Below are 57,105 nucleotides of genomic sequence, written 5' to 3' on the forward strand. Positions count from 1 at the left end.
CCCGCTGGCCCCCGCGCGCAGCGCCTCCACCACGTACTCGTCGAGGTCGAACGTGGTCAGCACCAGCACCTTCGCGGGGGGGGGGGGGGGCGGCCGGGGGGGGGGGGGGGGGGCCGCCGCCCCCGCCCAGGGCGGCGGGCGGGGGGGGCGCCCCTCCCCCCCCCGCCCCACCGCGCCCCCCGCCCCCCGCCGGCGCCCCGCCCCACCCCCCGGGGGCCCCCCCCCCCCCGCCCCGGGGGGGGGGGGGGGGGGCCCGCCCCCCCCGCCGCGGGGCCCGGGGCTATCCCCGGGCCCCGCGGTGTTCCACGAGCCGGTGGTACGCCTCGAGCCCGTCCGGCACCCACAGCCAGTCGTCCAGGCGGGCCCCCAGCTCCTCCTCCGACAGGAAGCCGTACCAGGCGACCTCTTCCTCCTGGGGCCGGACCGGAAGGTCGAAGCGGACCTCGTAGACCGCCGACCACCAGCTGTGCTCGGGTGTCTCGTAGAGGAAACGGAACAGCGGCGTGGGGGCGGGCAGGCCGCTGACGCCCAGCTCCTCCTCCGCCTCCCGCAGCGCGGCCCCGTCATAGGACTCGCCCGTCCCGAGGACCCCGCCGACGAACATGTCGTAGTGCGAGGGGAAGACGAGCTTGCGCGCGGTGCGCCGGTGCACGAAGATCCGCCCCCGTGCGTCCCGCGCCTGGACGAACACACAGCGGTGCCGCAGCTTCCGCGCGTACACCTCGCCCCGCTGCGCCTGCCCCACCACCCTGTCGTGCTCGTCGACGATGTCCAGCACCTCATCGGCCCCGAGCGGCTGCTGATCGGTCATGGGGCCATCCAACCAGCCGGGGGTCAGTGCGGCTGCAGGTCGCGGACCTGGCCGGGCGCCGCCGTCCCCGAGGGCATGGCCGGATGCCGGCCGATCAGGACGATCCCGAGGACGATCGCCACCACGCCCGCCGCCTGGGCGGCCAGCGCCCCCGGCGTCGTCCGCAGCTGGTCGCCCATGAACCCGACGCCGCAGGCGATCCCCGCCAGCGGCTGGGCGGCGGTCAGGGCGGGCAGCGACATCCGCAGGGGAGCCGTCTCGAAGGCGCTCTGCACCAGCACCAGCGCCGTCACGCCGAGCGCCGCCACCGCGTACGGCTGCCAGCTCGTGGCCAGGACGGTCCACCCCTGGCCCAGCAGGCTGCCGCACACCCGGGTGAGCGCGTCCTGCACGCCGTAGAGCAGCCCGGCCGCCACCGCCAGCAGGGCCGCCTCCGTACTCATCCGCACCCGCTTGGACAGGGCCGCCAGCAGCAGGGCCGCACCCACCATGACGCCGACGACCAGCCAGTGGCGCAGCGGATCGGTCACGGTGCGCCCGCCGTGCGGCCGCCCCGCGACGATGAAGGCGGCGACCCCGCCCGCCAGCAGCCACAGGCCGCCCCAGCCGGTGAGCCCGAGCGGCGCTCTGGTCCGCCACCGGGAGAACGCCATCGCGAACAGCAGGTTCGTCGCCAGCAGCGGCTCGACCAGCGAGACCTCGCCCCGGCCGAGCGCGATCGCGCCCAGCGCCATGCCGCACACCATCAGCGCGATGCCCGCCAGCCAGCGCGGCATGCGGGCCAGGTCCAGCAGCAGCCGGAGCGAGAGGAAGTCGCTCATGGGGGCCCGCTGTGCGGCGTCCTGCTGGAGGACGAACCCCACACCCAGGAAGCATGCCGCGCTCACGGCGAAGGCGAAGACCATCACGTCGCGCACCTCAAGACCGAGCGGTCGTCGGAGACTTGACACCACAGACGATAGCCGCCGCAGGGGACGACGTGGCGGTCGAGTACCCCTTTTCAGGGCTTTCATCCGGTCGGGGCGTTGACGATTCCCGGCTTTTTTCGAACAGTAGTTCACATAGGTGTGTGTGCCCGTGGCGTTCCGCACCCCCCGCCCGGGAGGCCTCCGGCAACTGGGGCTGACGGTACGTTACTTGACGTAACGTCAGCATCAAGACCGGCCTTGACTCGGAGCCGTGACTACCGGTTTGCTGTGCGTGATCGAGAACGCATGCGCACGGACGCCCCCCGACCCGGCGCCCGGAGGGGACGTACGCCGTGGAGGAACCCCGCAGATGACGCCCCCACCCCCCTTGGGCCGCCCCCGGAACAAGGACGGGCCGAACTTCGACCCCGCCCTGGACGACGGCGAACTCGCGACCGTACGCGACGCGCTGATCCGGGGCCGCTGGGCCGACACCCGCACCCTGCTCGCCCGCACCGGCGACGACTGGGACCGCCGCGGCCACCGCCTCGTCGTCCTCGCCGAGGGCTCCACCAGCGCCGCCTGGGCCCGGGAGTGGCAGCTCGCCGAGCCCGACAGCCCCGACGCCGCCGCCCTCCTGGCCTGCGCCACCGTCGTCCGCGCCCTGCACGGCAAGGACAGCCCCGACGCCGCCCGTGCCCTGTGCCTGACCGCCGCCCGCATGGCCCCCCGCGACCCGACGCCCTGGCTCGCCATCCTCCTCCTCGCCCGCCGCACCGGCACCGACGACGAGCGCGTGCGCGCCTTCGACCAGGTGCGCGCCCGGCACCGGGACCACCACCACGCCCACCACCTGATGGCCGCCTGCCTGGCCGAACGCCAGGAGGGCGACCGCGACGACCCGCTGCACGAGGTCTACGACTTCGCCTCCTGGGCCGCCGAACAGGCCCCCGCCGACTCCCCGCTGGCCGTGCTGCCCGTCGTCGCCCACGCCGAGCGCTACCGTGTCCTGGCCGGCGCCGGCCTCGAGCCCGCCGACCCCGCCCGCTCGGGACACTGGTCCACCCGCCGGGCCCGGCAGGTGATGAAGGCCGCGTTCGACTGGTGGCTCGAATGGGACATCGATGAAGACGCGGCGGACACGGCGGACACGGCGGGCACCACGTCCCACCCCCGGCGCAAGGTCGACCTCAACTACCTGGCCCACGCCAAGCTGCACGAGGGCCGGCCCGCCGAGGCCGCCGCCCTGCTCACCCGCATCGGGCCGCACGCCACGCACGCCCCCTGGTCCTACCCCGACCGGGACCCCAGAAAGAGCTTCCGGGCCGCCCGCCGCGCCGCCCTCGGCGCCGCCTGAACCACGGCCCCGCACCGCCTCGCACCACCCGCACCACCCCGGCTCCGCTCACCCCCACGGGAAGGACGGCCCCGCCATGTCGACGGGCAGCACGAGCGAGATCAGCACCTTCAAAGGGCAGGAGAGACGCCTGCGCGCAGGCCGCATAGGAGTGGCCGGCCTGCTGCTCTCGGTCGTCGCCGCCAGCGCCCCGCTGATGGTCACCGCGGGCGTCATGCCCACCACGTACGGGACCATGGGCATCGTCGGCCAGCCCCTGCTCTTCGTCATCCTCGGCGTCGTCCTGACGCTGTTCAGCTTCGGCTACGCCGAGATGAGCCGCCACGTCCACAACGCCGGAGCCTTCTACGCCTACATCGCGCGCGGCCTCGGTGGCACCGCGGGCGCCGCCGCCTCCGTCGTCGCCCTGGTCGCCTACAGCGCCATGCAGTTCGCCATCTACGGCATCTTCGGCTTCGAGCTCTCCGGGCTCCTCGAGAAGCACCTCGGCATCGCCGTCGCCTGGTGGGTGCCCGCACTCGCCGCCGTCGCCCTCGTCGGCGCGCTCGGCTGGCTCAAGATAGACCTCAACGCCAAGGTCCTCGGCGTGCTCCTGCTCATCGAGTGCGCCATGGTCGTCGTCTTCGACGCCGCGGCCCTCGGCAGCCCCGGACCGGACGGCGTCTCCCTCGACGCCTTCGACCCCGCCACCCTCTCCGGCGCCGGTCTCGGCACCGCGCTGTGCTTCACCATCGCCTCCTTCGTCGGCTTCGAACAGGCCGCCGTCTACGCCGAGGAGACCAGCCGGCCCCAGGTGGCCGTCGCCCGCGTGACCTTCCTCGCCGTCGGCTTCGTCGCCCTGTTCTTCGCCTTCGCCTCCTGGGCGCTGAGCGTGGCCGCCGGGCCCTCGCAGATCATCGCGCTGGCGCAGAAGCAGGGCCCGAACCTCCTCTTCGCCCTCACGGAGGAACGGTTCGGCACGACCTTCACCGACGCCATGCACCTCTTCTACGTGACCGGCATGTTCGCCGCGATGCTCAGCTTCCACAACGTCGTCGCCCGCTACGCCTTCGCCATGGGCCGCGAGGGCCTGCTGCCGGCCGCCATGAGCCGCACCTCCAGGACCAGCGGCGCGCCCGCCTACGGCTCGCTGCTGCAGAGCGCCGTCTCGCTGCTGGCCGTCGCGCTCTTCGCCCTCACCGACGACCGCCCCCACGGCGACCCGACCGCGCCCGTCCTGCGGCTGTTCACCTGGATGGGCAACGTCGGCGCGCTCGGCGTCATCGTCCTGATGGCCGCCGCCAGCGCTGCCGTCATCGTCTTCTTCGTACGACGCGGCGCGGCCCGCGCCCAGGCGCCCCGGCTGATCGCCTCCGGGACCGCCGGGCTGATCCTGCTGGTCATCGTCGGCTACGCGGTCAAGGACTTCGACGTCCTGCTCGGCGCCGGACCCGGCGGGGTCCTGGGCTGGATCCTGCCCGGCCTGATCGGCGCGGCCGTCGTCCTCGGGCTCGGCTACGGGCTCGTGCTCAAGGCCGCACGCCCGCAGGTGCACGCGCGCATCGGGCTCGGCAACGAGGCGTTCCAACTGGAGAAGGCCGCCAAGGAGGCGGCATCCATGCCCCTTGGACCCACCGGTCCCACGACACCCGGAAAGGTTTCCTCATGACGTGCTGCCCCTCCGGCTCCCCGGCCGTCGCGCCCCATCCGCTCGACCCGCTGAGCGCCGCCGAGATCGCGACGGCCCGGCGCGTGCTCGAGGAGGCGGGCAAGGTCCAGCCGTCCACCCGCTTCCCGCTGGTCCTGCTCGACGAGCCCGACCGGCACACCGCCGCCGTCCACCGGCCCGGCGACCCCGTCGTACGGCGGCTGCGCGTCACCCTGCTCGACTCCGTAACCGGCGCGGCCGCCGAGGCGCTCGTCGACGTCACCGGCGCCCTGCTGCTCTCCTACCGCGACCTGGACGTGGCCACCGACGGCCAGCCGCAGGTCATGTTCGAGGAGTACCCGGTCGTCGAGGCGATCGTGAAGGCCGACCCCGGCTGGCGCAAGGCCATGGCCGAGCGCGGCGTGGACGACACCGGCCTGGCCGTCTGCGCCCCGCTCGCGGCCGGCGACCTCGTGCTCGACCGGCCCGGCCGCCGGCTGCTGCGCTGCCTGACCTGGCTGCGCTGCGACGCGACCGACAACGCCTGGGCCCACCCCGTGGGCGGCCTCGTGGCCGACGTCGACGTCATCGAGCGGCGCGTCGTACGGATCATCGACACCGGAGCGGTGCCCGTACCCACCGAATGCGGCCGGTACGAGCCCGAGTTCACCGGCCCGCCCCGCACCGACCTGCGCCCCCTGGAGATCACCCAGCCCGAGGGGCCGTCCTTCCGGCTCGACGGGCCCCTGCTGACCTGGCAGAACTGGAGCTTCCGCGTCGACTTCAATGCGCGGGAGGGCCTCGTCCTGCACCGGATCACCCACCGGGACGGGCAGGACGGCAGGGAGCGGCCGGTCCTGCACCGCGCCTCCCTCGCCGAGATGGCCGTCACCTACGGCGAGCCCGAGGAGAGCCGCAACTGGGTGGCCTTCCTCGACGCCGGCGAGTACTCCCTGGGCCGCAACGCCAACGCCCTGCGGCTCGGCTGCGACTGCCTCGGCGAGATCCGCTACCTGGACGCCGTCGTCGCCGACGACTCGGGCCACCCCGAGACCCTGTCCAACGCCATCTGCATCCACGAGGAGGACCACGGCCTCCTGTGGAAGCACACCGACATCTTCAACGACAACGCCGCCCACAGCCGCCGCTCCCGCCGCCTGGTCATCTCCTTCATCGCGACCGTCGGCAACTACGACTACGGCTTCTACTGGTACTTCCACCAGGACGGCACCATCGCCTTCGAGGCCAAGTCCACCGGCATGGTGCAGACCGCCGCCGTCGAGCCCGGCGCCGGCTCGCCCCACGGCACCGAGGTCGCGCCGGGCCTGCTCGCCCCGTACCACCAGCACCTGTTCTGCGTCCGGCTCGACGTGGCCGTCGACGGGCTCGCCAACACCGTCGAGGAAGTGGACGTCGTCCCCGTCCCGGCCGGCCCCGGCAACCCCGCCGGCAACGCCTTCACCACCCGTACGACCGTCCTGGCCGACAGCGCGGACGGCGGCCGGGTGGCCGACCCCGCGGCGGGGCGGCGCTGGCGGATCACCAACCCCGGCTCGCACAACCGCATGGGGCAGCCCGTCGCCTACACCCTCGTACCGCAGCCGGGGCCGCTCGTCCTGGCCCAACCCGACTCGGCCGTGGCCCGGCGCACGGCCTACGGCGCCAAGCACCTGTGGGTCACCCGCCACCGTGCCGACCGGCGCTACCCGGCGGGCGACTACCCCAACCAGCACCCCGGGGGCGCCGGGCTGCCGCAGTGGACCGCCGGCGGCGAGAGCCTGGAGAACACCGAGCTGACCGTCTGGCACACCTTCGGGCCCACGCACCTGCCGCGCCTGGAGGAGTGGCCGGTCATGCCGGTCGACCCCACCGGTTTCTCCCTCAAGCCCACGGGGTTCTTCGACCGCAACCCCGCCCTGGACCTGCCCGCGGAGAAGGGCCGCGGCCACCGCGCGGTGTGACGCCCGGGGGAGGGCGCGCCCTCAGCTCTCCAGCGCCTTCCCCACCCGCCGCGAGACGGTGAACTCGTACAGGTCCAGCACCCCGGGCGGCTCCGCCAGACCCGGTCCGCCCGAGCGCACCCACGCGGCGATGTCCGCCAGCGCGTCGTCGTCGTTGACCAGGCCCAGCCACACGGGCCGGCCCCCGGCCGCCCGCCCCGCCGCCGACGGCTGCACCACCACCACGTTCGCCTGGTCGCACACGTCCAGGCACTCCGAGGCCCGCACCGGCGCCGCATCCCCCAGGGCCCGCCGCAGCCGTGCGATCTGCCCCGCGTGGTCCACGCCCGGCACCTTCGCCGGGTCGCCGCAGCAGCAGCCCCGGCACACGGTGACCCGGCAGGGTGCGGCGGACGGGGCGGCGCTGCGGGGGCTCTGGGGCGTCATCCGGATGATCTTACGCAGACTCGAACGCCAGCACGAGGGGTCGCCGGGGGCCACCGGCGCGAAAGAGCCGGAAAAACAGAAGAACCCCAGCTGATAGCTGGGGTTCCCGCTGGTGTCCGAGGGGGGACTTGAACCCCCACGCCCGATAAAGGGCACTAGCACCTCAAGCTAGCGCGTCTGCCATTCCGCCACCCGGACCAGGTGTCTGTCTTCGCGGGGTGTTCCCCGCGGCGACATGGAAAACAATACCAAACATTCAGCGGTGCTCGATCACGCTCCCGGGCCGCCGGGCGGCGCCGGTCGTTGCGGGCGTGTGTCGGCCGCATTGCGGCCTTGGGCTGGGGGAACGGGAGGGGGAGGATGGCCGTGGACCCACGCCGGGGAGCCGCGCACACCTGCCGCGGCCGACCGGCGGCGAACCACGAGGAGGCAGCGTGAGCGAGTCGAAGCCGGCCACCGTCGGCACGGGCAGGAGCGCGGGCAACGCCGAGGCCGAGGTGGTCGACCTCTGCCGCGACCTGATCCGCATCGACACCAGCAACTACGGCGACCACTCCGGCCCGGGCGAGCGCGCCGCGGCCGAGTACGTCGCCGAGAAGCTCGCCGAGGTGGGCCTGGAGCCGACGATCCTCGAATCCCACCGGGGGCGGGCCTCCACCATCGCCCGCATCGAGGGCGAGGACCCGTCCCGGCCCGCGCTGCTCATCCACGGCCACACCGACGTCGTCCCGGCCAACGCCGACGACTGGACGCACCACCCGTTCTCCGGGGAGATCACGGACGGCTGTGTGTGGGGGCGCGGCGCGGTCGACATGAAGGACATGGACGCGATGACCCTCGCGGTCGTACGGGACAGGCTGCGCAGCGGCCGCAAGCCCCCGCGCGACATCGTGCTCGCCTTCCTCGCCGACGAGGAGGCGGGCGGCACCTACGGCGCGCGCTACCTGGTCGACAAGCACCCGGGCCTCTTCGAGGGCGTGACGGAGGCGATCGGCGAGGTCGGCGGCTTCTCCTTCACCGTCAACGAGCAGCTCCGGCTCTATCTGGTGGAGACCGCCCAGAAGGGCATGCACTGGATGCGCCTCACCGTGGACGGCACGGCCGGGCACGGCTCGATGACCAACAAGGACAACGCCATCACGGAGCTGTGCGAGGCCGTGGGGCGGCTGGGGCGGTACGAGTGGCCGGTCAGGGTCACCAAGACCGTACGGTCCTTCCTGGACGAGCTCTCCGACGCGCTCGGCACGGAGCTGGACCCCGAGGACATGGAGGGCACCCTCGCCAAGCTCGGCGGCATCGCCAAGATGGTCGGCGCCACGCTGCGCAACTCCGCCGCCCCCACCATGCTGGACGCGGGCTACAAGGTGAACGTGATCCCGGGCCAGGCCAGCGCCCATGTCGACGGGCGCTTCCTGCCGGGGCACCAGGAGGAGTTCCACGCCGACCTGGCCCGCATCCTCGGCCCCCGGGTGAAGATCGACCAGGAGCGCTCGCACCTGGACAAGGCGCTGGAGACCGACTTCGACGGCAAGCTGGTCGACGCGATGCAGACGGCGCTGCGGGCCGAGGACCCGATCGCCCGCGCCATCCCGTACATGCTCTCCGGCGGCACCGACGCCAAGCACTTCGACGACCTGGGCATCCGCTGCTTCGGCTTCGCCCCGCTCCAGCTGCCGCCGGAGCTGGACTTCGCCGGGATGTTCCACGGAGTGGACGAGCGCGTGCCCGTCGATGGTCTGAAATTCGGTGCGCGGGTGCTCGACCGCTTCCTGGATGAGTGCTGACTTCGGTCCTGAAAGGGCGTCAGACTGCGCGTATTTGGCGCTTCCTTCGCCGGAAAGAGTGAACGCCTACGTCCTTACGTAGCCCCTATTCCTCCTCGTCGTTACAGGTGTGCGGTCCGCGGCTGGGACCGCATTGCCAACAAGGAGGAATCCATGCTCAAGAAGGTCGTCGCCGCCGCGGCAGCCACCAGTGGTCTCGTACTCGTGGGCGCGGGCGTCGCCGCCGCCAGCGGGGGTGCCCAGGGTGCTGCCGTGAACTCTCCCGGCGTCGTCTCGGGCAACGTCATCCAGGTCCCGGTGGCTGTGCCGGTGAACCTGTGTGGCAACACGATCAACGTCGTCGGGCTGCTCAACCCCGCCACCGGTAACACCTGCGTCAACAAGTGACGCCGTGTCCCTACCCGAGGGACTGAACCGCGGTGGCTCCGGAGCGCGCGCCATGCGCTCCGGGGCCGCCGGGCTTTGGGGCCATAGGGATGGGACCAGGTTTTCCGCGCATGGGTGGGGAAATGTACGCCCTTGCGCATTCCGCATGGCAAGCAGAGCAGCAGAGGGGCAAGACGAAAATGCGACAGGTCACCAAGAAGGGCCTGATCACCGTAGCGGCGGCCAGTGGGGTCATCGCCGCTGTCACCGGCGGCTACGCTCACGCCGACTCGGGTGCCAACGGCGCCGCGGCGCACTCCCCGGGGGTCGCTTCGGGGAACACCGTTCAGGTTCCGGTCCACGTGCCGGTGAACGCGTGCGGCAACACCGTGAACGTCGTCGGGTTGCTCAACCCCGCGACGGGCAACCGCTGTGCCAACGGCGGCCACGGCCACGGCGGCCATGGCGGCCACGGCAACGGCGGCGCGCTGGCGAACGGCCACAGCGTCGGCTCGCCCGGTGTGGCCTCCGGCAACACCGCGCAGGTCCCGGTCAGCATCCCGGTCAACGCGTGCGGCAACAGCGTCAACGTCGTCGGGATCGGCAACTCCACGCACGGCAACACGTGCGTCAACAACGGCCACGGTCCGGCCCAGCAGGGTCACGACCACGGCCACAAGCCGCCGCACCACGGCGAGAAGCCGGGGCACCCGGGCCCGCAGAAGCCCGGTGGCGGGCACCACAACCCACCCACCGAGGAGAAGCCCGGCCACAAGCCGCCGGCCAAGCACCACGACGAGCCGGCCGGCCACCCCGGCGCGCCGGGTCACCACCAGGCCAAGCCGGCCATGGAGGTGAAGGACGCGCACCTTCCCGCCGCGCCCCTCGCCGAGCACCGTCCGGCCACGGTCGCCCAGAAGGCCGCGGAGCTCGCCCACACCGGTGCCGGTCAGCTGGGTGCGGCCGGTGCCGCCAGCGCGGGCCTGCTGCTCGGCGGTGCGATGCTCTACCGCCGTGCCCGTGGGGCGCAGGGCTGACACGCCCGAACGGCTGAGCCGGTCCAGCACCGGCACGGAGCGGGCCCCGCAGTCGCGGGGCCCGCTCCGTATGCGTTCACGCCCGGGTGCTCACCCGGTCGCCGTGCGGTACCGCGGCGCGGTACCGGGTCACCATGTGGCGCGGATCTGGCGGATGATCCGTCGGCGCAGCCGCACCCTGCGGCTGCCGTCGGGATAGAGGCGCAGTCGGTCCAACTCCCAGTGTCCGTACTCGGCGTGTTCGGTCAGCAGGCGTGTGGTCGCCCCGCGGGAGACGCCCCGGGGCACATACACATCGCAGAATTCGTATTCCGGCATCGCATCTATTGTGCGGGAACGGGCCCGGTGCGGATAGCGTCTGCACTATGTCTGATGCTGCGCAGCCAACCGCTGCCGAGGTACGGGCCGCCGCCGAGGCGGTCAAAGCCGCTCTGGACCGCCACCTCGAGGCCGTCGAACGCCGTTCGGGGGAGGACGACCCGGCCGTCTACGCCGCGTTCAACGAGCTGGCCGCGACAGCCGAGGCGTACGACGAGCTGCTCTACGACGCCTATGACGAGGTCACCCCCTTCGAGATCCCCGGGGACGACACGCTGCCCGCCTATGCCGGGCCGGACGAGCCCAGCGCGCTGAGCGTGCTGATCCGCAGGGACTACGCGGTGGTCGAGCCGCAGCGGCTGCTCGCCCAGGCCCAGCGCGTCGCCGACCTCGATCCGGACGTCGATGTCGACACGGACGCAGGGGGGCACGGCGGCGCGGCGGGCATCGTCGGCCACAGCGTGCACGCCGCCCTCGGGGTGCTCTTCGGCGAGTACGAGCCGGACGAAATCGCCTCCCGCCACAAGGAGTTCGGCCTGGAGGAGGGCGACTCCACGCTGTGGGTGTCGGCCGCCGAGGAACCGGCCGAGCCGGGGGAGTGGCTGGGCGAGCCCTTCGACCAGGCCGATCCGCAGCGGGTCATCTGCCGCTTCGACGTCAGCGCCGTCTTCGACGAGGAGCTGGGCATCGAGGACGGCGATGACGACGGTGACGACGAGGACGACGACGGCCTCGACGACGATCTCGACGTCGACGACGGGGAGGGCGACGACGGCCGGACCGTGCGGCGCCCACGCCGCTGACCTCGGCTTTTCCGGCCGCCCCGGCGGCTCCTCACGGAGCCGGCGGGGCGGCCGTCGCTCATTCGGCGGGGCGGCTCTGCGCCTGCAGCAGGGACCGCAGACGGGTGGTCCGCTCCTTCGCCGGCACCTCGGCGACGGCGCGGGGCAGCGCCTGGTCCACGCCGTGCACCACCGACAGATGCCGCTCGGCGCGGCTGAACGCCGTGTAGACCCATGAGCGCGTCAGTGACGCGGCGGCGTCGCCCGGCAGGACCACCACGGCCGCGGGCCAGCGCGTCCCGGCGGCCTGGTGGGCGGTCACGGCCCAGCCGTGGCGCACCTCGTCCGCGACGCGGTCCGGCGGTACGACCACGGGGGCACCGCCGCAGTCCAGGCGCAGTCCCCCGGCGTCCGCCGAGGTCACGGTCCCGGGGAGCATGCGGCCGGGGGCGGGGACGTACGCGACGCGGTCGCCGGGGTCGAAGCCGCCGAACCGGCCGGGGCCGGGGTTCAGCCGCTCCTTGAGCGCCGCGTTGAGCGCACGGGTGCCGACGGGGCCGCCATGGCCCGGGGTGATCACCTGGGTGCGGTCGGCGGGCACGCCGATCGCGCGCGGCACGGAGTCGGCGACCAGCTGCACCGTGCGGTGCACCGCCTCGCCCGGGTCCCGCACCGGGACGATCACGACCTCCTTGCCGGGCGCGGCCACCTGCTGGAGCTCGCCGACGCCGATGCCCGAGACGAGCTCGCCGAGGGGGCCCGGGTCCGGGGTGCGGGAGACGACCACCGGGCAGGCGCGGGCCGCCACGACGTCCGCGAACACACGGCCCGGGCCCGCCGACCACAGCACGCCGGGGTCGCCGCCGAGCACCAGCCGGGTGCCGTCGGCGAGCGACTCCACCAGCAGCGCCGCCGTCTCCACGTCCAGCTGCGGGGCGTCGAGGACGGCGAGCACGTCCAGGGCCAGGCAGCCGTCCTCGTCGCGCCCGGGGCCCTCCTGGCCGGACAGCAGCCCGGCGACGGTGACGGCGTCGGGGACGCCCAGCTCGGTGAGGCGGCGCCGGCCGTCCTCGGTGTGCGCGGCGGCGCAGGCGCGCAGGCCCAGCCCGGCCGCCGCCGTGACCAGGGCGGCGGGCTCGGCCCGGGCGGCCTCGCCGCCGCTGTGCGCGACCAGGCCGCAGGCCCCGGCCGCGCGGATCAGCTCGGCGGCGGAGGGGGAGGGGGCGGCGCCGGCCGCCGCTTCCCAGTCGGCCTCGGGCAGGGTGGCGGCGATCAGCCGGGCGAGGCCGTCGGCGAGGCTCTCCTCCGCCATGGCGTAGCGGTCCAGGCCCAGCAGCAGGGACACCGGGGACCCGGCGTCGCCCTCCTCGCTCTCGCTCTCGCCTTCGCCCTCCGGTCCCTCCTGGAACACCAGCACCGCGCCCTCCGCGATGGCGCTCTGCAGCGCCTCGTCCGGGTCGGGCACCGAGCGCCGGGCGAGCTCGGCGCGCAGCGCCGGGGCGTCCAGCACGGTGTGCCCGGCGAGCGCGGCGCGCTCCAGCAGCCATACGACGAGCGCCTGGGCCCGCCGCTCGTCGCCCGGCCCGCACTCGGGGCCCAGCAGGGCGCGCGCGAAGCCGTCGGCCTGCTCGGGCCGGACGCCGGGCACGGCGAGCAGCCGCCAGGGGTCTTCGCGCAGGACATCGGCGGCCTGCTCGCCGAGCGCCTGCGCGGCCTGCGGCGCGAGCTGCTGCGGCGCGCCGCCCGCGGCCAGCACCTCGACGAGGCCCGCGCTGGGCGCGACCGCCGCCCGGGCGGCGGGGGCCGGTACGGGCCGGGCGGGCTGGGCGGGCGAGGTCCGCGCCGCCGGCCTGGGCCTGGGCTTGGGCTCGTTGAAGAACGACGCCGCGGACCGCTCCCCGCTCTCCACGGCCCGCACCGCTGCCGCCAACGCCTCGGCCACGGCCGACCGCGCCTGGCCGCCGTCCTCGCCGCCCTCGCCGCGCGCGGCCGGTACCGCACCCGTGGTGTCCTCGGCACCGCCTTCCGCGTCCGCCGCGGCGTGAGTGCCGGCCGCACCGGGGACGTCCGGCTCCGTGCCCGCGCCGTCGGCGCCGGTCTCGTCCGCCGCGGCGTCGCTGCCGCGCTCGGCACCGCCTTCCGCGTCCGCCGCGGCGTGAGCGTCGGCCGCACCGGGGACGTCCGGCTCCGTGCCCCCGCTGTCGGTGCCGCCCTCGCCGCGCGAAGCCGGCACCGCACCCGCCTCCTCGGCACCGCCGCTGCCCTCGCCGGGCGCGGCCGGCTCCGTAGCGCCGGCGTCGTCGGTGCTGCCGTGCGATGCCCCGGTCGCCTCCGGGGCGGGGCCGGTCGGGCGGGGGGCGGCCTCTTCCGCGGGCGCGGCGGTGGGTTCACCGGCGAGGTGACCGCGGTCGTTGGTCACAGCGTGCTCCAGTCCTGGTCGGGGTAGCGGTGCACGGGCACCGACACGTCGTCGAGCGCCTGGCAGATCTCGTCCGGAAGACTAAGGGTCTCCACTGACAGTGCCGCCCCGAGCTGCTGCGCGGTGCGGGCGCCGACGAGCGGGGCGACGACGCCGGGGCGGTCGCGGACCCAGGCCAGGGCCACCTGCAGGGGGGTGACGGCGAGGCCGTGGGCCGCCGTGGTGACCGCGTCGACGATGCGGGCCGCCGTGTCGTCCAGGTAGGGGGCGACGAAGGGGGCGAGGTGCTCGGAGGCGCCCCGGGAGTCGGCCGGGGTGCCGTGCCGGTACTTGCCCGTCAGCACGCCCCGGCCCAGCGGCGAGGACGGCAGCACGCCGATGCCGAGGTCGAGCGCCGCGGGCAGGACCTCGCGTTCGATGCCGCGCTGCAGCAGCGAGTACTCCATTTGCGTACAGGCCAGCCGGGTGCGCACCGCGGGCTCCGCGAGCTGCCACGTCGCGGCCTTGGCGAGCTGCCAGCCGCAGAATCCGGCGACCCCGGCGTAGCGGGCCCGGCCGCTGCGGACGGCGAGGTCGACGGCCTGCAGCGTCTCCTCGACCGGGGTGGCGGCGTCGAAGGCGTGTATCTGCCACACGTCGACGTAGTCGGTGCCGAGCCGCTCCAGGGAGGCGTCGAGCGCCGCGAGGAGGTGGCCGCGCGAGCAGTCGACGCGCCGGTCGGGGTCCAGCACGCTGCCGGCCTTGGTGGCGATGACCAGGTCGCGGCGCGGTACGAGGCCCTCCAGGAGCTGCCCGAGGAGGTACTCGGCGCCGCCGTCCGCGTAGACGTCCGCGGTGTCCACGAGCGTGCCGCCCGCCTCCCAGAAGGCCTTGAGCTGCCCGGCCGCCTCGTGCTCCCCGGTGTCCCGGCCCCAGGTCAGGGTGCCGAGCCCGAGCCGGGATACCCGCAGGCCAGTACGGCCGAGATGCCTTTGTTCCATGAGCGCTGAGAGTACTGTTCGCGTCGCACCGCGTCGCCGTGCCGCCGCCGGGCCCGGTGAACTGCCCGATGACGTACCCCAGGTCCGCGCGCTAGAGTCCGGCGACAACGACGTTACTGATGAGTAAGGGGTGCCCGTGAGCGGGATGAGGCTCGGAATCAACCTCGGCTACTGGGGAGCCGGGATGGACGCGGACAACCTCGCCGTCGCCCGCGAGGCGGACCGCCTCGGCTACTCCGTCTGCTGGGCCGCCGAGGCGTACGGCTCGGACGTGCCGACCGTGCTGTCGTGGGTGGCCGCGCAGACCGAGCGCATCGACGTCGGCTCGGCGATCCTGCAGATCCCCGCCCGTACGCCCACGATGACGGCGATGACCGCCGCCACCCTCGACTCGCTCTCCGGCGGCCGCTTCCGGCTGGGCCTGGGCGTCTCCGGCCCGCAGGTCTCCGAGGGCTGGTACGGCGTGAAGTTCGACAAGCCGCTGGCCCGCACCCGCGAGTACGTCGAGATCGTCCGCAAGGCGATGTCCCGCGAGCGCGTCACCCACGAGGGGGACCACTGGACGCTGCCGCTGCCCGGCGGCCCCGGCAAGCCCCTCAAGCTCACCGTGCACCCCGTGCGCGAGCGCATTCCGCTGTACATCGCCGCGATCGGCCCGAAGAACCTCGAGCAGACCGGTGAGATCGCCGACGGCGCGCTCGTCGTCTTCTTCGCCCCCGAGCACGCCGAGGAGACCACCCTCGGCGCCCTGCGCGCCGGCCGCGCCAAGGCGGGCAAGGACCTCGAGGGCTTCGACCTCGCCCCGACCGTCCCCATGGCCGTGGGCGAGGACGTCGACGCCCTCGCCGACCTCTTCCGCCCCTACACCGCCCTCTACGTGGGCGGCATGGGCAGCGCCAAGCAGAACTTCTACAACAAGCTCGCGCAGCGGATGGGGTACGAGAAGGAGGCCGCCGAGATCCAGGAGAAGTACCTCGCCGGCGACAAGGCCGGCGCGGCCGCGGCCGTCCCCCGCAAGCTGATCGACTCCACCTCCCTGCTCGGGCCGGTCGAGCGCATCGCCGACCGCATGCAGGCCTACGCCGACGCGGGCGTCACCACCCTGTCGCTGGCCCCCGCCGGGTTCACCCGGGAGGAGCGGCTCGCGAGCCTGCGGACCGGCGTCGAGGCGCTGGAGCGGGCCGGACTGGCCTGAGCGGACCCCGACCGGCCCCTCGAAGGAGGGGCCGCGGCCGTGGTGGGGGCTCGGGGGTCGTCTTCCCCGCCACGGCCGACACCGAACACAACGCCCGGGCGCCCCGGTGGTTACGCGCCGGGGAACCCTCGAATCTCCGCCCGAACTCCTCCGTTCGGCCGAGCGTGCGCCGTCCCTGATTGCCGCGCCGCGCGCGGGGCCGTTGACTCGGTGCAGACGGAGGTGAGGGCCATGCTCACGGCCAGGGGTCTGTTCCAGGAGATCATCGACAACGACGAGGCCTATCAGCTGTTCTGCTCCATCGCCGCGAGCGGCGAGCAGCAGGGCGGCTGGGAGAACGGCCGGATCGCGGCCCTGGTGCCGGAGAGCAGGCGCACGCTCGCCCCCAAGATCGCCCGGCACGGTGCCGACGAGGACAAGCACGGACGGATCTTCCAGGCCCTGCTGCACAAGCGCGGACTGACGCGGATCGAGGCGCCGCCGGAGACCGACTACACCATGATCCTCGAGCGCGAGGGCATCGGCCTCCCGCACGGGAAGCTGCGCGGCCAGGAGCCGCTGACCGAGCGCGACATCATCGCCTACCTCGCCCACAGCCGGGTCACCGAGCAGCGCGCCTCCGACCAGATGGCCATGCTCATCACGTGCTTCGGCGACCACCCCGAGGTCGGCAGGGCCGTCCGCATGATCGGCGACGACGAGGCCAACCACCTCGCCTACTGCCACGAGGAACTGCTGCGCCTCGCCGCCGCCGGGCACGGCCGGACCATCCAGGCGCTGCTGCGGGAGAGCGCGCTCGCCGAGATCGCCGTCTACCGGGACGTCAGCCTCGCCGTGATGAGCCGCATGGGCCGTATCCTGCGCTGGCCGAAGGCCAAGTCGGCCGCGCTCGCGGCGGCCATTCACGCCGTGTACGCCTACGAACGGCTCGTCGGCTGGCGGCGGATGGTCTCCCTGCGCATGCCGGAGCGGCGGGACGCCCTGGGCGGTGCCCCCACCACGGCCGTCGAATTCGCCTGAGCCGCCGGCCGGGGCGCTCTCCTACAGCCAGCCGCGCCGCTTGAACATCCGGTACAGCCAGAACACCAGAGAGACCATCAGCACCAGGACCGCCGGGTAGCCCCATGGCTGCCGCAGTTCCCACATGTGGTCGAAGTTCATCCCGTACACCCCGGCGACCATCGTCGGCACGGCCGCCATCGCCGCCCAGGCGGAGATCTTGCGCATGTCGTCGTTCTGCTGGACGCCCATCTGCGCGAGGTGGGCCGAGAGGATGTCCGTCAGCAGCCGGTCCAGGCTCTCCACGGACTCGTTGGCCCGTGCCAGATGGTCGCTGACGTCGCGGAAGAAGGGCCGCGAGCGGTCGTCCACGAACGGCATCCCCGCCGACGCCAGCCGCGCCACCGGCTCGGTCAGCGGGATCGTGGCCCGCCGGAACTCCACGACCTGCCGCTTGAAGGAGTAGATCCGCGACGCGGTGTGCTTGGTGTCCCCGCCCAGCGGCGAGAACACCTCCGCCTCCAGCTCGTCCAGGTCCGCCTGCAGCAGCGCGGCCACCTCCGTGTACTGGTCCACGACCTCGTCGCTGACCGCGTACAGCACCGCCGTCGCCCCGTGGCACAGCAGCTCCGGGTCCTGCTCCAGTCGCTTGCGCACGCGCGCCAGTGGGCTGCCCTCGCCGTGTCGCACGGTGACCACGAAGGAGTCGCCGACGAACAGCATCAGCTCGCCGGTGCTGACGGTGTCCGCCTCGTCGTCGTAGACCACGGGCTTGAGCACCATGAACAGCGAGTCGTCATAGACCTCCAGCTTCGGGCGCTGATGGGCGTGCAGGGCGTCCTCCACGGCCAGCGGGTGCAGCCCGAACTCGCTGGTGACCAGCTCGAACTCCTTCTCCGTGGGCTCGTGCAGGCCGATCCACAGGAACGAGTTCCCGTCGGCGCGCGCCTGGTCCAGCGCGTCGGAGAAGTCGGCGGGCCCCTCGGTGCGGTGCCCGTCGCGGTAGATGGCGCAGTCCACGATCACGCGAGACAGCCTTTCCTGGAACGTTCCCGGAAAACTACCCCCCGCGCCTTCCCCCGCACGACGATTCCCACGACACTTCCGTCACACTCCGACGGCACCGGGCGGCGTCGTAGGCTGGCGGCCATGCCCACGCTGATCCTGGTCCGGCACGGCCGGTCCACCGCCAACACCCAGGGAGTGCTTGCCGGGTGGACCCCCGGCGTGGCACTGGACGAGCGCGGCGCCGCCCAGGCCGCCGCCCTGCCGGCCCGGCTGGCGGACGTCCCCCTCGCCGCCGCCGTCACCAGCCCCCTGCAGCGCTGCCTCGAGACCGTCCAGCCGCTGCTCGACGCCCGGCCCTCCCTGCCCCTGCACACCGACGAGCGCGTCGGCGAGTGCCACTACGGCGACTGGTCGGGCCGCAAGCTCACCGACCTCGCCGGCGAACCGCTGTGGGAGGTCGTCCAGCGCCACCCCGCCGCGGCCGCCTTCCCCGGCGGCGAGTCCGTCCGCGCCATGCAGGCGCGCGCGGTCGACGCCGTACGGGAGTGGAACGAGCGCATCGAGGGGGAGTACGGCCAGGACGCCGCCTACCTCGTGTGCACCCACGGCGACCTGATCAAGTCGCTCGTCGCCGACGCCCTGGGCCTGCACCTGGACCACTTCCAGCGGATCACCGCCGACCCCTGCTCGGTCACCGCCATCCGCTACACCCGGCTGCGCCCCTATCTGCTGCGCCTCGGCGACACCGGTGACCTCGCCGGCCTCGTCCCCGCCGAGCCCTCCCGCGAGGAGGCCGCCGCGGACGCGGCCGTGGGAGGCGGTGCGGGAGCACCGTGATCGTCGCGCGCAGTAGGGTGGTGACGCGGGAGCGCCCGGGCAGCGCCCGGGGGACGCGTACGTGATCCCGCACCCGGAACAGACACTCCGACCACCGAACCCAATGGAGCAGGACGTTGTCCCGTCAGGTGTTCCTCTTTGACCCACCGGACCGCTTCGTCGCCGGTACGGTCGGGCTGCCGGGCCGCCGCACTTTCTTCCTCCAGGCCACCGCGGCCGGCCGGACCACCAGCGTCGCCCTGGAGAAGGCGCAGGTCGAGGCGCTCGCCGAGCGCATCGACGAGCTCCTCGACGAGGTCGTGCGGCGCACCGGCGGCAGCGCTCCGGTGCCGGCCGTGGCACCCGTGGAGTTCACCGACTCCGAGCCCCTCGAATCCCCCGTCGAGGAGGAGTTCCGGGTCGGCACCATGGCCCTGGCCTGGGACGGCGAGGGCCAGCGCATGGTGGTCGAGGCACAGGCCCTGGTGGAGCTGGAGGCCGGTTCCGACGAGGACCTCGTCGAGGCCGAGGAGCGGCTGCTGCAGGACGAGCTGAACGGCCCGCCGATGCTGCGCGTGCGGCTCACCGGCACCATGGCCCGCGCCTTCGCCAAGCGCGCCCTGGAAGTCGTCAACGCCGGCCGGCCGCCGTGCCCGCTGTGCAGCCTGCCGCTCGACCCGGAGGGACACGTATGTCCGCGCCAGAACGGATACCGCCGCGGAGCGTGACCCCGCACGAGCTGCTGGCCGAGGGCGAGCTGACCGTCCGCGGGCGGGTCCGCGAGGCCTCCAACGCGGTCCTCTACTGCACGGTCGAGTACGAGGGCGTGAGCGCCGCCTGCGTCTACAAACCCGTCGCGGGGGAGCGGCCCCTGTGGGACTTCCCCGACGGCACCCTCGCCCAGCGCGAGGTCGCCGCCTACGAGCTCTCCGAGGCCATGGGCTGGGGGCTCGTCCCGCCGACCGTGCTGCGGGAGGGCCCGTACGGGCCGGGCATGTGCCAGCTGTGGATCGAGGCGTCCGCGGACGAGGAGACCGGCGAGGCGCTCCTGGCCCTGGTCGAGGGCGAGGAGCCGGGGCCCGGCTGGAAGGCCGTCGGCTTCGCGGAGGTGGGCGAGGACCGCACCGCGCTCCTTGTGCACGCCGACGACGAGCGGCTGCGCCGGCTGGCCGTCCTCGACGCGGTCATCAACAACGGCGACCGCAAGGGCGGCCACCTGCTGCCCGCCGCGGACGGCCGGCTCTACGCCATCGACCACGGGGTGACGTTCAACGCGGAGGACAAGCTGCGCACCCTGCTGTGGGGCTGGGCGGGGGAGCCGCTGCCCGAGGAGGCGCTGGCGGCCCTGCGGCGGCTCTCGGCCGATCTGGCCGAGGGGCGCCCCCTGGCCGAGCGGCTGGCGGAGCTGATCACCCCGGCGGAGATCGAGGCGCTGCGGGGACGGGTGGCCGAGCTGCTGCGCACCGGGCGGCACCGCGAGCCGAGCGGGCAGTGGCCGGCCATCCCCTGGCCGCCGGTGTGATCTTTCCGGGCCGGCATGCGGGAATACACATGTCGGAGGCCCTTCGCAAGAAGGGAAGTTCGGCCAACCCCCGCGCCCGGTTCGTATCCGGAACGTGCATCCGGTTACGCTCAGGTCATGCATGCCTGGCCCGCTTCAGAGGTACCCGCCCTGCCCGGCAGTGGCCGCGACCTCCGGATCCACGACACCGCGACCGGTGAACGGGTGACCCTCGTTCCCGGTCCCGTCGCCCGTATCTACGTCTGCGGCATCACGCCGTACGACGCCACCCACATGGGACACGCGGCGACCTACAACGCGTTCGACCTCGTGCAGCGCGTGTGGCTCGACACCAAGCGGCAGGTCCACTACGTCCAGAACGTCACCGACGTCGACGACCCGCTGCTGGAGCGGGCCATCGCCAACGGGGACGACTGGACCGCCCTCGCCGAGCGCGAGACGGCCCTCTTCCGCGAGGACATGACCGCGCTGCGCATGCTCCCGCCCCGCCATTACGTGGGCGCCGTGGAGTCGATACCGAAGATCGTTCCCCTGGTGGAGCGGCTGCGCGCCGCGGGCGCCGCCTACGAACTCGACGGCGACATCTACTTCTCCGTCGCCTCCGACCCCTCCTTCGGCAGCGTCTCCCGCCTCGACGCCGAGGCGATGCGCCTGCTGTCCGCCGAGCGCGGCGGCGACCCCGAGCGCCCCGGCAAGAAGAACCCCGTCGACCCCATGCTGTGGATGGCCGCCCGCCCGGGCGAGCCCAGCTGGGACGGCGCGTCCCTGGGCCCCGGCCGCCCCGGCTGGCACATCGAGTGCGTCGCCATCGCGCTGGAGCACCTCGGCATGGGCTTCGACGTCCAGGGCGGCGGCTCCGACCTGATCTTCCCGCACCACGAGATGGGCGCCTCGCACGCCCAGGCGCTCACCGGCGAGAACCCCTTCGCCAAGACGTACGTGCACGCCGGCATGGTCGCCCTGCACGGCGAGAAGATGTCCAAGTCCAAGGGCAACCTCGTCTTCGTCTCCGCGCTCCGCCGCGAGGGCGTCGACCCGGCCGCCATCCGGCTCGCGCTCCTGAGCCACCACTACCGCGCCGACTGGGAGTGGACGGACGCCGTCCTGGACGAGGCCGTCGAGCGCCTGGCCCGCTGGCGCGCCGCCGTCTCCCGGCCCGACGGCCCCGGCGCCGACGCGCTCGTCGAGGAGATCCGCGAGGCCCTCGCCGACGACCTCGACGCCCCCGCCGCGCTCGCCGCGGTCGACCGCTGGGCCGCCGCCCAGAGCGCTGCCGGCGGCACGGACGAGGGTGCGCCCGGCCTGGTCTCCCGCGCGGTCGACGCGCTGCTCGGCGTGGCGCTGTGACGCGCTGACCCCACCATCCGTCAGGGGGCGCCCGCCCGCAGGAACGCCTGCGGGGGAGCGCCCCCCTTCGTTTGTGGAGATCGCGGCGTGGGGGGCGCGCGGCGGCTGGGCGCTGTGCTGGGGTGTGCCACGTCGGCTGACCGTCCGTCGGAAGGACGCACACCATGGCACGCTCCCTGGCCCGGCGAAGACTCCTCCTGACCGGCGCCGCGCTCGGCGCCGGCACGGCCGTGGGGCCGCTCGGCCCCGCCGCCCGGGCCGCCGCGGCCGCCTCCGGACGCTGGCCGGACCGCTTCCCGCTCCCCGCCGGCTTCCGGCCCGAGGGCATCGCCGTCGGCCCCGGCCCGTACGCCTGGTTCGGCTCGCTGGGCGGGGGCTCCCTGTACCGCGTGAGCCTGGCCACCGGGCGCGGCACGATCGTGCCCACGGGCACCGACGCCATGTCCGTGGGCCTGAAGACCGACCGGCACGGCCGGGCCTTCATCGCCGGCGGCACCTCCCGCCAGCTGCGCGTCGTCGACACCCGCAGCGGCCGGATCCTCGCCACGTACGAGGTCGGCGCGGCCTCGACCATGGTCAACGACGTGGTGCTCACGCCCGGCGCGGCGTGGTTCACCGACTCCACCCACGCCCAGGTCTACGGACTCCCGCTCGGCCCGCGCGGCGAGCTGCCGCCGGCCCGTGACGTGGTGACGCTGCGGCTGACGGGCGAGTGGGCCGAGGCCCCGGACGACGGCTTCACCTCCAACGGCATCGCCCCCACGCCCGACGGCAGGGCGCTGCTGGTCGTCAACGTCTTCCAGGACGGCGGCAGCCTGCTGCGGGTGGATCCGCGCACCGGGGACGCGCGCCGCGTCGACCTGGGCACCACCCGGCTCCCCGACGGGGACGGGGTCCTGCTGCTGGGCCGCACCCTCTACGTCGTCCAGCAGAAGCAGAACGCCGTCGACGTGCTGCACCTGGACGCCGGCGGCCGCCGCGGCGGCGCGGTCCGCCGCATCACCGACCCCCGCTTCCGCATCCCCACGACGGTGGCCGCCTACGGCGACCGCCTCTACCTGCCCAACGCCCGCTTCGACGTCGACCCCACGCCGTCGACGGAATACGACGCGGTGGCGGTACCCCGCTGACGCCCCCGCTCCACAAGTCCACGCACCCGGCACGGGAGTCCATGGTCGTGTACGCGCCAAGCGCGCTAGGCACGCCACCATGAGAACACCACGACGACTCAGAGCGATGGCCGCCACCGCCCTCCTCGGGCTCATGGCGGCCATGGCGGCCCCGGCCGGCGCCGCTCGCGCCGAGCCGGCCGGCCCCGCCGCCCCGGCCGAACGGACCGTCGGAGACCTCACCGGCTTCTCGACCGCGGGCGCCGTCTTCCACCTCCGCGCCGGCGAGGCCCGCGTGCGCGTCACCTTCGTGGCGGCCGACACCTTCCGCGTCGAGCTGGCGCCCGACGGCACCTTCACCGACCCGGTCGGCAAGGACATCGTCCAGCCGCAGGGCCCGCCCCCGGCCACCCGCTGGCGGGAGCGGGCCGACCGCTACGAGATGAGCACCCCGGCCGTCACCCTGCGCGCGTACAAGAGCCCGCTGCGCTTCGCCCTGCACCGCGCCGACGGCTCGCGGCTGTGGGCCGAGACCAAGGGCCTGACCTGGACGAAGGACCGCACCACCCAGACCCTGGCGCGCGGCGCCGACGAGCAGTTCTACGGCGCCGGGATGCAGAACGGGCGCGGCAACACCTCGCACCGGGGCAGGACGGTCGAGGTCGGGGTCGACTACAACTGGAACGACGGCGGCCACCCCAACTCCGTCCCGTTCTACCTCTCCTCGGCGGGCTACGGCGTCTACCGCAACACCTACGCGCCCGGCACGTACGCCTTCACCGACCCGGTGACGACGAGCGAGCAGGAACGGCGCTTCGACGCCTACTACTTCGCCGGGCGCTCGGCGAAGGAGGTCATCGGGCGGTACACCAAGCTGACCGGCAGGCCCTTCCTGCCGCCGCTGTACGGGCTGGAGATCGGCGACTCCGACTGCTACCTGCACAACAAGAACCGCGGCGAGCGCCGCACGCTCGACGCCCTGAAGGTCGCCGACGGCTACACCGCCAACGACCTGCCGCTGGGCTGGATGCTCGTCAACGACGGCTACGGCTGCGGCTACGAGAACCTCTCCGAGGTGAACAAGGGGCTCGGCGACCGGAAGATGAAGATGGGCCTGTGGACCGAGGACGGCCTCGCCAAGCTCGGCGAGCAGGTGAAGGCCGGTCAGCGGGTCGCCAAGCTGGACGTCGCCTGGGTCGGCGACGGCTACAAGTTCGCGCTCGACGGCTGCAAGGACGCCTACAAGGGCATCGAGGACAACAGCGACGCCCGCGGCTTCACCTGGGCCCCCGAGAGCTGGTCCGGCGCCCAGCGCTGCGGAGTGCAGTGGTCCGGCGACCAGAAGGGCTCGTGGGAGTACATCCGCTGGCAGATCCCGACGTACGCGGGCGCGACGATGTCGGGCCTGGCCTACACCACGGGCGACGTGGACGGCATCTTCGGCGGCAGCCCGAAGACGTACGTGCGCGACCTGCAGTGGAAGGCCTTCCTGCCGGCCGTGATGACCATGGACGGCTGGGCCCCGAGCGACAAGCAGCCCTGGCGGTACGGCGATCCGTACACCTCCATCAACCGCAAGTACCTGAAGCTGAAGGAGTCGCTGCTGCCGTACATGTACTCCTACGCGGCCCAGGCGAGCAGGACCGGCGTCGGGCCGGTGCGCCCGCTGGCGCTGGAGTACCCCGGCGATCCCAAGGCGGCCTCCGACGCGGCGAAGTACGAGTTCCTGACGGGCGAGTACTTCCTGGTGGCCCCGGTGTACGAGGACAAGGAGGTCCGCGACGGCATCTACCTGCCCGAGGGGAAGTGGACCGACTACTGGACGGGCCGTACGTACCAGGGCCCGACGACCGTGAACGGCTACCGCGCCCCGCTGGACACGCTCCCGCTGTTCGTGAAGGCCGGCGCGAACATCCCCATGTGGCCCGGCATCCGCTCCTACGAGGACCGCACGGCCGACTCCCCGGTGGCGTGGGACGTCTACCCGCACGGCACCTCGTCGTTCACCCTGTACGAGGACGACGGCGTCACCCGCGCCCACCGCACGGGCGCCTATGCCGAGCAGAAGCTCACGGTCCGCGCGCCGGAGTCGGGGCCCGGTGATGTGACGCTGTCGCTGGACGCGCTGAACGGCGACTTCCGCGGCAAGCAGACGGCCCGTCCGTACCGCTTCACCGTGCACACGGGCGCGGCGCCCGCGGCCGCCGTGCTGGACGGGCGGGAACTGCCGGGGCTGGACTCGAAGGAGGCCTTCGAGAAGGCGGACCAGGGCTGGTGGTACGACCCGGCCGACCGGGGCGGCGTCGTCCAGGTCAAGACCGGGACCCGGGCGACGGACCGCGCCTTCACGCTGACCCTCCGGGCGGGGTGAGCGGAGCGCTCCGCACGGGGGGCCGGGCCGGGCGGCGCAGGAATGCCGCCCGGCCCGGCCCCCGAGGGGGCGGTCAGGCGCCGGCGGGCAGGGCCGGGTAGTCGGTGTAGCCGCGCTCGTCGCCGCCGTAGAACGTGGCGGGGTCGGGGGAGTTGAAGGGACCGTCGGTGGCCAGCCGGGCCGGCAGGTCGGGGTTGGCCAGGAACAGCGCACCGAAGGAGACCATGTCGGCCGTGCCGTCCGCGATCAGGCCCAGGGCGTCCGGCCCGGTCGGCCGCGGGTGGGTGAGCGGGTTGAGGACGAAGGCGGCCGGCCACTGCTTGCGCAGCCGGTGGGTGAGCTCGCGGTCCGGGCCCTCGATCATGTGCAGGTACGCCAGGCCCAGCGGCGCCAGCCGCGCCAGCAGGGCCTCGTAGACCTCGGCGACGTCGTCCTCGGCGATGTCGTTGTACGGGTTGCCGGGGGAGATGCGGAAGCCGACGCGCTCGCCGCCGATCGCCTCGGCCACCGCGGCGGCGACCTCGGCGGCGAAGCGGACGCGGTGCTGGGCGGAGCCGCCCCAGGCGTCGGTGCGGCGGTTGGCGTTGGGGGCGAGGAACTGGTGGATCAGGTAGCCGTTCGCGCCGTGGATCTCCACCCCGTCGAAGCCGGCGGCGATCGCGTTGCGTGCCGCGGCGGCGAAGTCGGCGATCGTTTGCCGGATCTCCTCCTCGCCCAGCTCCCGGGGCACCACGAAGTCCTTCGGCCCCTCCTTGGTGAACACCTGCCCCTGGGCGGCGACCGGCGAGGGGCCGACGGGCACCAGGCCGTCGGGCAGCAGGCTGGGGTGGCCGATGCGCCCGGTGTGCATCAGCTGCGCGAAGATCACTCCGCCCTCGCGGTGCACGGCGTCGGTCACCTTCCGCCAGGCCGCCACCTGCTCCTGGGAGTGCAGCCCCGGGGTGTCGGGGTAGCCCTGGCCGACCACCGACGGCTGGACGCCCTCGGTGACGATCAGCCCGGCGCTCGCGCGCTGTGCGTAGTAGGTCTCCATCGCCGGGGTCGGGGAGGTGCCCGGACCGTAGGCGCGGCTGCGGGTCATCGGGGCCATGGCGATGCGGTTCGCCAGACGCGTGCCGCCCAGGTCGATCGGGTCAAAAGCGTTCGTCATGTCCGTTTCCTCCAACGAGAGGGGAGCGAGTGAGGCGCAATTACCTGTCCGAACAAGTAAAGCTGCCGGAGGCATTCCCGCGCGGAAAAGTGTCCTGCGTCACGCTGCTTGAGGGCTTGCGTTAGCCTGATCTCTGTTCGAGCAGCTATCAGAGGGGAGCGTGGGTCATGACGGGGCCGACGCCCGAAGGCGGGAACCCTTCCGGTCAGGCGACGGTGCCGGTGCCGGCGTCCGCCCGTACGGGGCCGGTCAGCCATGCGATCTTCCGCGTGGCCCGGCTGCACCGCATGATCGCCGGACAGCTCCTGCGTCGCGTGGGACTGCACCGCGGCCAGGAGCTGGTGATGATGCAGCTGTGGGACCTCGGCCCCCAGCGCCAGACGGACCTCGTCCGCCTGCTCGACTCCGACGCCGCCACCATGACCCGCACCGTCCAGCGGCTGGAGGCGGCCGGCTTCGTCCGCCGCCGCCCCTGCCCCGGCGACAAGCGCGCGGTGATCGTCGAACCCACCGCCGCCAGCCACGCCCTGCGCCGCGAGGTCGAACAGATCTGGTCCGAGCTGGAGGACGGCGTCACCGGCGGCCTCACCGCCGACGAGCGGGCCACGGCCCTGCGCGTCCTCGAACGCCTCGAGGCCAACCTCGCCCGCGCCACGGCCGCGGCCCCCTAGCGGCCGCCGCTCACCCGGCCAGGACGGGCGGCTGCCCCTGCGTCCAGACGATGCGCAGGGCCAGCCGCCGGAAGCGCCAGCCCTCGGGGGTGCGGACGGCCTCGGCCTCGCTGCGGCCGCCCGAGACGAACAGCCGCTCGGGAGTGCCGAGCACATGGGTGCTGAGCTGGTTCCACCGCACGGTCGCGCGGTCGCCGCCCTCGTCGAATGCGACCGAGCGGTCGGATCCGAAGTGAACCGTCCGCGCGAACAGCGCCATGGCGTCCCGCGTCGACGACAACTGCGCCCCGATGCCCTCGTGCACGCCCACCGGCGTCTGGCTCGACGCGTCCCGGGTGAAGAAGGAACGCGCCCACGCCTCGTCGAACGTTCCCTCGTCGAGGGAGCGCAGGTAGCCGGTGACGAGGCGGTCGACGTCGGCGCGGTCGGTGAGCGTGCGGAGCTGCTCGGTCATCCGGGTGAGATCCATGTGTGGATCATGGAGCCTCAACCATGCTTGAGGTCAAGCGCCGTCAGCGGGCGTTGAAGTACTTCGCCTCCGGGTGGTGGATCACCATCGCGTCCGTCGACTGCTCCGGGTGCAGCTGGAACTCCTCCGACAGCTGGACGCCGATGCGCTCCGGCCGCAGCAGGTCCGCGATCTTGGCGCGGTCCTCCAGGTTCGGGCAGGCGCCGTAGCCCAGGGAGAAGCGCGCGCCCCGGTACTTCAGGGCGAACATGTCCTCCACGTCGTCCGGGTCCTCGTCGCCGAAGCCCAGTTCGGAGCGGACGCGCGCGTGCCAGTACTCGGCCAGCGCCTCCGCCAGCTGCACGGACAGGCCGTGCAGCTCGAGGTAGTCGCGGTAGGCGTCCTCGGCGAAGAGCTTCGCCGTCGCCTCGCCGATGCGGGAGCCGACCGTGACGACCTGAAGGCCGATCACGTCCCGCTCGCCGGAGTCCTCCGGGCGGAAGTAGTCCGCCAGGCACAGCCGGCGGCCGCGCCGCTGGCGCGGGAAGGTGAAGCGGGTGCGCTCGGTGCCGTCCTCATGCAGCAGGATCAGGTCGTCGCCCTTGCTCACGCACGGGAAGTAGCCGTAGACGACGGCCGCCTCCAGCAGGTTCTCCGTGTGGAGCTTGTCCAGCCAGCCGCGCAGCCGCGGCCGGCCCTCCGTCTCCACCAGCTCCTCGTACGTCGGGCCGGTCGTACGGGCCTGCTTCAGGCCCCACTGCCCCTTGAAGAGGGCGCCCTCGTCCAGCCAGGACGCGTAGTCCTTCAGCGGAATGCCCTTGACGACCCGCGTGCCCCAGAAGGGCGGCTCCGGGACGCGGTTGTCCACCGCGACGTCCGAGCGCACCGAACCCTCCGGCTCCTCGACCTCCAGGACGGCGGCCACGTCCCGCTTGGGCACCCGGCGCTGCTTGAGCTCCGGCAGCACCGCGCCCGGCACGCCCCGCTTGACCGCGATCAGCGCGTCCATCAGACGCAGGCCCTCGAACGCGTCACGCGCGTAGCGGACCTCGCCCTCGTAGATCTCGTGCAGGTCCTGCTCGACGTACGCACGGGTCAGCGCCGCACCGCCCAGGATCACCGGATAGGTCGCCGCCAGCTTGCGCTGGTTGAGCTCCTCCAGGTTCTCCTTCATGATCACGGTCGACTTCACCAGGAGCCCGGACATCCCGATGACGTCCGCCCTGTGCTCCTCGGCGGCCTCCAGGATCGCCGAGACCGGCTGCTTGATGCCGAGGTTGACGACGTTGTAGCCGTTGTTGGACAGGATGATGTCCACGAGGTTCTTGCCGATGTCGTGGACGTCCCCGCGCACCGTGGCCAGGACGATGGTGCCCTTGCCCTCCGCGTCCGACTTCTCCATGTGCGGCTCGAGGTAGGCGACCGCGTTCTTCATCACCTCCGCCGACTGCAGCACGAACGGCAGCTGCATCTGGCCCGAGCCGAAGAGCTCGCCGACGACCTTCATGCCCTCCAGCAGCGTGTCGTTGACGATCTCCAGCGCCGGACGGGTCAGCAGCGCCTCGTCCAGGTCGGCCTCCAGGCCGTTCTTCTCGCCGTCGATGATGCGCCGCCGCAGCCGCTCCTCCAGCGGCAGCGCGGCCAGCTCCTCCGCCTTGCCCGCCTTCATGGACTTGGTGTCCACGCCCTCGAACAGCTCCAGGAACCGCTGCAGCGGGTCGTAGCCCTCGCGCCGCCGGTCGTAGATCAGGTCGAGCGCGACCTCGCGCTGCTCCTCCTCCAGCCGGGCGATGGGCAGGATCTTGCTCGCGTGCACGATGGCCGAGTCCAGGCCCGCCTCGACGCACTCGTTGAGGAAGACGGAGTTCAGCACCATGCGGGCGGCCGGGTTGAGGCCGAAGGAGATGTTGGACAGGCCCAGCGTGGTCTGGACGTCCGGGTGCCGGCGCTTGAGCTCCCTGATCGCCTCGATCGTGGCGATGCCGTCCTTGCGGGACTCCTCCTGGCCGGTGGCGATGGTGAAGGTGAGGCAGTCGACGATGATGTCCGACTCCAGCACCCCCCAGTTCCCGGTGAGGTCGGCGATCAGCCGCTCGGCGACGGCGACCTTGTGCTCGGGCGTACGGGCCTGCCCCTCCTCGTCGATGGTCAGCGCGATCAGCGCGGCACCGTGCTCGACGGCCAGCCGGGTGATCCTCGCGAAGCGGGAGTCGGGCCCGTCGCCGTCCTCGTAGTTGACGGAGTTGATCACGGCCCGGCCGCCCAGCTTCTCCAGGCCCGCCTGGATGACCGCCGGCTCGGTGGAGTCCAGCACCAGCGGCAGCGTGGAGGCCGTCGCGAAGCGGCCGGCGATCTCGGCCATGTCGGCGACGCCGTCGCGGCCGACGTAGTCGACGCACACGTCGAGCAGGTGCGCGCCCTCGCGGATCTGGTCGCGGGCCATCTCCACGCAGTCGTCCCAGCGGCCGGCCAGCATGGCCTCGCGGAACTTCTTCGAGCCGTTGGCGTTCGTCCGCTCGCCGATGGCCAGGTAGGAGGTGTCCTGGCGGAAGGGGACGGTCTGGTAGAGCGAGGAGGCACCCGGCTCGGGGCGCGGGCTGCGCCCGGTGGGCGTGAGGTCCTTCACCCGCTCGACGACCTGGCGCAGGTGCTCGGGCGTGGTGCCGCAGCAGCCGCCGACCAGGGAGAGCCCGTACTCCCGCACGAACGTCTCGTGCGCGTCCGCCAGCTCCCGCGGTGTCAGCGGGTAGTGGGCGCCGTTCTTGCCCAGGACCGGCAGGCCGGCGTTCGGCATGGCGGAGACGCGGGTGCGGGCGTGCCGGGAGAGGTAGCGCAGGTGCTCGCTCATCTCGGCGGGGCCCGTCGCGCAGTTCAGGCCGATCATGTCGATGCCGAGCGGCTCCAGCGCGGTGAGCGCCGCGCCGATCTCGGAGCCGAGCAGCATGGTGCCCGTCGTCTCGACCGTCACCTGGACCAGCAGCGGCAGGTCCACGCCCGCCGCCTGAAGGGCGCGCCGGGCGCCGATGACGGAGGCCTTGGTCTGCAGCAGGTCCTGGGTGGTCTCCACCAGGATCGCGTCGGCGCCGCCCGCGACCAGGCCCTCGACGTTCTGCTGGTAGGCGTCGCGCAGCTTGACGTACGGGGCGTGGCCCAGGGTCGGCAGCTTGGTGCCCGGTCCCACGGAACCCAGGACCCAGCGCGTGCGGCCGTCGCCGGCGGTGTACTCGTCCGCGACCTCGCGGGCGATGCGGGCGCCCGCCTCGGAGAGCTCGACGATGCGCTCGGGGATGTCGTACTCACCCAGGGCGGCGAAGTTGGCGCCGAAGGTATTGGTCTCCACACAGTCCACGCCGACCGCGAAGTAGGCCTCGTGCACCGAGCGCACGATGTCGGGCCGGGTGACGTTCAGGATCTCGTTGCAGCCCTCGAGCTGCTGGAAGTCCTCGAGGCTGGGGTCCTGCGCCTGGAGCATCGTGCCCATCGCTCCGTCGGCCACCACCACTCGGGTGGCCAGTGCTTCGCGCAGTTGCGCGGCTCGGGCGGAAAGGGTCGATGGCGTATGCGAGGCCATGGAAGTGCTCCCGGGTGTGCGACGGCTGTCGGCTTTACGCCCTCCCTGCAGAGGGCGCACGCGGCAAGCGTAGCTGGCGGCATCGTGGAGAGCAGGGGGTGTCCCACCCTGCGGACCGGTCCGGGGCCGCCTCGGTCACCATGGTTTCGGCCACCCGGTTTCGCCGGGAGCCGCCTTCTGGATGATCATGGTCATGGCGGCTGCCGTACCCCATGGTCGGCATCGGCCGATAGTGTTCAGCATTGCCGAACGGAGACAGCCGGGCGGCGTGTGAGGAGGTTGCTCGATGGCACGGACCATCCAGTCGCTCGAACGGGCGGCGGCGATGCTGCGGCTGCTCGCGGGTGGCGAGCGGCGGCTCGGCCTGTCCGACGTGGCCTCCGCGCTGGGGCTGGCGAAGGGGACCGCGCACGGCATTCTGCGCACCCTGCAGCAGGAGGGGTTCGTCGAGCAGGACCCCGCCTCCGGGCGCTATCAGCTCGGGGCCGAGCTGCTGCGGCTGGGCAACAGCTACCTGGACGTGCACGAACTGCGGGCCCGCGCCCTGGTCTGGGCGGACGACCTGGCCCGTTCCAGCGGCGAGAGCGTCTACCTCGGCGTGCTCCACCAGCAGGGCGTCCTGATCATCCACCACGTCTTCCGCCCCGACGACAGCCGCCAGGTGCTGGAGGTCGGCGCGATGCAGCCGCTGCACAGCACCGCGCTGGGCAAGGTGCTGTGCGCCTACGACCCGGTGGCCCACGCCGAGATGACCGAGGGCGACCGCGAGGCCTTCACCCCGCGGACCGTGACGGCCCTGCCCGACCTCGAGGGCGTGCTGGACCTGACCCGCGCCCGGGGCTGGGCGTCGGACGTCGAGGAGACCTGGGCGGGCGTCGCGTCCCTTGCGGCCCCCATCCACGACCGGCGGCGGATGCCCGTGGGCGCCGTGGGCATCACGGGCGCCGTGGAGCGCGTCTGCGAGGACGGCGAGCTGCGGGCGCACCTGGTGGCGGCCGTCCGGGACTGCGCCCGGGCGGTTTCCCGCGATCTCGGTGCCGGACGCTTCTGAAACCGGTGGTCCGGTCGGATAATGCGGGTGCGTAAAGGCGCCCGAGACCGGGTCGTTACCGGTCGGTATCCGAACGTAAATTTACGGCCAGTTGGCCGAGAGTTTCCCGTCACACAGGCCTTGACGCGCCCTTGACCGTGCTGGAAGCTGCCGTTCATCGGTCGGCATTGTCGAACACCTAACGACAATATTCGCTATGGTGTGCATTGCCACGGGACCGATCAACGCCCTCTCGGAGGGCGCGGACCACCGGAGGGACCCGGGGTTCGCCTTCCCCTGGACGAAGGACAAAGGAGTCGCGGGTGTCCAGCTCCGACATCTTCACCGGTGAGCTCATCGGTACCGCAGTATTGATCCTGCTCGGCGGCGGCGTGTGCGCCGCCGTCACCCTGAAGCGCTCCAAGGCGCTCAACGCGGGATGGCTCGCCATCACGTTCGGCTGGGGCTTCGCCGTGCTGGCAGGTGCCTACATCGGCACCAAGTCCGGCGCGCACCTCAACCCCGCCGTCACCCTCGGGCTCGCCATAGACGGCGCGGTCGAGTGGAGCGACGTGCCGCTCTACATGGGCTCCCAGCTGCTCGGCGCGATGATCGGCGCGACGCTGGTCTGGCTCGCCTACTACGGCCAGTTCCAGGCGCATCTGACCGACCCCGAGCTGGTCGCGACGCTGAACCCCAAGGAGGGCATGGTCGACCAGACCGCGACCCCCCAGGCGGGCCCGGTGCTGGGCGTCTTCTCCACCGGCCCCGAGATCCGCAACGCGGTGCAGAACCTCGTCACCGAGATCATCGGCACCGCCGCCCTGGTGCTCTTCATCCTCACCCTGGGTCTCACCAAGGGCCTGGCCGTCAGCGGCACCGGCACCCTGATGGTCGCCCTCGTCGTCGTCGGCATCGGCCTCTCGCTCGGTGGCCCGACCGGTTACGCCATCAACCCGGCCCGTGACCTCGGCCCGCGCATCGTGCACGCGCTGCTGCCGCTGCCCAACAAGGGCGGTTCGGACTGGGGCTACGCCTGGGTTCCGGTGGTCGGCCCGCTCGTCGGTGCCGCGCTCGCCGCAGGCATCCACAAGATCGCGTTCTGACCCGCACCCGCCGAGACCCTTCAGATTTCAGGAGCACACTCCACATGACCGACACCCACGGCCACGGCCCGTTCATCGCGGCGATCGACCAGGGCACCACCTCCTCCCGCTGCATCGTCTTCGACCGCGACGGGCGCATCGTCTCCGTCGACCAGAAGGAGCACGAGCAGATCTTCCCGAAGCCGGGCTGGGTCGAGCACGACGCCGTCGAGATCTGGACCAACGTCCAGGAGGTCGTCGCCGGCGCCGTCGAGAAGGCGGGCATCACCGCCGCCGACGTCAAGGCCATCGGCATCACCAACCAGCGTGAGACCACGCTGATGTGGGACAAGAACACCGGCGAGCCGGTCTACAACGCCATCGTCTGGCAGGACACCCGCACCGACGCCCTGTGCAAGGAGCTCGGCCGCAACGTCGGCCAGGACCGCTTCCGCCGTGAGACGGGCCTCCCGCTGGCCTCGTACTTCTCCGGCCCGAAGGTCCGCTGGCTGCTGGACAACGTCGAGGGCCTGCGCGAGCGCGCCGAGCGCGGCGACATCCTCTTCGGCACCATGGACTCCTGGGTCATCTGGAACCTCACCGGTGGTGTCGAGGGCGGCGTGCACGTCACCGACGTCACCAACGCCTCGCGCACCATGCTGATGAACCTGCGCTCCCTGGAGTGGGACGAGCGCATCCTGGCCTCCATGGAGATCCCGGCCGCCGTGCTGCCGGAGATCCGCTCCTCCGCCGAGGTCTACGGCAGCGCCAAGGACGGCGCCCTGGCCGGCGTGCCCGTCGCCTCCGCGCTCGGCGACCAGCAGGCGGCCCTCTTCGGCCAGACCTGCTACGACAAGGGCGAGGCCAAGTCCACCTACGGCACCGGCACCTTCATGCTGATGAACACCGGTGACGAGCCCGTCCAGTCCTACAACGGCCTGCTGACGACCGTCGGTTACCGCATCGGCGACGAGAAGCCGGTCTACGCCCTCGAGGGCTCCATCGCCGTCACCGGCTCCCTCGTGCAGTGGATGCGCGACCAGATGGGCCTCATCAAGAGCGCGGCCGAGATCGAGACGCTCGCCAGCTCCGTCGAGGACAACGGCGGCGCCTACTTCGTGCCGGCCTTCTCCGGCCTGTTCGCCCCCTACTGGCGCTCCGACGCGCGCGGCGTGATCGCGGGTCTGACCCGCTACGTCACCAAGGCGCACATCGCCCGCGCCGTGCTCGAGGCCACCGCCTGGCAGACCCGCGAGATCACCGACGCCATGACGAAGGACTCCGGCGTCGAGCTGACCGCGCTCAAGGTCGACGGCGGCATGACCTCCAACAACTTGCTGATGCAGACGCTCTCGGACTTCCTGGACGCCCCCGTGGTGCGCCCGATGGTCGCGGAGACCACCTGCCTCGGCGCTGCCTACGCCGCCGGCCTGGCCGTCGGCTTCTGGCCGGACACCGACGCGCTGCGCGCCAACTGGCGCCGGGCCGCCGAGTGGACCCCCCGCATGGATGCGGACACGCGTGACCGCGAGTACAAGAGCTGGCTCAAGGCCGTCGAGCGGACCATGGGCTGGATCGAGGACGAGGAGTAATCATGACCACCCCGCAGAGCGTTCCGACCCTGGGAACGCACCCGGCTGCCGGTACCAACCCGGGCCGCGCCGAGACCCGGGACCGACTGTCCAACGCGACGTACGACCTCCTGGTGATCGGCGGCGGCATCCTGGGCACCTCGGTCGCCTGGCACGCCGCGCAGTCCGGACTGCGGGTCGCGATGGTGGACGCCGGTGACTTCGCCGGCGCCACCTCCTCCGCGTCCTCCAAGCTCGTCCACGGCGGTCTGCGCTACCTGCAGACCGGTGCGGTCAAGCTGGTCGCGGAGAACCACCACGAGCGCCGGGTGCTGGCCAAGGACGTGGCCCCGCACCTGGTCAACCCGCTCACCTTCTACCTGCCCGTCTACAAGGGCGGGCCGGTGGGCGCGGCCAAGCTCGGCGCCGGTGTGTTCGCCTACTCGGCGCTGTCCGCCTTCGGCGACGGCGTCGGCAAGGTGATCTCCCCGGCCAAGGCCCAGGCCGACAACCCGGGTCTGCGCACGGACAACCTCAAGGCCGTCGCGGTCTACTACGACCACCAGATGAACGACTCCCGCGTGGCCGTCATGACGGTCCGCGCGGCCGTCGAGTCCGGCGCGGTCGTCCTCAACCACGCCGAGGTGACCGGCCTGCGCTTCACGCACGGCAAGGTCACCGGCGCGGAGCTCAAGGACCGCACGGACGGTACCGAGTTCGGCATCGACGCGCGCGTCGTCCTCAACGCCACCGGCCCGTGGGTGGACCACCTGCGCAAGCTGGAAGACAAGGGCGCCGCGCCGTCGATCCGCCTCTCCAAGGGCGCGCACATCGTGATGAAGCGCAAGTCGCCGTGGAGGGCCGCCATGGCCACCCCGATCGACAAGTACCGCATCACCTTCGCCCTCCCCTGGGAGGACCAGCTGCTGCTCGGCACCACCGACACGGCCTACGAGGGCGACCCGGCGGACGTGCACGCCACCGAGGCCGACATCCAGCAGATCCTGGACGAGGCGGCCTTCTCCATCCAGGACGCGGACCTCGACCGCTCCCTGATGACGTACGCCTTCGCCGGTCTGCGCGTGCTGCCCGGCGGCCCGGGCGACGTGGCCCAGGCCAAGCGCGAGACCGTCGTCTCCGAGGGCAAAGGCGGCATGCTCTCGGTCGCCGGCGGCAAGTGGACGACCTACCGCCACATCGGCCGTACGGTCATGAAGAAGCTGGCCCAGGTGCCCGGCAGCCCGCTGACCGAGGACATGGAGCCCATCTCCTCGCTGGTCCGCCGCACCCCGCTGCCCGGCGTCGCCAACCCCAACGCGGTCGCCCACCGCCTGCTCGTGGACCGCGAGCCCGGCAGCCGCATGGACCCGCTGACCGCCCGCCACCTGGCGACGCACTACGGCTCGCTGTCCTTCGACATCGCGCGCCTGGTCAACGAGAACCCCGAGCTCGGCGAGCGGATCCACGAGGACGGCCCGGAGATCTGGGCCCAGGTCGTCTACGCCCGCGACCACGAGTGGGCCGAGACGGTGGACGACGTGCTGCGCCGCCGCACCACCCTGACCATCCGCGGCCTGGACACCGAGGACGTCCGCGCCCGGGTCAAGGACGTGCTGAGCGAAAAGCGCTGACGCTCCCGCACTGGCGGACGCGTGAACGGAAGGGGAGGGGCGCCCGGGCACCCCTCCCCTTCCGCATGCGACCGGAACGCAACCGGCACCCGCTCGAACACGTCCCTCACTCGGAAGAGAGGGACGACATGAACCGGCCAAAAACCCAGCGCAGGGCGCTGCTCAAGCGCGTCGCGGTGCGCTTCGCACTCGGCCTCGCGCTGCTGGTGCTCATACCCGTCGTGACGGCGGGCAGCGCGCTGCGGGCCTCGTACGCCGGGTCGCCCGCCAAGGACGCGGTCACCCGCGGCCGGGACGCGATCTGGCTGGGGCACGCCTGGGTCGACGGCCGCCGCGGCGACGCCGACCTCGCCCGGCTGAAGCGGCGGATCGGGGACACCGGCATCCGCGACCTCTATGTGCACGCCGGGCCGCTGGAGCACGACGGCACGCTGCCCGCCTCGGCCTACAAGAACGTGAACTGGCTGATCGGGGCGGTGCACCGCGAGCTGCCGGGCGTCCGGGTGCAGGCGTGGCTGGGGAACAAGCTGGTGGAAGGGCCGGGCGGGGCCGGCCTGTGGCTGGCCTCACCGGCCGCCCGCGCCGCCGTCGTGGCCAGTGCCCGGCAGGTGATGCGGGCCGGCTTCGAGGGGGTGCACGTGGACGTCGAGCCCGTACCCAGCGACGACGGCGACTTCCTCGCCCTGCTCGACGCCCTCCGCCCGGCCGTGCGGTCCGCCGGCGGAGTGCTCTCGATCGCCGCCCAGCAGATCGACCCGCTGCCCTCGATGCACAGCGCGGCCCGCCTGATGGGCAGCAAGAAGTGGTGGACCCAGAGCTACTTCGGCAAGGTCGCCCGCCGGGTGGACCAGATCGCGGTCATGTCCTACGACACCGCGCTGCCCTGGGAGAACCTCTACGGCGGCTACGTGGCGCGGCAGACGGCGCTCGCCCTGCAGGTGACCCCGGCATCGACGGACCTGATGATGGGCCTGCCCTTCTACCACACCGACAACTGGGGCCACCAGAGCCGGGCCGAGACGGCCGCGGCCGCCGTGCGCGGCGCCCGGCTGGGCCTGGGCCGCGAGGACCGCGGCAGGCAGCGGTTCGGCATGGCCCTCTACGTGGACTTCGCGGCCACCGAGGCGGACTGGCGTGCCTACCGCGCAGGATGGGGCGTGCGTGGCTGAAAGTCCCTCCCCCTCAGGGGCTGCGAAGGGGGGTCTTCGAAGTCGTAGGCTTGGGGCACACGCAAGACAACCGCAACTGCACGGAACGGCAACCGCGGCGCCACGGAACCACCCCGTGCGCCCCGGTCGGAAGGAGGCGCTGGGTGATCGAGCTTGAGGGGGTTCCCGAGCTGATCGACCCGGTCATGATCTGTGCCTTCGAGGGCTGGAACGACGCCGGTGACGCCGCGTCCAGTGCGGTCGCGCACCTGGACCGGGAGTGGAAGGGCGAGGTCTTCGCGGCGCTCGACGCGGAGGACTACTACGACTTCCAGGTCAACCGGCCCACGGTCTGGCTCGACGGCGGCGTCCGCAAGATCACCTGGCCGACCACCCGGCTGTCCGTGGTGCGCACGGGCGGGACCGAGGGCAAGGGGACGTCCCGCGACCTGGTCCTCGTGCGCGGCATCGAGCCGAGCATGCGCTGGCGCTCCTTCTGCAACGAGATCCTGGGCTTCGCCCACGAGCTGGGCGTGGAGATGGTCGTGATCCTGGGGTCGCTGCTCGGCGACACCCCGCACACCCGGCCCGTGCCGGTCAGCGGGGTCACCTCCGACCCGGACCTGGCCCGCACCCTGGACCTGGAGGAGTCGCGCTACGAGGGCCCGACGGGCATCGTCGGCATCCTCCAGGAGGCGTGCACCCATGCCGGCGTCCCGGCGGTGAGCCTGTGGGCCGCCGTGCCGCACTACGTCTCCCAGCCGCCGAACCCGAAGGCCACCCTGGCCCTGCTCAACCGCCTGGAGGACCTGATCGACCTGCGCATCCCGCAGGGCGAGCTCCCGGAGGACGCCCGGGCCTGGCAGCTGGGCGTGGACCAGCTGGCGGCCGAGGACAGCGAGGTCGCGGAGTACGTGCAGTCGCTGGAGGAGGCGCGGGACACCGCCGACCTCCCCGAGGCGTCCGGCGAGGCCATCGCCCGCGAGTTCGAGCGCTATCTGCGCCGCCGGGACGGACAGCCCGGCCCCGCGCAGCCGGGGCAGCCCGGCGGCCTCGCGGCCGAGCCCGGTCTGACCGAGGGCGGCCGGGACGGCTCGTACCTGCGCGACACCGCCAGCGGCCGGACGCGTCCGCCGCGCCGGCAGGCCAGGGACGACGAGGCGGGCGGCGACGGCGCCGAGGGCGCCGGCCCGGTCCCCGAGGACGAGGCGGACGGCCCCGAGGGCGAGGGCTGAGCCCCGCCCCTCGCGGCGCCGTCGAAGGACGGCGTAGTCCGAGGTACGCGAAATATCGACGCGACGCACCGTAACGGTCGGTCGTACACTTGTCGGTCCGGTGAAGGCCGGTCCGTACCCCCTGTCACAGGAGGTGCGGGCCGGCCTTCTCGCCCCCTCAGGAGGAGTGCGGATGACCAGCACCATCCCCGTCGTCGACACCCGTTCGGCGGCACCGGCCCTGCAGGCCGTCCTGCTCGACATGGACGGCACCCTGGTCGACACCGAGGGCTTCTGGTGGGAAGTGGAAGTCGCCGTCTTCGCCGAGCTGGGGCACCAGCTGCTGGAGGAGTGGCGCGAGGTCGTGGTCGGCGGCCCGATGACGCGCAGCGCCTCCTTCCTGATCAAGGCCACCGGCGCGAAGATCGCCCTCGCCGAGCTGAGCGCCCTGCTGAACACCCGCTTCTCGGAGATGATCGTCCGGGGCGTGCCGCTGATGCCGGGCGCCCGGCGGCTGCTGGCGGAGCTGGCGGCCCACTCGGTGCCCACGGCGCTGGTCTCGGCCTCGCACCGGGAGATCATCGACCGGGTGCTGCACACGCTGGGCCCGCAGCACTTCACCCTGACCGTCGCGGGCGACGAGCTGGCCCGCACCAAGCCGCACCCGGACCCGTATCTGCTGGCCGCGGCCCGGCTGGGGGTGGATCCGGCCCGGTGCGCGGTCGTGGAGGACACCATGACGGGCGTCACCGCCGCGGAGGCCGCGGGGTGCCGGGTGGTGGCGGTTCCGTCGGTCGCGCCGATCCCGCCGGCCCTGGGCCGTACGGTCGTCGGCTCGCTCGAGGAAGTCGATCTCTCTTTTCTCCGCGGTCTCATCACCGTCTGATCAGCGGGGGTGCACCGAGCGTACGGCAGACAATGACCAAGAACTCTGGGCGTTTGGTCGATTGTTTTCCGTGACGAATACGGCGGCTGAATTCCCATGGGTGACGACGGCCCGGAAGAAGTGACGTTCGTCACCGATTCCGACGCCCGCGCGTCGGCTTGCGCACCCGCCGAAGTGCTCTCACGAGGGCTGAAGCGCACCCTTGTGTCCCGATTGATCATCCGGTGCCGGAATCGTTCCGGCGTCCGGATATCGGACATTGGCCCGCCGTTATCACCACGTGATATCGCATCAACTTCATCGTGTCCCGGTGCCGGTGGCCACGCGCACTAATCTTTTCGCGAGAACTTCACGGCTGCCCGTATGACCAGCACATCAGGTATCGGTAGGGTCCGGGCACCGAACGCACCACAGGGAGAACCCCAGACAATGAACCGCAAGACGATGGTCCTGCCCGTCGTGGCAGGCCTGCTGGCCCCCGTACTCGTCGCCTGCGGCGGGGGCGAGGGTTCCGGCGGGGGCGCCATCGTCGTCGGGACCACCGACCGGTTCGAGGAGACCACCGACGCGCCCGCGCCCTTCGACCCGGCCGCCGCGTACGACATCGGTGCCTGGAACGTTCTCCACAGCACCTTCCAGACCCTGCTGCGGCTGCCCCGCTCCGGCACGGCGCCGGTCGCCGACGCGGCCGAGAAGTGCTCCTTCGGCGACCGCAACAGCGAGCAGTTCCGCTGCACCCTGCGCAGCGGCCTGAAGTTCTCCAACGGCAACGCGCTGACCGCCGAGGACGTCAAGTTCTCCATCGACCGCGCCCGGGCCATCAACTTCGAGAACGGCCCGGTCTCGCTGCTCAACAACATCGACACCGTGGAGACCCCCAGCGAGCGCGAGGTCGTCTTCCACCTGAAGTCGCCCGACGCGACCTTCCCGCAGAAGATCGCCACCCCGGCCGCGGCCATCGTCGACAGCGAGTCCTACGAGAAGAACAAGCTCGGCAACGGCTTCAAGACCGTCGGCTCCGGGCCGTACACCCTGAAGACCGAGCAGAAGGACGGCCGCGTCGTCAAGGCCACCTTCACCAAGAACCCCGACTACAAGGGTTCGGTGAAGCTGCAGAACGACAAGGTCGAGATGCGCTTCTACGACGACTCCAAGGCGATGGAGAAGGCGCTCTCCGACGGCGACATCGACATCATGAACCGCGCCATCCTGCCCGAGCAGATCGACCGGCTGCGCTCCTCCGCGGACCAGGGCGTCCGCCTGATCGAGTCGCCCGGCCAGGAGATCAGCTACCTCGCCTTCAACACCGAGGACTCCTCGGTGAAGAACAAGGCGGTGCGACAGGCCATGGCGCAGCTGATCGACCGGCAGGCCCTGACGCGCGACAACTACAACCGTACGAGCGAGCCGCTGTACTCGCTGGTGCCCAAGGGCATCACCGGCCACCAGAACGCGTTCGCCAACAAGTACGGCGAGCCCAGCGTCGACAAGGCCCGCGCCATCCTGCGCGGCGCCAACATCACCTCGGCGCTGCCGCTCACCCTCACCTACACCACGGACCACTACGGTCAGGGCACCGAGAAGGCGTTCAAGACGCTGCAGAAGCAGCTGAACTCCAGCGGCCTGTTCAACGTCAAGATCCAGGGTGTGAAGTGGGCGGAGTTCCGCCCCGAGGCCGCCAAGGGCAAGTACGCCGTCTACGGCATGGGCTGGTTCCCGGACTTCCCGGACCCCGACAACTACGTCGCCCCGTTCATCGGCCCGGACAACTTCCTCGGTTCCGCCTACCGGAACTCCAAGATCGAGGACCTGATTCCCCAGTCGCGCCAGACGTCGCAGCGCGACGGGGCCGCCAAGTACTTCCAGCAGGTCCAGGAGATCGTCGCCGACGAGGTGCCGGTGCTCCCGCTGTGGCAGGGCAAGCAGTACGTGGCGGTCCGCAACAAGATCACGGGTGCGGAGTGGGCCCTCAACGCCTCCTCCGAGCTGCAGCCGTGGGAGCTCGGCCGCGGCGCGTGACACCCCGCTCCACCTGATTCACCCCAGCTCCACAGAACGAGTTCAACAGCAACAAACGGTCTCTTCAGCGACACAAGAACTGTGAGGAACGTGCACGTGAGGAAACGTGACCAGTGGCTCGCCGCCCCGCTTGGCGCGGGGCTTGCCGCCGCCCTGCTCAGCGGGTGCGGATCGGAAGACGGCAACGCGGCCGGCACCGGGGAGTCGGTGGTCATGGGAATGTCGGAAGAGGTGCTCGCCACCGACCCGGCATCCGGTTACGACCCGGGTTCCTGGCTGCTCTTCAACAACGTCTTCCAGTCGCTGATGGCCTTCCCCAAGGGCAGCACCACGCCCGTCCCGGAAGCCGCCAAGAACTGCAAGTTCAAGAACGAGACCAGCACGGTCTACCAGTGCGAGCTGCGCGACGGGCTGAAGTTCAGCAACGGCAACGACCTCACCTCCGAGGACGTCGCCTACTCCTTCCGCCGCACGCTGAAGATCAACGACAAGAACGGTCCGGCCGCGACGATGCTCTCGTCGATCAAGGACATCTCGACGCCGGACAAGGCGACCGTCGTCTTCCAGCTCAAGCGCTCCGACGCCACGTTCCCGCAGAAGATAGCCTCCGGCGCGGGTTCGATCGTCGACCACACCGAGTACCCGGCGGACAAGCTCCGCACCGACGGCAAGGCCGTGGGCTCCGGTGTCTACAAGCTGTCGTCCTTCGACAAGTCCAAGGCCGTCTTCAAGGTCAACAGCTCCTACCACGGCGCCGCGACCGTGCAGAACAGCGGCATGACCATCAAGTTCTTCCACGGCCAGCAGGACGAGCTGAAGTCCGCCGTCCAGAAGGGCGACGTCGACCTCGCCTACCGTGGTCTGGCCATGAAGGACATCGCCGACCTCGAGGTCGCCAGCCTGGGCGACAAGAACAGCCTCAAGGTCGTCGAGGGCACCAGCGCCGAGGTCCAGCACCTGGTCTTCAACACCAAGGACTCGGTGGTCGGCAAGGCCGGCGTGCGCAAGGCCATCGCCTACCTCGTCGACCGCAGCACCCTCGTGCGCGAGGTCTACAAGCGCACCGCCGAGCCGCTGTACTCGGTCGTCCCCTCCGGGATCACCGGCCACAAGACGCCGTTCTTCGACGTCTACGGCGACCGGCCGCGGCCGGACAAAGCCGCCGACGCCCTGAAGTCCGCCGGCATCTCGGGCAAGGTCAAGCTCACCCTGTGGGCCACCCCGGTCCGTTACGGCCCGGCCACGGTCGCCGAGTTCCAGGAGATCGCCAAGCAGCTCAACGCCAGCGGCCTCTTCGACGTGGACGTCCAGAGCGTCCCGTTCGAGGAGTACGAGAAGGGCATCGAGGCCGGCAAGTACGGCGTCTACGTCAAGGGCTGGGTCCCCGACTACCCGGACCCCGACAACTTCACCGCGCCGTTCTTCGGTGAGGACAACGTCCTCGCCAACGGCTACCAGTCCAAGGAGATCGCCGGCATCCTCCCGGCCACGGCCGCCCAGGGCAGCCGCCCGGCGACCGTCAGCGACTTCATCAGGCTGCAGAAGACCGTCGCCGACGACGTACCGCTGCTCCCGCTGTGGCAGGGCAAGCAGTACGCCGTCGCCAACAACCGCATCTCCGGTCTGCAGTGGACGCTCGACGCCTCGACCGTCTTCCGATTCTGGGAGATCAGCAAGGCCGCCAAGGAATGACGGCCTGACCTCTTCGAACCCCGAGGACGCCCCGGTGCCGCTACTGCGCGCCGGGGCGTACCAGTCCGCTCTCGTAGGCGTAGACGGCGGCCTGCACGCGGTCGCGCAGCCCCAGCTTCGTCAGCACGTGCCCCACATGCGTCTTGACCGTCGTCTCGCTGACGAACAGGTCCGCCGCGATCTCGGCGTTCGACAGGCCGCGGGCGACCAGCTTCAGCACCTCGACCTCACGCTCGGTCAGGGTGTGCAGGGTGTCCGGCAGCGGCTCCTCGCCCGACGGCAGATGCCCGGCGTACTTGTCCAGCAGCCGCCGCGTGATGCTCGGCGCCAGCATCGCCTCGCCGCCCGCCACCACCCGGATCGCCTGCACCAGCTCATGGGCGGGCGCGTCCTTCAGCAGGAACCCGCTGGCCCCCGCGCGCAGCGCCTCCACCACGTACTCGTCGAGGTCGAACGTGGTCAGCACCAGCACCTTCGCCGGGCCGTCGCGCTCCGGCCCGGTGATCTGCCGGGTCGCCTCGACGCCGTCCATGCGCGGCATCCGGATGTCCATCAGCACCACATCGGGCTGCAGGGCCCGGACCTGGTCGAGCGCCTGCAGACCGTCCCCGGCCTCCCCGACGACCGCCAGGTCCTGTTCGGCCTCCAGGATCATGCGGAAGCCGGTGCGCAGCAGCGGCTGGTCGTCGACCAGTAGGACGCGGATCGCCACAGGAGAACTCCTTCGCTAGACCGTGTCCATTCTGCCCTGAGCGGCCTCGCCCGGGGCAGCCGGTCCGTCGGCGGCCTGCTGGCGCTGCCCGGGAACGGGCAGCGGATACGGCGGGGGAGTGCCCCCGAATTCCGGGCACAGGGCCTGGTGGTCGCACCAGCCGCACAGCTTGGTGGGCCGCGGCCGCCAGTCGCCCGTCTCCGTGGCGAGCGAGATCGCCTCCCACAGGGCCCGCAGCTTGCGCTCCACCCCCAGCAGCTCCGCCTCGACCGGGTCGTACGTCAGCACGTCGCCGCTGCCGAGGTAGACCAGCTGCAGCCGGCGCGGCACCCGGCCGCGCAGCCGCCACACCACCAGGGCGTAGAACATCATCTGGAACAGGGCGTCCCCGCGGTACTGCGGGGCGGGGGCCTTGCCCGTCTTGTAGTCCACGATCCGCACGTCGCCGGACGGCGTCACGTCCACCCGGTCGACGATGCCCCGCAGCTTCAGCCCCGACTCGCCCGCACCCTCGATCACCGTCTCCACGAAGAGCTCGCGCTCGGCCGGCTCCAGCCGCGTGGGGTCCTCCAGCTCGAACCAGCGCTCGACCAGCCGCTCCGCCTCGCCCAGCCACGTCGCCAGCCGGTCCGGATCGTGCGAGCCGTCCTCCCGGTGGAACAGCTGCGCCAGCTCCGGCCGCGCCGCCAGCAGCTTCTCCCACTCACCTGGCAGCAGGGAGCGGGCCCGCGGCGGCGTCCGCTCGGCCGCCGGGGCGTCGAAGAGCCGCTCCAGCACCGCGTGCACCACGGTGCCCCGGGTGGCGGCGGGGCTCGGCTTCTCCGGCAGCCTGTCGATCACCCGGAAGCGGTAGAGCAACGGGCACCGCATGAAATCGGCCGCGCGCGACGGCGACAGCGAGGCCGGGCGCACGGCCCCCGACGGGGCGGCGCTGCGGTCCCCGGCCGGCTCGTCGGCCTGCCCGGCGGAATTCTCGGTGGCGGTATCCATGACAGAGACCCTACGGCCCGTCACTGACAGTCGGACGCATACCATCGACGGTAGACCCCCTCGCACTGCATGATCGTGGCAGCGCACCAGGCGGGTGCGGGGGGCCGGATCCGACGAGGGGACACCGTGGACAACAGCGGGCAGGGCCAATCCGGCGGCGGGGGCGCGGGCCGACCGACCGGGCCCGGGGACCGCAAGCCGCAGCGCCCGCGCGAGGCCGGCGGCGGCATCCTCATGGGCCGCCCCTTCGGCGTGCCGGTCTACGTCGCCCCCAGCTGGTTCCTCGTCGCGGCCCTCATCACCTGGGTCTTCGGCGGCCAGCTCGACCGCGTCCTGCCCGAGCTCGGCCGCGCCCGCTATCTCGTCGCCCTCTTCTTCGCCGTGGCCTTCTACGCGTCCGTGCTGGTCCACGAGCTCGCCCACACCGTGGCGGCCCTGCGCTTCAAGCTCCCCGTGCGCCGCATCCAGCTGCAGTTCTTCGGCGGCGTCTCCGAGATCGAGAAGGAGAGCGAGACCCCGGGCCGCGAATTCGTGCTCGCCTTCGTCGGCCCCCTGCTCTCCCTCGTCCTGGCCGGCGTCTTCTACCTCGGCATGCTCGCCGTCCAGCCCGACTCGGTGCCCGGCGTCCTGCTCGCCGGCCTGATGGTCTCCAACCTGCTCGTCGCCGTCTTCAACCTGCTGCCCGGCCTGCCCCTGGACGGCGGCCGGATGCTCCGCGCCGTCGTCTGGAAGATCAGCGGCAAGCCCATGACCGGCACCGTCGCCGCGGCCTGGGTCGGCCGGGCCCTGGCCGTCGCCGTCCTGGTCGGCCTGCCGATGCTCACCCACGGCGGCGGCCTCGGCGGCAGCGACTCCGCGGACTTCGGCGGCGTCGACATGCTCACCGACGCCCTGCTCGCCGCGATCCTCGCCGCGATCATCTGGACCGGCGCCGGCAACAGCCTGCGCATGGCCCGGCTGCGCGAACACCTGCCCGCCCTGCGCGCCCGCGCCCTCACCCGGCGTGCCGTGCCCGTCCAGGCCGCCACCCCGCTCTCCGAGGCCCTGCGCCGGGCCAACGAGGCCGGCGCCCGCGCCCTGGTCGTCGTCGACGGTCAGGGCGGCCCCACCGCCCTGGTCCGCGAGGCCGCCATCGTCGCCGTCCCCGAGCACCGCCGCCCCTGGGTGGAGGTCGGCACCCTCGCCCAGGAGCTCACCGACGGCATGCGCCTGTCCGCCGAGCTGTGCGGCGAGGAGCTCCTGGAGACCCTGCGCGCCACCCCCGCCACCGAATACCTGGTCGTCGAGGACACCGGCGAGGTCTACGGCGTGCTGTCCACCTCCGACGTCGAGCGCGCCTTCGTGGCCGCCATGGCCCGGCCCGCGCCCTGAGCCTCGTGGTGCTGGGCCCCTCCCGCGCCCGGTAGGCTGGTCACATGTCCGAACCGACCGGTGCCGCCCGCCGTCGCGGCCCCTTCCAGGTCGGGGACCAGGTCCAGCTCACCGACCCCAAGGGACGCCACTACACCTTCACGCTCGAGGCCGGGAAGAACTTCCACACCCACAAGGGTTCCTTCCCCCACGACGAGCTGATCGGTGCTCCCGAGGGCAGTGTTGTCCGTACCACGGGAAACGTCGCCTACCTCGCGCTGCGCCCCCTGCTCCCCGACTACGTCCTGTCCATGCCCCGCGGTGCCGCCGTGGTCTACCCCAAGGACGCGGGGCAGATCCTGGCCTTCGCCGACATCTTCGCCGGCGCCCGCGTCGTCGAGGCGGGAGTCGGCTCCGGCTCGCTCAGCGCCTTCCTGCTGCGCGCCATCGGCGACCAGGGCATGCTGCACTCCTACGAGCGCCGCGCGGACTTCGCCGAGATCGCGCAGGCGAACGTGGAGCGCTACTTCGGCGGTCCGCACCCCGCCTGGCAGCTCACCGTCGGCGACCTGCAGGACAACCTCTCCGACACCGACGTCGACCGGGTCGTCCTCGACATGCTCGCGCCCTGGGAGTGCCTGGAGGCCGTCTCCAAGGCGCTGGTGCCCGGCGGCATCCTGTGCTGCTACGTGGCGACCACCACCCAGCTCGCGCGGACCGTGGAGTCTATCCGTGAGATCGGCTGCTTCGCCGAGCCGCAGCCGTGGGAGTCGATGATCCGCAACTGGCACGTGGAGGGCCTCGCGGTCCGCCCGGACCACCGGATGATCGGCCACACCGGCTTCCTGGTCACCGCCCGCCGTCTCGCCGACGGCGTGGAGCCCCCGATGCGCCGCCGCCGCCCCGCCAAGGGCGCGTACGGCGATGACTACGAGGGCCCCAACAAGGGCTGACCCCCCGCACGACCCATGGGCGCCGCCGCCGGGACCGCACTTCGCGGAACTCGGCGGCGGCGCCTCTTCGTTGGGGGTGTGCGCGGGCCCGTGGGTCGCCGTTCCGCGACGGGCGGGCGTGTGGCACGATGCGGAAGATCCTCGTCCCCGCAGCTCTCACAGGAGTCGTGCGCGTGCAGCCAGCAGGACCCGAGTCCCACCCGCACTCCCGTCCCCGCCCCCTCCACTGGCTCGCCACCGCCACGGCGCTGGCCGCCGTGCTCGCCGGTGCGGCCCTCCTCGGCCCCGGCGACGCCACGGCCACCGCACCCGCCCCCGCGGGCGCTCCCGACGCGCTCGCCGCCCGTTATCCCGTCGACTGCGGCCCCGCCAGGGCCGAGGTCGTCCGGCAGGTCCCCGCGGACCTGGACGGCGACGGGCGGGCCGAGACGGTCGCGGTCGTGCGCTGCCCCTCGGGGGCGGGCACCCGGCCCAGCGGCGTCCACGTCCTCGCGCACCCGGCCGCCCCGGGGGCCGCGCCCCGCGTCGTGGCGACCCTCGTCGACGCCGGGCAGGGGATGAGCGTCACCGGCCTGGAGGCGGCCGGAGGGACGGTTTCGGCCACTCTCCTCGGCTATTCCTCCGCGAGCGTGCCGCGCTGCTGCCCGGACAGGCGCCGGCTGGTCAAGTGGCACTGGAGGGAGGGGAAGTTCATCCTCGCGCCCCAGCCGGCGGCGGGGAGTGTGTGATCCGTTACGCGGTGTTATTCCGCGTCCGGTCCGTAAACTTCGACCTTGTCCGAAACGCGCCGGACATGGATGCAGTCGCCCGGGCATTCCTTCGCCGAGTCCCGGACGTCGTTGAGCAACGGCAGCGGTACGGGCGTGGTGGCACCCTTGTCCTGGAGCAGCTCGTCGTCGGGGCTCTTCACATAGGCCAGACCGTCGATGTCCAGCTCGAAGACCTCGGGTGCGTACTGTGCGCAGATGCCGTCCCCGGTGCACAGGTCCTGGTCGATCCAGACTTCCAGTTCGCCGAGTCCGTCTTCCTGCACGGTCATCTCGCCTGCCGTTCCCTACGTATGTGAATCAATTGGAGCCAGCACTGACGGGTGTTGACCGAGTCGACGATACAACCGCCCGCTTTCCGATGTTGGTGGGTGGGTATCCCCCTCACGTGAGGACGTGCGCAAGGGTGAAGATCGGACACACTCCGACCGGGTTTGTGATCTAGGGGTTTCAACCTGCACCGGCCCAGGTAGGGTCAGGAAGCGTCCAGCTCCCCTTGGAGGAGGTGAGGACCGTGGCAGCCCACGACGACGACATGAACCGCGGCATCCGGCCGGGACGAGGGTCTGACGACCCCGCGGGCCAGGTTGCCTATCTCGAGCAGGAGATCGCCGTCCTGCGACGCAAGCTCGCCGACTCTCCGCGTCACACGAGGATTCTCGAAGAGCGGATCGTCGAGCTCCAGACGAACCTGGCCGGCGTGTCCGCACAGAACGAACGGCTCGCGAACACCCTCCGTGAGGCCCGCGACCAGATCGTGGCCCTCAAGGAGGAGGTGGACCGGCTCGCCCAGCCGCCGGCCGGCTTCGGCGTCTTCCTGCACGCCAACGAGGACGGCACGGCCGACATCTTCACCGGGGGCCGCAAGCTCCGGGTGAACGTCAGCCCGAGCGTCGAGATCGAGGACCTCAGGCCCGGCCAGGAGGTCATGCTCAACGAGGCGCTCAACGTGGTCGACGCCATGGCGTACGAGCGCCACGGCGACATCGTCACCCTCAAGGAGATCCTCGAGGACGGCGAGCGCGCCCTGGTCATCGGGCACACCGACGAGGAGCGGGTGGTGAGGCTCGCCGAGCCGCTGCTGGACACCACCATCCGCCCCGGTGACGCCCTGCTGCTCGAATCCCGTTCCGGCTACGTCTACGAAGTCATCCCGAAGAGCGAGGTCGAGGAACTCGTCCTCGAAGAGGTCCCGGACATCGACTACACGAAGATCGGCGGCCTGGGCAACCAGATCGAGCTGATCCGCGACGCGGTCGAGCTGCCCTACCTCTACCCCGACCTCTTCAAGGAGCACGAACTGCGGCCGCCCAAGGGCGTGCTGCTGTACGGCCCGCCCGGCTGCGGCAAGACGCTCATCGCCAAGGCCGTGGCCAACTCCCTTGCCAAGAAGGTCGCCGAGGTCACCGGCAAGCCCGCGGGGAAGAGCTTCTTCCTCAACATCAAGGGCCCCGAGCTGCTCAACAAGTACGTCGGCGAGACCGAGCGGCACATCCGGCTGATCTTCCAGCGCGCCCGGGAGAAGGCCAGCGAGGGCACGCCGGTCATCGTCTTCTTCGACGAGATGGACTCCCTCTTCCGCACCCGCGGCTCCGGGGTCAGCTCGGACGTGGAGAACACCATCGTCCCGCAGCTGCTCTCCGAGATCGACGGCGTGGAGGGCCTGGAGAACGTCATCGTCATCGGCGCCTCCAACCGCGAGGACATGATCGACCCGGCGATCCTGCGCCCTGGCCGGCTCGACGTGAAGATCAAGATCGAGCGTCCGGACGCGGAAGCCGCCAAGGACATCTTCTCCAAGTACCTGACCGAGACCCTCCCGCTGCACGCGGACGACCTCGCCGAGCACGGCGGGTCGGCCCGGGCCGCCGTCGACGGCATGATCCAGTCCGTCGTCGAGCAGATGTACGCGGAGTCCGAGGAAAACCGCTTCCTCGAGGTCACGTACGCCAACGGCGACAAGGAAGTCCTCTACTTCAAGGACTTCAACTCCGGCGCGATGATCCAGAACATCGTGGACCGGGCCAAGAAGATGGCCATCAAGGCCTTCCTCGACCACAACCAGAAGGGCCTGCGCGTCTCCCACCTGCTCGCCGCCTGCGTGGACGAGTTCAAGGAGAACGAGGACCTGCCCAACACCACCAACCCGGACGACTGGGCCCGCATCTCCGGCAAGAAGGGCGAGCGGATCGTCTTCATCCGCACCCTGGTCACCGGAAAGCAGGGCGCGGACACGGGCCGCTCCATCGACACCGTGGCCAATACCGGCCAGTACCTGTAACACCGCCGTCCGGCTGCGGATGTCCCTGTTGTTCTCATTCCCCCCGCCTCCCGGCGGGGGGAGACCAGGGCGTCCGCAGCCGGACGCGTTTTGCCCCACCTGTGGGACTCGTACGACGACCTGTTCCGCGCACCGCACGAACCGGAGCAATGACTGTAATGATCTCCCCAGCGCCGCAAAGCCGTTCTAGGCTCTTCGGTACCGCCGCGCAGCGCAGTGGGGGATCGGAGACCGTATACGGACCGGAAGCGCAGCGGTACTTGAGCGCCGACCCCACCAGGGGGCGCCGCCGGGCAAGGAGGGCCGCATGACCGTACGGCGAGTAATGGGCATCGAGACGGAGTACGGGATCTCCGTCCCCGGTCACCCGAACGCCAATGCCATGCTCACCTCGTCCCAGATCGTCAACGCCTACGCGGCCGCGATGCACCGGGCACGCCGTGCCCGCTGGGACTTCGAGGAGGAGAACCCGCTGCGGGACGCCCGTGGTTTCGACCTCGCCCGCGAGGCCGCGGACTCCAGCCAGCTCACCGACGAGGACATCGGCCTGGCCAATGTCATCCTCACCAACGGCGCGCGTCTGTACGTCGACCACGCCCACCCCGAGTACAGCTCGCCGGAGATCACCAACCCGCGGGACGCCGTCCTGTGGGACAAGGCCGGCGAGCGCATCATGGCCGAGGCCGCCGAGCGCGCCGCCCAGCTGCCCGGCGCCCAGCCCATCCACCTCTACAAGAACAACACCGACAACAAGGGCGCCTCCTACGGCACGCACGAGAACTACCTGATGAAGCGGGAGACCCCGTTCTCGGACATCGTGCGCCACCTGACGCCCTTCTTCGTCTCCCGCCAGGTCGTCACCGGGGCCGGCCGCGTCGGCATCGGCCAGGACGGCCACGAACACGGCTTCCAGATCAGCCAGCGGGCCGACTACTTCGAGGTCGAGGTGGGTCTGGAGACCACCCTCAAGCGCCCCATCATCAACACCCGCGACGAGCCCCACGCCGACGCCGAGAAGTACCGCCGGCTCCACGTGATCATCGGCGACGCCAACCTCTCCGAGATCTCCACCTACCTCAAGCTCGGCACCACCGCCCTGGTCCTGTCGATGATCGAGGACGGCTTCATCGCCGCCGACCTCGCCGTCGAACAGCCCGTGCGCACCCTCCACCAGGTCAGCCACGACCCCTCGCTGCGCCGTCTGATCACGCTCCGCAGCGGCCGCACGCTCACGGCCGTCCAGCTGCAGATGGAGTACTTCGAGCTGGCGCGCAAGTACGTGGAGGACCGCTTCGGGGCGGACGCCGACGAGCAGACCAAGGACGTGCTGACCCGCTGGGAGGACGTCCTGAACCGGCTCGAGCACGACCCCATGAGCCTGGCCGGCGAGCTGGACTGGGTGGCCAAGCGCGAGCTCCTCGAGGGCTACCGCCGCCGCGACGGACTGGACTGGGACGCGGCCCGGCTGCACCTGGTGGACCTGCAGTACGCGGACGTACGCCCCGACAAGGGCCTCTACAACCGCCTCGCGGCCCGCGGGAAGATCAAGCGCCTGCTCGACGAGGCCGACGTGCTCCGCGCCCGTACGGCTCCGCCCGAGGACACCCGGGCCTACTTCCGCGGCCGCTGCCTGGAGCAGTACGCCGACGACGTGGCCGCCGCCTCCTGGGACTCGGTCATCTTCGACCTGCCCGGCCGTGACTCCCTGCAACGGGTCCCCACCCTGGAGCCACTGCGGGGCACCCGCAACCACGTCAAGGAGCTGCTGGACCGCTGCCGCACGGCGGAGGAACTGGTCCGGGTCCTCTCGGGCGGCTGATGAAGACACCTTCCGGCGATGGCCGGGGGAGGGTCTGAGAAGCGCGTGAACCGGGAATCATCACGGTGGTTCCGGGACGTTGTAGCAAGTGCAGGGCCTGTGCCGGACCCTGCTTGTAGGGTCTGATCTTGTACGTCTCGTGTACGTGTACGTCGAAACCGAGCGGGGTGAGGGGTATGGCGACCAAGGACACCGGCGGCGGGCAGCAGAAGGCCACGCGTTCGACAGAGGAGGTCGAGGAGCAGGCGCAGGAGGCGCAGGCATCCGAGGACCTCAAGGAGCGCCAGGAGAAGCTGTCGGACGACGTGGACTCCGTGCTGGACGAAATCGATGATGTGCTCGAAGAGAACGCCGAGGACTTCGTGAGGTCCTTCGTCCAGAAGGGCGGGCAGTAGGCGAGCACCCCGTCCCGTGTCCCGGGCAGGGGTGCGGGACGGACGGCTCGCCGGCCCGGCGGTAGGGTCCGGACAGTATTTCAAGATCTCTTCGAAGGAATCGTGTGGAAGCCAACTTTCCTGGTACGGGGCGTCTGCCGGCTGCCTTCCTGACGCCCGGTTCGTCGTCGTTCATGGACTTCCTCGGCGCGCACCGGCCCGAGCTGCTGCCGCGCAACCGGCAGCTGCCCGCGCAGGGCGTCCTCGAGGCCCCGCACGGGACGACCATCGTGGCCGCGACGTTCCCCGGCGGCGTGGTGCTCGCCGGTGACCGCCGGGCCACGATGGGCAACATCATCGCGCAGCGGGACATCGAGAAGGTCTTCCCGGCCGACGAGTACTCGGCCGTGGGCATCGCGGGCACGGCCGGTCTGGCCGTGGAGATGGTCAAGCTCTTCCAGCTCGAGCTCGAGCACTTCGAGAAGGTGGAGGGCGTCCAGCTCTCGCTGGAGGGCAAGGCGAACCGGCTGTCGACGATGATCCGCAGCAACCTCGGCATGGCCATGCAGGGCCTGGCCGTGGTGCCGCTCTTCGCGGGCTGGGACGTCGACCGGCAGAAGGGCCGCATCTTCTCCTACGACGTCACCGGCGGCCGCTCCGAGGAGCACGGCTTCTCGGCCACGGGCTCCGGATCGCTGTTCGCGCGCGGATCGCTCAAGAAGCTCTTCCGGGAGGACCTGACCGAGGGGCAGACCACCACGCTCGTCGTCCAGGCGCTCTACGACGCCGCCGACGACGACTCCGCGACCGGCGGGCCCGACCTCGCGCGCCGCATCTATCCGATCGTCACCGTCATCACCGAGGACGGCTTCCGCAAGCTCACCGAGGCGCAGTGCTCCGAGATCGTGCGCGCCATCCACGAGCGGCGGCTCGAGGAGCCCGACGGCCCGCGGGCCGCACTCCTCTGATCCCCTCGATACCGACGGAACCCCACACAAGACAAGAAGGGACGGACAGCGGTGTCGACGCCGTTCTATGTCTCACCCCAGCAGGCCATGGCCGACCGCGCCGAGTACGCCCGCAAGGGCATCGCCCGCGGCCGCAGCGTCGTGGTGCTCCAGTACAACGATGGCGTTGTCTTCGTCGCCGAGAACCCGTCCCGGGCGCTGCACAAGGTCAGTGAGATCTACGACCGGATCGCCTTCGCGGCGGTCGGGAAGTACAACGAGTTCGAGAATCTGCGCATCGGCGGCGTGCGCTACGCCGACCTGCGCGGCTACACCTACGACCGGGACGACGTCACGGCCCGTGGTCTGGCCAACGTCTACGCCCAGACGCTGGGCGGGATCTTCTCCAGCGCGGCCGAGAAGCCCTACGAGGTGGAGCTGATCGTCGCCGAGGTCGGGGCGGGCCCCGAGGACGACCAGATCTACCGGCTGCCGCACGACGGCTCGATCGTGGACGAGCACGGCTCGGTCGCCATCGGCGGCAACGCCGATCAGATCAGCAGCTATCTCGACCAGCGCCACCGGGACGGGATGACGCTGGCCGAGGCGCTCAAGCTGGCGGTCGAGTCGCTGACCCGCGACACCAACGGCAGCGAGCGCACGCTGAGCGCCGAGCAGCTGGAGGTCGCGGTCCTGGACCGCAAGCGGCCGCAGCAGCGGAAGTTCAAGCGGTTGCTGGGGCGGCAGCTGTCCCGGCTGCTGGAGGAGGGATCGGGGGCGTCCTCCGAGGCCGGTGCGGCCGAGGCGGCCGAGGAGGAGTAGGCCCCGGCCGGACGGGCTGGATTTCCAGCCCGTCCGGCGTTTGAGGACCGGGGTCCGGGGCGGAGCCCCGGTTACGGAGACGCCACCGACGACGACGCGCGCGGCACCAGTTCCACCGGCAGGGACGTCGGCGGCACCGCCGCGCCGTCCAGTACGGCCACCAGCGCCCGCATGCCCGCCTCGCCGACCGCCTCCGCGGGCAGCCGGAGGGTGGTGAGCTCCGGTTCGAGGGCGGTCGCCAGCGGCAGGTCGTCGAAGCCCGTCACCGAGACGTCGTCCGGCACCCGCAGTCCGAGCCTGCGGGCCGCCTTGCAGGCGCCCGCCGCCAGGGTGTCGCTGTCGCAGATCAGCGCCGTGGGGCGGGGCCCGGGGGCGGTGAGGGCCCGCTCGGCGGCCAGCCGGCCGGCCGTCACTTCCAGCGCGGCGGCCTCGGTGCGGACCACCGTGCCCGCGGTCCCCCGCAGCGTCTCGGCGAGAGCCCGCGCCCGGACGCGGAAGGTCCAGGAGTCGACGTCGGCCGCCAGGTGCGCGAAGCGCCGATGGCCGAGCGCCAGCAGGTGTTCGGTCACCTGCCGTATTCCGTCGGCGATGTCGGGGTTGACCGTCGCCGCCGCCTCCGGCCGCTCCGGATCGCTGTCGAGCATGACGAGCGGCAGCCCGCCCTCGCGGATGTCCGCCAGGGCCTCGGCCGCCATCGAGGACGCGATGACGCCGTCCAGCGTCGCCCGTGCGGAGGCGAAGGGGTCGCGGGCGGGACCGGTGCCCTCCGGGGACGGATAGAGCACCACGCCCACGCCGTGCTCGGCCGCGGCCCGGGCCGCGCCCGTGTAGACGCGGGCGAAGAATTCGTTGGTGAGGGCCGGTACGACCAGCAGCGCGGTCCGGGTGCGCCCCAGGCGCAGGTCCCGGGCCGCCAGGTTGGGGCGGTAGCCCAGCTCCCGGGCGGCCGTGCGCACGGCCTCGGCGGTCGGCTCGGAGACCCGGCCCCGCCACTTCTCGCCCATCACCAGGGAGACGGTCGCCTGCGAGACCCCCGCCGCGCGTGCCACGTCCCGGCTGGTGGCGCGGGCCGCGGCCGCGTGCCGCCCCCGGACCGTGGGCCAGCGCGGCCCGCTCCCCCCGTCGCCGTGCCCGACCCCGCGTTCGACTTCCGTCACCGCTGCGACGCCCCTCTCCGTTGCCGGCCGTGGTCTGCCGTGGCCTGCGGTTGGACCCGCGGGCTGCGGCCATGGTACGTATAACGACGCTAGTTATACGTAAAACCGGGATGGCTCGGTCAAAGGTGGCCGGCCGGGGCGTCCCGGCCGGAAGACGAGAGGCGGACAATGGCGGCGGCGGGCGGCGGTTACGTCGAGATGCTCAAGACGCGGCACGCGGCGCGACTGCTCACCGGCACCCTGGTGGGCCGGCTGCCGAATGCCACCGCCGCGCTGGCGATCGTCCTCTTCGTCCGCGCCGAGGGCGGCAGCTTCACCCTCGCCGGAGCCCTCTCCGCCGTCTACGGCGTGGCCAACGCCGTCGGCCAGCCGCTGCTCGGCCGGGCCGTCGACCTCTACGGCCAGCCCCGCGTCATCCTGCCGTCGGCCCTGCTGACCGCGCTGGGCATGGGGCTCTTCACCGTCGTCGGCCTGGACCCGCTGCCCCTGTCCTACCTTGCCATGATCGTGGCCGGTCTGTTCGCGCCGCCTCTGGAGGGCGGCCTGCGGGCGCTGTGGCCCTCGGTCCTGAAGAACGAGGACGACCTCCACGCCGCGTACTCCCTCGACGCGATCGCACAGGAACTGATCTACGTGGTCGGTCCGCTGATCGTCACGCGCATCGTGGCCCTGTGGTCCGAGGCCGCCGCGCTGAACGCGCTGCACCTGATGGGCGTCGTCGGCGCGCTCGCCGTGGTCACCTCGCCGCCCTCCCGGAAGTGGCGCAGCGAGCCCCGCGAGGCGCACTGGCTGGGCGCGCTGCGCTCCCGTGGGCTGCTGGTGCTGCTCGGCACGTTCTTCTTCATCGGCTCGGCCCTCGGCTCCATCGCGGTCGCCGCAGTCGCCTACGGCGACGCCCACGGGGGCGGCGGCATATCCGGCTGGCTGCTGTCGGCCCTGGGCGTCGGCGCCCTGATCGGCGGCTCCGTCCACGGTGCCCGCCAGTGGCCCGGCAGCCCCGAGCAGCGCCTGCGGGTGCTCGTCGGCGGACTGGCCCTGCTCTACGTGCCGCTGGTGCTCGTGCCGGGCGTGGTGGCCATGACGGTCCTCGCCGGGGTGGCGGGCCTCTTCCTCGCGCCCTGTCTGGCCACCGCCTTCGTGGTCGTGGACCGGCACGCGCCGCGCGGCACGGTGACCGAGGCGTTCTCCTGGCTGGTGACCTCCTTCGGTGTCGGTGCGGCCATCGGCACGGCCTTCGTGGGGCCGGCGGTCCAGTCCGGCGGTGCCCGCTCCGGTTTCTTCGTCGCCGTGGGCGGCGGCGTCGCGGCCCTGCTGGTGATGGTCGCCTCCCGGCGCGCCCTGCGGGCCCCCGAGGCCCCCTCGACCGTCGTGGCCCGGTCGGAAAATGATCGGAACGGTGCTGTCGAACCCGGTTTCAGCGCAGGGCATCAGGCGTAATGTTCAGGCATGGACCGCCGCATTTTCGGGCTGGAGAACGAGTACGGCGTCACGTGCACGTTCAGGGGACAGCGCCGACTGTCGCCTGACGAAGTGGCGCGCTACCTCTTCCGCCGTGTCGTTTCCTGGGGCCGCAGCAGCAACGTCTTCCTGCGCAACGGTGCCCGCCTCTACCTCGATGTGGGCTCGCACCCGGAATACGCAACACCCGAGTGCGACAGCGTGACCGAGCTGGTC

The 57,105-nt window shown here is 72.0% G+C and carries 49 protein-coding genes, 1 tRNA gene and 1 pseudogene (1 of these 51 only partly in view); 35 read left to right on the plus strand and 16 right to left on the minus strand.

Annotation, left to right across the window (positions count from 1 at the left end):
• From AB0G59_RS14925 to AB0G59_RS14935, 3 genes and pseudogenes are all read right to left on the minus strand, one after another.
• Positions 1 to 78, minus strand: a pseudogene (locus AB0G59_RS14925) (DNA-binding response regulator); the annotation flags it as partial.
• A 202-nt stretch (positions 79 to 280) separates the two neighbouring features.
• On the minus strand, positions 281 to 811 hold the full coding sequence (locus AB0G59_RS14930) for an NUDIX domain-containing protein (RefSeq protein WP_360911582.1): 531 nt from the start codon (positions 809 to 811) through the stop codon (positions 281 to 283).
• Between the two features lie 23 nt (positions 812 to 834).
• Positions 835 to 1,716: a DMT family transporter gene (locus AB0G59_RS14935; protein ID WP_360911874.1), complete on the minus strand. Its 882-nt coding sequence runs from the start codon at positions 1,714 to 1,716 to the stop codon at positions 835 to 837.
• 373 nt (positions 1,717 to 2,089) lie between these two features.
• Between AB0G59_RS14935 and AB0G59_RS14940 the strand changes: the two genes are divergently transcribed.
• From AB0G59_RS14940 to AB0G59_RS14950, 3 genes are all read left to right on the plus strand, one after another.
• Positions 2,090 to 3,076: a hypothetical protein gene (locus tag AB0G59_RS14940; RefSeq protein WP_360911584.1), complete on the plus strand. Its 987-nt coding sequence runs from the start codon at positions 2,090 to 2,092 to the stop codon at positions 3,074 to 3,076.
• Positions 3,077 to 3,152: 76 nt separating this feature from the next.
• The gene (locus AB0G59_RS14945; protein WP_360911586.1) at positions 3,153 to 4,724 is read left to right on the plus strand and encodes an APC family permease; all 1,572 of its coding nucleotides are present in this window, start codon (positions 3,153 to 3,155) and stop codon (positions 4,722 to 4,724) included.
• Entirely contained in the window at positions 4,721 to 6,664 is a 1,944-nt protein-coding gene (locus AB0G59_RS14950) for a primary-amine oxidase (RefSeq protein ID WP_360911588.1), read from the plus strand. The genes AB0G59_RS14945 and AB0G59_RS14950 overlap by 4 nt, the downstream gene beginning before the upstream one ends.
• Positions 6,665 to 6,685: 21 nt before the next feature.
• On the opposite strand, the gene AB0G59_RS14955 is transcribed toward AB0G59_RS14950, so the two are convergent.
• A complete protein-coding gene (locus tag AB0G59_RS14955; protein WP_360911590.1) occupies positions 6,686 to 7,090 on the minus strand; it encodes a (2Fe-2S) ferredoxin domain-containing protein in 405 nt (134 codons plus the stop codon).
• A 110-nt stretch (positions 7,091 to 7,200) separates the two neighbouring features.
• Positions 7,201 to 7,288: transfer RNA gene (locus AB0G59_RS14960), tRNA-Leu, on the minus strand.
• Between the two features lie 236 nt (positions 7,289 to 7,524).
• On the opposite strand from AB0G59_RS14960, the gene AB0G59_RS14965 reads away from it, so the two are divergent.
• From AB0G59_RS14965 to AB0G59_RS14975, 3 genes are all read left to right on the plus strand, one after another.
• Positions 7,525 to 8,874 carry a M20/M25/M40 family metallo-hydrolase gene (locus tag AB0G59_RS14965; protein ID WP_360911592.1) on the plus strand — a complete coding sequence of 450 codons (1,350 nt, stop codon included), beginning with the start codon at positions 7,525 to 7,527 and terminating at the stop codon, positions 8,872 to 8,874.
• Positions 8,875 to 9,027: 153 nt separating this feature from the next.
• Positions 9,028 to 9,261, plus strand: coding sequence for a chaplin (locus AB0G59_RS14970; protein WP_071961929.1), 234 nt, complete (start codon positions 9,028 to 9,030; stop codon positions 9,259 to 9,261).
• Positions 9,262 to 9,440: 179 nt separating this feature from the next.
• A complete protein-coding gene (locus AB0G59_RS14975; protein WP_360911594.1) occupies positions 9,441 to 10,277 on the plus strand; it encodes a chaplin in 837 nt (278 codons plus the stop codon).
• A gap of 129 nt (positions 10,278 to 10,406) precedes the next feature.
• Here AB0G59_RS14975 and AB0G59_RS14980 read toward each other — a convergent pair whose 3' ends face one another.
• Entirely contained in the window at positions 10,407 to 10,595 is a 189-nt protein-coding gene (locus AB0G59_RS14980; protein WP_071961927.1) for a DUF5703 family protein, read from the minus strand.
• Between the two features lie 47 nt (positions 10,596 to 10,642).
• On the opposite strand from AB0G59_RS14980, the gene AB0G59_RS14985 reads away from it, so the two are divergent.
• On the plus strand, positions 10,643 to 11,398 hold the full coding sequence (locus AB0G59_RS14985; protein WP_360911597.1) for a hypothetical protein: 756 nt from the start codon (positions 10,643 to 10,645) through the stop codon (positions 11,396 to 11,398).
• A 58-nt stretch (positions 11,399 to 11,456) separates the two neighbouring features.
• Here the strand turns inward: AB0G59_RS14985 and AB0G59_RS14990 are convergent, their stop codons facing one another.
• Positions 11,457 to 13,796: a helix-hairpin-helix domain-containing protein gene (locus tag AB0G59_RS14990; protein ID WP_360911599.1), complete on the minus strand. Its 2,340-nt coding sequence runs from the start codon at positions 13,794 to 13,796 to the stop codon at positions 11,457 to 11,459.
• The gene (locus tag AB0G59_RS14995) at positions 13,793 to 14,776 is read right to left on the minus strand and encodes an aldo/keto reductase (RefSeq protein ID WP_360911601.1); all 984 of its coding nucleotides are present in this window, start codon (positions 14,774 to 14,776) and stop codon (positions 13,793 to 13,795) included. The genes AB0G59_RS14990 and AB0G59_RS14995 overlap by 4 nt, the downstream gene beginning before the upstream one ends.
• Positions 14,777 to 14,921: 145 nt before the next feature.
• Between AB0G59_RS14995 and AB0G59_RS15000 the strand changes: the two genes are divergently transcribed.
• On the plus strand, positions 14,922 to 15,971 hold the full coding sequence (locus tag AB0G59_RS15000; RefSeq protein WP_360911876.1) for an LLM class F420-dependent oxidoreductase: 1,050 nt from the start codon (positions 14,922 to 14,924) through the stop codon (positions 15,969 to 15,971).
• Positions 15,972 to 16,202: 231 nt separating this feature from the next.
• Entirely contained in the window at positions 16,203 to 16,991 is a 789-nt protein-coding gene (locus AB0G59_RS15005; protein WP_360911603.1) for a ferritin-like domain-containing protein, read from the plus strand.
• Between the two features lie 21 nt (positions 16,992 to 17,012).
• Here AB0G59_RS15005 and corA read toward each other — a convergent pair whose 3' ends face one another.
• Positions 17,013 to 18,005 (minus strand): magnesium/cobalt transporter CorA, encoded by a 993-nt coding sequence (gene corA, locus AB0G59_RS15010; RefSeq protein ID WP_360911878.1) that lies wholly within the window; start codon positions 18,003 to 18,005, stop codon positions 17,013 to 17,015.
• Between the two features lie 114 nt (positions 18,006 to 18,119).
• Between corA and AB0G59_RS15015 the strand changes: the two genes are divergently transcribed.
• From AB0G59_RS15015 to AB0G59_RS15040, 6 genes are all read left to right on the plus strand, one after another.
• Positions 18,120 to 18,815 (plus strand): histidine phosphatase family protein, encoded by a 696-nt coding sequence (locus AB0G59_RS15015; protein ID WP_071961921.1) that lies wholly within the window; start codon positions 18,120 to 18,122, stop codon positions 18,813 to 18,815.
• Between the two features lie 116 nt (positions 18,816 to 18,931).
• A complete protein-coding gene (locus AB0G59_RS15020; RefSeq protein WP_360911605.1) occupies positions 18,932 to 19,522 on the plus strand; it encodes a DUF3090 domain-containing protein in 591 nt (196 codons plus the stop codon).
• Positions 19,486 to 20,316, plus strand: coding sequence for an SCO1664 family protein (locus tag AB0G59_RS15025; protein WP_360911607.1), 831 nt, complete (start codon positions 19,486 to 19,488; stop codon positions 20,314 to 20,316). Before AB0G59_RS15020 ends, AB0G59_RS15025 begins: the two co-directional genes overlap by 37 nt.
• A gap of 117 nt (positions 20,317 to 20,433) precedes the next feature.
• A complete protein-coding gene (gene mshC, locus AB0G59_RS15030) occupies positions 20,434 to 21,663 on the plus strand; it encodes a cysteine--1-D-myo-inosityl 2-amino-2-deoxy-alpha-D-glucopyranoside ligase (protein WP_360911609.1) in 1,230 nt (409 codons plus the stop codon).
• Between the two features lie 164 nt (positions 21,664 to 21,827).
• Complete coding sequence (locus tag AB0G59_RS15035; protein WP_071961917.1) at positions 21,828 to 22,793, plus strand: SMP-30/gluconolactonase/LRE family protein; 966 nt, start codon at positions 21,828 to 21,830, stop codon at positions 22,791 to 22,793.
• Between the two features lie 79 nt (positions 22,794 to 22,872).
• Positions 22,873 to 25,143: a TIM-barrel domain-containing protein gene (locus tag AB0G59_RS15040; protein ID WP_360911611.1), complete on the plus strand. Its 2,271-nt coding sequence runs from the start codon at positions 22,873 to 22,875 to the stop codon at positions 25,141 to 25,143.
• 73 nt (positions 25,144 to 25,216) lie between these two features.
• On the opposite strand, the gene AB0G59_RS15045 is transcribed toward AB0G59_RS15040, so the two are convergent.
• Positions 25,217 to 26,293: an alkene reductase gene (locus tag AB0G59_RS15045; protein ID WP_360911613.1), complete on the minus strand. Its 1,077-nt coding sequence runs from the start codon at positions 26,291 to 26,293 to the stop codon at positions 25,217 to 25,219.
• 167 nt (positions 26,294 to 26,460) lie between these two features.
• Here AB0G59_RS15045 and AB0G59_RS15050 point away from each other — a divergent pair, with 167 nt between their 5' ends.
• Positions 26,461 to 26,964, plus strand: coding sequence for a MarR family winged helix-turn-helix transcriptional regulator (locus AB0G59_RS15050; RefSeq protein WP_360911615.1), 504 nt, complete (start codon positions 26,461 to 26,463; stop codon positions 26,962 to 26,964).
• A gap of 10 nt (positions 26,965 to 26,974) precedes the next feature.
• Here the strand turns inward: AB0G59_RS15050 and AB0G59_RS15055 are convergent, their stop codons facing one another.
• On the minus strand, positions 26,975 to 27,433 hold the full coding sequence (locus AB0G59_RS15055; protein ID WP_360911617.1) for a nuclear transport factor 2 family protein: 459 nt from the start codon (positions 27,431 to 27,433) through the stop codon (positions 26,975 to 26,977).
• A gap of 43 nt (positions 27,434 to 27,476) precedes the next feature.
• The gene (gene metH / locus AB0G59_RS15060; RefSeq protein WP_360911619.1) at positions 27,477 to 30,983 is read right to left on the minus strand and encodes a methionine synthase; all 3,507 of its coding nucleotides are present in this window, start codon (positions 30,981 to 30,983) and stop codon (positions 27,477 to 27,479) included.
• 286 nt (positions 30,984 to 31,269) lie between these two features.
• Between metH and AB0G59_RS15065 the strand changes: the two genes are divergently transcribed.
• The 9 genes from AB0G59_RS15065 (at position 31,270) to AB0G59_RS15105 (ending at position 43,259) form a co-directional block, all read left to right on the plus strand.
• Positions 31,270 to 32,034: an IclR family transcriptional regulator gene (locus AB0G59_RS15065; protein WP_360911621.1), complete on the plus strand. Its 765-nt coding sequence runs from the start codon at positions 31,270 to 31,272 to the stop codon at positions 32,032 to 32,034.
• A 302-nt stretch (positions 32,035 to 32,336) separates the two neighbouring features.
• The gene (locus AB0G59_RS15070) at positions 32,337 to 33,119 is read left to right on the plus strand and encodes an MIP/aquaporin family protein (protein ID WP_071961910.1); all 783 of its coding nucleotides are present in this window, start codon (positions 32,337 to 32,339) and stop codon (positions 33,117 to 33,119) included.
• 44 nt (positions 33,120 to 33,163) lie between these two features.
• The gene (glpK, locus tag AB0G59_RS15075) at positions 33,164 to 34,690 is read left to right on the plus strand and encodes a glycerol kinase GlpK (protein WP_360911623.1); all 1,527 of its coding nucleotides are present in this window, start codon (positions 33,164 to 33,166) and stop codon (positions 34,688 to 34,690) included.
• Positions 34,691 to 34,692: 2 nt separating this feature from the next.
• Entirely contained in the window at positions 34,693 to 36,300 is a 1,608-nt protein-coding gene (locus tag AB0G59_RS15080) for a glycerol-3-phosphate dehydrogenase/oxidase (RefSeq protein ID WP_360911625.1), read from the plus strand.
• Between the two features lie 128 nt (positions 36,301 to 36,428).
• Entirely contained in the window at positions 36,429 to 37,469 is a 1,041-nt protein-coding gene (locus AB0G59_RS15085) for a glycoside hydrolase family 18 protein (protein ID WP_360911627.1), read from the plus strand.
• Between the two features lie 143 nt (positions 37,470 to 37,612).
• Entirely contained in the window at positions 37,613 to 38,683 is a 1,071-nt protein-coding gene (locus AB0G59_RS15090; RefSeq protein WP_360911629.1) for a PAC2 family protein, read from the plus strand.
• Between the two features lie 172 nt (positions 38,684 to 38,855).
• Complete coding sequence (locus AB0G59_RS15095) at positions 38,856 to 39,548, plus strand: HAD family phosphatase (protein WP_360911630.1); 693 nt, start codon at positions 38,856 to 38,858, stop codon at positions 39,546 to 39,548.
• A 429-nt stretch (positions 39,549 to 39,977) separates the two neighbouring features.
• On the plus strand, positions 39,978 to 41,567 hold the full coding sequence (locus AB0G59_RS15100) for an ABC transporter substrate-binding protein (protein WP_360911632.1): 1,590 nt from the start codon (positions 39,978 to 39,980) through the stop codon (positions 41,565 to 41,567).
• A gap of 96 nt (positions 41,568 to 41,663) precedes the next feature.
• Positions 41,664 to 43,259 carry an ABC transporter substrate-binding protein gene (locus AB0G59_RS15105; protein ID WP_360911633.1) on the plus strand — a complete coding sequence of 532 codons (1,596 nt, stop codon included), beginning with the start codon at positions 41,664 to 41,666 and terminating at the stop codon, positions 43,257 to 43,259.
• Positions 43,260 to 43,299: 40 nt separating this feature from the next.
• Here the strand turns inward: AB0G59_RS15105 and AB0G59_RS15110 are convergent, their stop codons facing one another.
• Complete coding sequence (locus AB0G59_RS15110; RefSeq protein WP_071961902.1) at positions 43,300 to 43,971, minus strand: response regulator transcription factor; 672 nt, start codon at positions 43,969 to 43,971, stop codon at positions 43,300 to 43,302.
• A gap of 15 nt (positions 43,972 to 43,986) precedes the next feature.
• Positions 43,987 to 44,961 carry a PD-(D/E)XK nuclease family protein gene (locus AB0G59_RS15115; RefSeq protein ID WP_360911634.1) on the minus strand — a complete coding sequence of 325 codons (975 nt, stop codon included), beginning with the start codon at positions 44,959 to 44,961 and terminating at the stop codon, positions 43,987 to 43,989.
• A 126-nt stretch (positions 44,962 to 45,087) separates the two neighbouring features.
• Between AB0G59_RS15115 and AB0G59_RS15120 the strand changes: the two genes are divergently transcribed.
• From AB0G59_RS15120 to AB0G59_RS15130, 3 genes are all read left to right on the plus strand, one after another.
• Positions 45,088 to 46,332 (plus strand): site-2 protease family protein, encoded by a 1,245-nt coding sequence (locus AB0G59_RS15120; RefSeq protein ID WP_360911636.1) that lies wholly within the window; start codon positions 45,088 to 45,090, stop codon positions 46,330 to 46,332.
• A 44-nt stretch (positions 46,333 to 46,376) separates the two neighbouring features.
• Positions 46,377 to 47,264: a tRNA (adenine-N1)-methyltransferase gene (locus AB0G59_RS15125; protein WP_190108897.1), complete on the plus strand. Its 888-nt coding sequence runs from the start codon at positions 46,377 to 46,379 to the stop codon at positions 47,262 to 47,264.
• 173 nt (positions 47,265 to 47,437) lie between these two features.
• Complete coding sequence (locus tag AB0G59_RS15130) at positions 47,438 to 47,992, plus strand: hypothetical protein (protein ID WP_360911639.1); 555 nt, start codon at positions 47,438 to 47,440, stop codon at positions 47,990 to 47,992.
• Positions 47,993 to 48,006: 14 nt separating this feature from the next.
• Here the strand turns inward: AB0G59_RS15130 and AB0G59_RS15135 are convergent, their stop codons facing one another.
• Positions 48,007 to 48,303: a ferredoxin gene (locus tag AB0G59_RS15135; RefSeq protein ID WP_360911641.1), complete on the minus strand. Its 297-nt coding sequence runs from the start codon at positions 48,301 to 48,303 to the stop codon at positions 48,007 to 48,009.
• 242 nt (positions 48,304 to 48,545) lie between these two features.
• On the opposite strand from AB0G59_RS15135, the gene arc reads away from it, so the two are divergent.
• From arc to prcA, 5 genes are all read left to right on the plus strand, one after another.
• The gene (arc, locus tag AB0G59_RS15140; protein WP_360911643.1) at positions 48,546 to 50,312 is read left to right on the plus strand and encodes a proteasome ATPase; all 1,767 of its coding nucleotides are present in this window, start codon (positions 48,546 to 48,548) and stop codon (positions 50,310 to 50,312) included.
• A 307-nt stretch (positions 50,313 to 50,619) separates the two neighbouring features.
• Positions 50,620 to 52,131: a depupylase/deamidase Dop gene (gene dop / locus AB0G59_RS15145; RefSeq protein ID WP_360911645.1), complete on the plus strand. Its 1,512-nt coding sequence runs from the start codon at positions 50,620 to 50,622 to the stop codon at positions 52,129 to 52,131.
• A gap of 176 nt (positions 52,132 to 52,307) precedes the next feature.
• On the plus strand, positions 52,308 to 52,526 hold the full coding sequence (locus AB0G59_RS15150; protein ID WP_030918434.1) for a ubiquitin-like protein Pup: 219 nt from the start codon (positions 52,308 to 52,310) through the stop codon (positions 52,524 to 52,526).
• A gap of 104 nt (positions 52,527 to 52,630) precedes the next feature.
• Positions 52,631 to 53,473, plus strand: a complete 843-nt coding sequence (gene prcB, locus AB0G59_RS15155) for a proteasome subunit beta (RefSeq protein ID WP_360911647.1) — start codon at positions 52,631 to 52,633, stop codon at positions 53,471 to 53,473.
• Positions 53,474 to 53,524: 51 nt separating this feature from the next.
• Positions 53,525 to 54,274: a proteasome subunit alpha gene (gene prcA, locus AB0G59_RS15160; protein ID WP_360911649.1), complete on the plus strand. Its 750-nt coding sequence runs from the start codon at positions 53,525 to 53,527 to the stop codon at positions 54,272 to 54,274.
• Between the two features lie 71 nt (positions 54,275 to 54,345).
• Here the strand turns inward: prcA and AB0G59_RS15165 are convergent, their stop codons facing one another.
• Positions 54,346 to 55,323, minus strand: a complete 978-nt coding sequence (locus AB0G59_RS15165; protein WP_360911880.1) for a LacI family DNA-binding transcriptional regulator — start codon at positions 55,321 to 55,323, stop codon at positions 54,346 to 54,348.
• A gap of 276 nt (positions 55,324 to 55,599) precedes the next feature.
• Between AB0G59_RS15165 and AB0G59_RS15170 the strand changes: the two genes are divergently transcribed.
• Both AB0G59_RS15170 and pafA read left to right on the plus strand, forming a co-directional pair.
• The gene (locus tag AB0G59_RS15170; protein ID WP_360911651.1) at positions 55,600 to 56,868 is read left to right on the plus strand and encodes an MFS transporter; all 1,269 of its coding nucleotides are present in this window, start codon (positions 55,600 to 55,602) and stop codon (positions 56,866 to 56,868) included.
• A gap of 9 nt (positions 56,869 to 56,877) precedes the next feature.
• Positions 56,878 to 57,105: the start of a Pup--protein ligase gene (gene pafA, locus AB0G59_RS15175; RefSeq protein WP_360911653.1), read on the plus strand. It continues 1,134 nt past the right edge of the window; only the first 228 of its 1,362 coding nucleotides appear in the window; the start codon lies at positions 56,878 to 56,880; the stop codon falls past the right edge of the window.

The sequence above is a fragment of the Streptomyces sp. NPDC021096 genome (assembly GCF_040641275.1).
In the GTDB taxonomy this organism is placed as follows: Bacteria; Actinomycetota; Actinomycetes; order Streptomycetales; family Streptomycetaceae; genus Streptomyces.

Excerpts from the sequence above, each read along its gene's own strand:
- AB0G59_RS14930 (WP_360911582.1), bottom strand. The coding sequence starts at position 811 with ATGACCGATCAGCAGCCGCTCGGGGCCGATGAGGTGCTGGACATCGTC.
- AB0G59_RS14935 (WP_360911874.1), bottom strand. The coding sequence starts at position 1,716 with ATGGTCTTCGCCTTCGCCGTGAGCGCGGCATGCTTCCTGGGTGTGGGG.
- AB0G59_RS14940 (WP_360911584.1), top strand. The coding sequence starts at position 2,090 with ATGACGCCCCCACCCCCCTTGGGCCGCCCCCGGAACAAGGACGGGCCG.
- AB0G59_RS14945 (WP_360911586.1), top strand. The coding sequence starts at position 3,153 with ATGTCGACGGGCAGCACGAGCGAGATCAGCACCTTCAAAGGGCAGGAG.
- AB0G59_RS14950 (WP_360911588.1), top strand. The coding sequence starts at position 4,721 with ATGACGTGCTGCCCCTCCGGCTCCCCGGCCGTCGCGCCCCATCCGCTC.
- AB0G59_RS14955 (WP_360911590.1), bottom strand. The coding sequence starts at position 7,090 with ATGACGCCCCAGAGCCCCCGCAGCGCCGCCCCGTCCGCCGCACCCTGC.
- AB0G59_RS14970 (WP_071961929.1), top strand. The coding sequence starts at position 9,028 with ATGCTCAAGAAGGTCGTCGCCGCCGCGGCAGCCACCAGTGGTCTCGTA.
- AB0G59_RS14975 (WP_360911594.1), top strand. The coding sequence starts at position 9,441 with ATGCGACAGGTCACCAAGAAGGGCCTGATCACCGTAGCGGCGGCCAGT.
- AB0G59_RS14980 (WP_071961927.1), bottom strand. The coding sequence starts at position 10,595 with ATGCCGGAATACGAATTCTGCGATGTGTATGTGCCCCGGGGCGTCTCC.
- AB0G59_RS14985 (WP_360911597.1), top strand. The coding sequence starts at position 10,643 with ATGTCTGATGCTGCGCAGCCAACCGCTGCCGAGGTACGGGCCGCCGCC.
- AB0G59_RS14995 (WP_360911601.1), bottom strand. The coding sequence starts at position 14,776 with ATGGAACAAAGGCATCTCGGCCGTACTGGCCTGCGGGTATCCCGGCTC.
- AB0G59_RS15000 (WP_360911876.1), top strand. The coding sequence starts at position 14,922 with ATGAGGCTCGGAATCAACCTCGGCTACTGGGGAGCCGGGATGGACGCG.
- AB0G59_RS15005 (WP_360911603.1), top strand. The coding sequence starts at position 16,203 with ATGCTCACGGCCAGGGGTCTGTTCCAGGAGATCATCGACAACGACGAG.
- AB0G59_RS15015 (WP_071961921.1), top strand. The coding sequence starts at position 18,120 with ATGCCCACGCTGATCCTGGTCCGGCACGGCCGGTCCACCGCCAACACC.
- AB0G59_RS15025 (WP_360911607.1), top strand. The coding sequence starts at position 19,486 with ATGTCCGCGCCAGAACGGATACCGCCGCGGAGCGTGACCCCGCACGAG.
- mshC (WP_360911609.1), top strand. The coding sequence starts at position 20,434 with ATGCATGCCTGGCCCGCTTCAGAGGTACCCGCCCTGCCCGGCAGTGGC.
- AB0G59_RS15035 (WP_071961917.1), top strand. The coding sequence starts at position 21,828 with ATGGCACGCTCCCTGGCCCGGCGAAGACTCCTCCTGACCGGCGCCGCG.
- AB0G59_RS15040 (WP_360911611.1), top strand. The coding sequence starts at position 22,873 with ATGAGAACACCACGACGACTCAGAGCGATGGCCGCCACCGCCCTCCTC.
- AB0G59_RS15045 (WP_360911613.1), bottom strand. The coding sequence starts at position 26,293 with ATGACGAACGCTTTTGACCCGATCGACCTGGGCGGCACGCGTCTGGCG.
- AB0G59_RS15050 (WP_360911615.1), top strand. The coding sequence starts at position 26,461 with ATGACGGGGCCGACGCCCGAAGGCGGGAACCCTTCCGGTCAGGCGACG.
- AB0G59_RS15055 (WP_360911617.1), bottom strand. The coding sequence starts at position 27,433 with ATGGATCTCACCCGGATGACCGAGCAGCTCCGCACGCTCACCGACCGC.
- metH (WP_360911619.1), bottom strand. The coding sequence starts at position 30,983 with ATGGCCTCGCATACGCCATCGACCCTTTCCGCCCGAGCCGCGCAACTG.
- AB0G59_RS15065 (WP_360911621.1), top strand. The coding sequence starts at position 31,270 with ATGGCACGGACCATCCAGTCGCTCGAACGGGCGGCGGCGATGCTGCGG.
- glpK (WP_360911623.1), top strand. The coding sequence starts at position 33,164 with ATGACCGACACCCACGGCCACGGCCCGTTCATCGCGGCGATCGACCAG.
- AB0G59_RS15080 (WP_360911625.1), top strand. The coding sequence starts at position 34,693 with ATGACCACCCCGCAGAGCGTTCCGACCCTGGGAACGCACCCGGCTGCC.
- AB0G59_RS15085 (WP_360911627.1), top strand. The coding sequence starts at position 36,429 with ATGAACCGGCCAAAAACCCAGCGCAGGGCGCTGCTCAAGCGCGTCGCG.
- AB0G59_RS15095 (WP_360911630.1), top strand. The coding sequence starts at position 38,856 with ATGACCAGCACCATCCCCGTCGTCGACACCCGTTCGGCGGCACCGGCC.
- AB0G59_RS15100 (WP_360911632.1), top strand. The coding sequence starts at position 39,978 with ATGAACCGCAAGACGATGGTCCTGCCCGTCGTGGCAGGCCTGCTGGCC.
- AB0G59_RS15115 (WP_360911634.1), bottom strand. The coding sequence starts at position 44,961 with ATGGATACCGCCACCGAGAATTCCGCCGGGCAGGCCGACGAGCCGGCC.
- AB0G59_RS15125 (WP_190108897.1), top strand. The coding sequence starts at position 46,377 with ATGTCCGAACCGACCGGTGCCGCCCGCCGTCGCGGCCCCTTCCAGGTC.
- AB0G59_RS15135 (WP_360911641.1), bottom strand. The coding sequence starts at position 48,303 with ATGACCGTGCAGGAAGACGGACTCGGCGAACTGGAAGTCTGGATCGAC.
- dop (WP_360911645.1), top strand. The coding sequence starts at position 50,620 with ATGACCGTACGGCGAGTAATGGGCATCGAGACGGAGTACGGGATCTCC.
- AB0G59_RS15150 (WP_030918434.1), top strand. The coding sequence starts at position 52,308 with ATGGCGACCAAGGACACCGGCGGCGGGCAGCAGAAGGCCACGCGTTCG.
- AB0G59_RS15170 (WP_360911651.1), top strand. The coding sequence starts at position 55,600 with ATGGCGGCGGCGGGCGGCGGTTACGTCGAGATGCTCAAGACGCGGCAC.